Annotated in this window: 51 protein-coding genes (1 of these 51 running past the window's edge); 11 read left to right on the top strand and 40 right to left on the bottom strand. The window is 69.0% G+C overall.

Annotated elements, in window-relative coordinates; genetic code table 11:
- Positions 1-115: 115 nt before the first annotated feature.
- From FM105_RS11535 to FM105_RS11505, 7 genes are all read right to left on the bottom strand, one after another.
- Positions 116-733: a regulatory protein RecX gene (locus FM105_RS11535; RefSeq protein WP_179207167.1), complete on the bottom strand. Its 618-nt coding sequence runs from the start codon at positions 731-733 to the stop codon at positions 116-118.
- A gap of 4 nt (positions 734-737) precedes the next feature.
- Complete coding sequence (gene recA, locus FM105_RS11530) at positions 738-1,853, bottom strand: recombinase RecA (RefSeq protein WP_087008282.1); 1,116 nt, start codon at positions 1,851-1,853, stop codon at positions 738-740.
- Positions 1,854-2,131: 278 nt separating this feature from the next.
- A complete protein-coding gene (locus FM105_RS11525) occupies positions 2,132-2,359 on the bottom strand; it encodes a DUF3046 domain-containing protein (protein WP_087008280.1) in 228 nt (75 codons plus the stop codon).
- Positions 2,360-2,368: 9 nt separating this feature from the next.
- Positions 2,369-2,701: a helix-turn-helix domain-containing protein gene (locus tag FM105_RS11520; RefSeq protein WP_087008278.1), complete on the bottom strand. Its 333-nt coding sequence runs from the start codon at positions 2,699-2,701 to the stop codon at positions 2,369-2,371.
- 95 nt (positions 2,702-2,796) lie between these two features.
- Complete coding sequence (locus FM105_RS11515; RefSeq protein ID WP_087008276.1) at positions 2,797-3,327, bottom strand: CinA family protein; 531 nt, start codon at positions 3,325-3,327, stop codon at positions 2,797-2,799.
- 16 nt (positions 3,328-3,343) lie between these two features.
- Complete coding sequence (pgsA, locus tag FM105_RS11510) at positions 3,344-3,952, bottom strand: CDP-diacylglycerol--glycerol-3-phosphate 3-phosphatidyltransferase (protein WP_256970358.1); 609 nt, start codon at positions 3,950-3,952, stop codon at positions 3,344-3,346.
- An 85-nt stretch (positions 3,953-4,037) separates the two neighbouring features.
- Complete coding sequence (locus FM105_RS11505; protein WP_179207174.1) at positions 4,038-6,740, bottom strand: DNA translocase FtsK; 2,703 nt, start codon at positions 6,738-6,740, stop codon at positions 4,038-4,040.
- 353 nt (positions 6,741-7,093) lie between these two features.
- Between FM105_RS11505 and FM105_RS11500 the strand changes: the two genes are divergently transcribed.
- Entirely contained in the window at positions 7,094-8,650 is a 1,557-nt protein-coding gene (locus FM105_RS11500) for a DUF1846 domain-containing protein (protein ID WP_087008273.1), read from the top strand.
- Positions 8,651-8,817: 167 nt separating this feature from the next.
- Here the strand turns inward: FM105_RS11500 and aceB are convergent, their stop codons facing one another.
- Positions 8,818-10,419, bottom strand: a complete 1,602-nt coding sequence (gene aceB / locus FM105_RS11495) for a malate synthase A (RefSeq protein ID WP_087008271.1) — start codon at positions 10,417-10,419, stop codon at positions 8,818-8,820.
- 67 nt (positions 10,420-10,486) lie between these two features.
- Positions 10,487-12,433, bottom strand: coding sequence for an FAD-linked oxidase C-terminal domain-containing protein (locus FM105_RS11490; RefSeq protein ID WP_087008269.1), 1,947 nt, complete (start codon positions 12,431-12,433; stop codon positions 10,487-10,489).
- Between the two features lie 322 nt (positions 12,434-12,755).
- Between FM105_RS11490 and FM105_RS11485 the strand changes: the two genes are divergently transcribed.
- Entirely contained in the window at positions 12,756-14,612 is a 1,857-nt protein-coding gene (locus tag FM105_RS11485) for an L-lactate permease (protein ID WP_087008267.1), read from the top strand.
- A gap of 58 nt (positions 14,613-14,670) precedes the next feature.
- Entirely contained in the window at positions 14,671-15,423 is a 753-nt protein-coding gene (locus FM105_RS11480; protein WP_087008264.1) for an IclR family transcriptional regulator, read from the top strand.
- A 145-nt stretch (positions 15,424-15,568) separates the two neighbouring features.
- Here the strand turns inward: FM105_RS11480 and FM105_RS11475 are convergent, their stop codons facing one another.
- Positions 15,569-17,254 carry a ribonuclease J gene (locus tag FM105_RS11475; RefSeq protein ID WP_087008262.1) on the bottom strand — a complete coding sequence of 562 codons (1,686 nt, stop codon included), beginning with the start codon at positions 17,252-17,254 and terminating at the stop codon, positions 15,569-15,571.
- A complete protein-coding gene (gene dapA, locus FM105_RS11470) occupies positions 17,248-18,171 on the bottom strand; it encodes a 4-hydroxy-tetrahydrodipicolinate synthase (protein ID WP_087008260.1) in 924 nt (307 codons plus the stop codon). The genes FM105_RS11475 and dapA overlap by 7 nt, the downstream gene beginning before the upstream one ends.
- Before the next feature lie 47 nt (positions 18,172-18,218).
- Here dapA and FM105_RS11465 point away from each other — a divergent pair, with 47 nt between their 5' ends.
- Complete coding sequence (locus FM105_RS11465; RefSeq protein ID WP_087008258.1) at positions 18,219-19,580, top strand: heparan-alpha-glucosaminide N-acetyltransferase domain-containing protein; 1,362 nt, start codon at positions 18,219-18,221, stop codon at positions 19,578-19,580.
- Here the strand turns inward: FM105_RS11465 and FM105_RS11460 are convergent.
- From FM105_RS11460 to rimP, 17 genes are all read right to left on the bottom strand, one after another.
- Complete coding sequence (locus FM105_RS11460; RefSeq protein WP_087008256.1) at positions 19,540-20,748, bottom strand: MalY/PatB family protein; 1,209 nt, start codon at positions 20,746-20,748, stop codon at positions 19,540-19,542. The two genes, FM105_RS11465 and FM105_RS11460, sit on opposite strands and share 41 nt — an antisense overlap.
- Positions 20,745-21,200, bottom strand: a complete 456-nt coding sequence (locus FM105_RS11455) for a tetratricopeptide repeat protein (protein ID WP_087008255.1) — start codon at positions 21,198-21,200, stop codon at positions 20,745-20,747. Before FM105_RS11455 ends, FM105_RS11460 begins: the two co-directional genes overlap by 4 nt.
- Positions 21,197-21,949 (bottom strand): 4-hydroxy-tetrahydrodipicolinate reductase, encoded by a 753-nt coding sequence (gene dapB / locus FM105_RS11450; RefSeq protein WP_087008252.1) that lies wholly within the window; start codon positions 21,947-21,949, stop codon positions 21,197-21,199. Before dapB ends, FM105_RS11455 begins: the two co-directional genes overlap by 4 nt.
- 135 nt (positions 21,950-22,084) lie before the next feature.
- Positions 22,085-22,705, bottom strand: coding sequence for a superoxide dismutase (locus FM105_RS11445; RefSeq protein ID WP_087008250.1), 621 nt, complete (start codon positions 22,703-22,705; stop codon positions 22,085-22,087).
- 129 nt (positions 22,706-22,834) lie between these two features.
- Positions 22,835-24,145 (bottom strand): M16 family metallopeptidase, encoded by a 1,311-nt coding sequence (locus tag FM105_RS11440; RefSeq protein ID WP_087008248.1) that lies wholly within the window; start codon positions 24,143-24,145, stop codon positions 22,835-22,837.
- A 9-nt stretch (positions 24,146-24,154) separates the two neighbouring features.
- Entirely contained in the window at positions 24,155-26,383 is a 2,229-nt protein-coding gene (locus FM105_RS11435) for a polyribonucleotide nucleotidyltransferase (protein ID WP_087008246.1), read from the bottom strand.
- Positions 26,384-26,748: 365 nt separating this feature from the next.
- Positions 26,749-27,018, bottom strand: coding sequence for a 30S ribosomal protein S15 (rpsO, locus tag FM105_RS11430; RefSeq protein ID WP_087008243.1), 270 nt, complete (start codon positions 27,016-27,018; stop codon positions 26,749-26,751).
- Between the two features lie 83 nt (positions 27,019-27,101).
- A complete protein-coding gene (locus tag FM105_RS11425; RefSeq protein WP_087008240.1) occupies positions 27,102-28,040 on the bottom strand; it encodes a bifunctional riboflavin kinase/FAD synthetase in 939 nt (312 codons plus the stop codon).
- Between the two features lie 108 nt (positions 28,041-28,148).
- Positions 28,149-28,634, bottom strand: coding sequence for a hypothetical protein (locus FM105_RS11420; protein WP_087008238.1), 486 nt, complete (start codon positions 28,632-28,634; stop codon positions 28,149-28,151).
- Complete coding sequence (locus tag FM105_RS11415) at positions 28,634-29,359, bottom strand: MarR family transcriptional regulator (RefSeq protein WP_179207166.1); 726 nt, start codon at positions 29,357-29,359, stop codon at positions 28,634-28,636. Before FM105_RS11415 ends, FM105_RS11420 begins: the two co-directional genes overlap by 1 nt.
- A gap of 101 nt (positions 29,360-29,460) precedes the next feature.
- Complete coding sequence (gene truB / locus FM105_RS11410) at positions 29,461-30,414, bottom strand: tRNA pseudouridine(55) synthase TruB (protein ID WP_087008236.1); 954 nt, start codon at positions 30,412-30,414, stop codon at positions 29,461-29,463.
- 11 nt (positions 30,415-30,425) lie between these two features.
- The gene (locus FM105_RS14935) at positions 30,426-31,247 is read right to left on the bottom strand and encodes a hypothetical protein (RefSeq protein WP_087008234.1); all 822 of its coding nucleotides are present in this window, start codon (positions 31,245-31,247) and stop codon (positions 30,426-30,428) included.
- Between the two features lie 313 nt (positions 31,248-31,560).
- A complete protein-coding gene (gene rbfA / locus FM105_RS11400; protein WP_087008232.1) occupies positions 31,561-32,043 on the bottom strand; it encodes a 30S ribosome-binding factor RbfA in 483 nt (160 codons plus the stop codon).
- A gap of 100 nt (positions 32,044-32,143) precedes the next feature.
- Positions 32,144-35,032 (bottom strand): translation initiation factor IF-2, encoded by a 2,889-nt coding sequence (infB, locus tag FM105_RS11395; RefSeq protein ID WP_087008230.1) that lies wholly within the window; start codon positions 35,030-35,032, stop codon positions 32,144-32,146.
- Positions 35,033-35,141: 109 nt separating this feature from the next.
- Positions 35,142-35,414 carry a YlxR family protein gene (locus FM105_RS15055; RefSeq protein ID WP_373404782.1) on the bottom strand — a complete coding sequence of 91 codons (273 nt, stop codon included), beginning with the start codon at positions 35,412-35,414 and terminating at the stop codon, positions 35,142-35,144.
- Positions 35,415-35,536: 122 nt separating this feature from the next.
- Positions 35,537-36,496, bottom strand: a complete 960-nt coding sequence (nusA, locus tag FM105_RS11385) for a transcription termination factor NusA (protein ID WP_087008229.1) — start codon at positions 36,494-36,496, stop codon at positions 35,537-35,539.
- 123 nt (positions 36,497-36,619) lie between these two features.
- On the bottom strand, positions 36,620-37,102 hold the full coding sequence (gene rimP / locus FM105_RS11380; RefSeq protein WP_087008227.1) for a ribosome maturation factor RimP: 483 nt from the start codon (positions 37,100-37,102) through the stop codon (positions 36,620-36,622).
- Positions 37,103-37,223: 121 nt separating this feature from the next.
- On the opposite strand from rimP, the gene FM105_RS11375 reads away from it, so the two are divergent.
- Entirely contained in the window at positions 37,224-38,174 is a 951-nt protein-coding gene (locus FM105_RS11375) for a hypothetical protein (protein WP_087008225.1), read from the top strand.
- Positions 38,171-39,190: an aminoglycoside phosphotransferase family protein gene (locus FM105_RS11370; RefSeq protein ID WP_087008223.1), complete on the top strand. Its 1,020-nt coding sequence runs from the start codon at positions 38,171-38,173 to the stop codon at positions 39,188-39,190. The genes FM105_RS11375 and FM105_RS11370 overlap by 4 nt, the downstream gene beginning before the upstream one ends.
- A 3-nt stretch (positions 39,191-39,193) precedes the next feature.
- Here the strand turns inward: FM105_RS11370 and FM105_RS11365 are convergent, their stop codons facing one another.
- Both FM105_RS11365 and FM105_RS11360 read right to left on the bottom strand, forming a co-directional pair.
- The gene (locus FM105_RS11365; protein WP_087008221.1) at positions 39,194-40,006 is read right to left on the bottom strand and encodes a TSUP family transporter; all 813 of its coding nucleotides are present in this window, start codon (positions 40,004-40,006) and stop codon (positions 39,194-39,196) included.
- Positions 40,003-41,835: a proline--tRNA ligase gene (locus FM105_RS11360; protein WP_087008220.1), complete on the bottom strand. Its 1,833-nt coding sequence runs from the start codon at positions 41,833-41,835 to the stop codon at positions 40,003-40,005. The genes FM105_RS11365 and FM105_RS11360 overlap by 4 nt, the downstream gene beginning before the upstream one ends.
- Positions 41,836-42,020: 185 nt before the next feature.
- Here FM105_RS11360 and FM105_RS11355 point away from each other — a divergent pair, with 185 nt between their 5' ends.
- Positions 42,021-42,950 carry a carbon-nitrogen hydrolase family protein gene (locus FM105_RS11355; protein ID WP_087008218.1) on the top strand — a complete coding sequence of 310 codons (930 nt, stop codon included), beginning with the start codon at positions 42,021-42,023 and terminating at the stop codon, positions 42,948-42,950.
- Between the two features lie 135 nt (positions 42,951-43,085).
- Here the strand turns inward: FM105_RS11355 and FM105_RS11350 are convergent, their stop codons facing one another.
- The 3 genes from FM105_RS11350 to FM105_RS11340 form a co-directional block, all read right to left on the bottom strand.
- The gene (locus FM105_RS11350) at positions 43,086-44,039 is read right to left on the bottom strand and encodes a cytochrome b/b6 domain-containing protein (RefSeq protein WP_087008217.1); all 954 of its coding nucleotides are present in this window, start codon (positions 44,037-44,039) and stop codon (positions 43,086-43,088) included.
- Between the two features lie 195 nt (positions 44,040-44,234).
- The gene (locus FM105_RS11345; RefSeq protein WP_143275877.1) at positions 44,235-44,489 is read right to left on the bottom strand and encodes a hypothetical protein; all 255 of its coding nucleotides are present in this window, start codon (positions 44,487-44,489) and stop codon (positions 44,235-44,237) included.
- Positions 44,476-45,171, bottom strand: a complete 696-nt coding sequence (locus FM105_RS11340) for a hypothetical protein (RefSeq protein WP_087008213.1) — start codon at positions 45,169-45,171, stop codon at positions 44,476-44,478. Before FM105_RS11340 ends, FM105_RS11345 begins: the two co-directional genes overlap by 14 nt.
- A 29-nt stretch (positions 45,172-45,200) precedes the next feature.
- On the opposite strand from FM105_RS11340, the gene FM105_RS11335 reads away from it, so the two are divergent.
- Positions 45,201-45,593, top strand: coding sequence for an RNA-binding S4 domain-containing protein (locus FM105_RS11335; RefSeq protein ID WP_087008211.1), 393 nt, complete (start codon positions 45,201-45,203; stop codon positions 45,591-45,593).
- A gap of 11 nt (positions 45,594-45,604) precedes the next feature.
- On the opposite strand, the gene FM105_RS11330 is transcribed toward FM105_RS11335, so the two are convergent.
- From FM105_RS11330 to dxr, 4 genes are all read right to left on the bottom strand, one after another.
- Positions 45,605-46,438 carry a GNAT family N-acetyltransferase gene (locus FM105_RS11330; RefSeq protein WP_256970356.1) on the bottom strand — a complete coding sequence of 278 codons (834 nt, stop codon included), beginning with the start codon at positions 46,436-46,438 and terminating at the stop codon, positions 45,605-45,607.
- Between the two features lie 55 nt (positions 46,439-46,493).
- Complete coding sequence (gene ispG / locus FM105_RS11325; RefSeq protein WP_087008207.1) at positions 46,494-47,642, bottom strand: flavodoxin-dependent (E)-4-hydroxy-3-methylbut-2-enyl-diphosphate synthase; 1,149 nt, start codon at positions 47,640-47,642, stop codon at positions 46,494-46,496.
- A 103-nt stretch (positions 47,643-47,745) separates the two neighbouring features.
- The gene (locus FM105_RS11320; RefSeq protein WP_087008205.1) at positions 47,746-49,152 is read right to left on the bottom strand and encodes a M50 family metallopeptidase; all 1,407 of its coding nucleotides are present in this window, start codon (positions 49,150-49,152) and stop codon (positions 47,746-47,748) included.
- Positions 49,149-50,450, bottom strand: coding sequence for a 1-deoxy-D-xylulose-5-phosphate reductoisomerase (dxr, locus tag FM105_RS11315; protein WP_087008204.1), 1,302 nt, complete (start codon positions 50,448-50,450; stop codon positions 49,149-49,151). Before dxr ends, FM105_RS11320 begins: the two co-directional genes overlap by 4 nt.
- Before the next feature lie 105 nt (positions 50,451-50,555).
- Between dxr and FM105_RS11310 the strand changes: the two genes are divergently transcribed.
- The 3 genes from FM105_RS11310 to FM105_RS11300 all read left to right on the top strand — a co-directional run bounded on the left by FM105_RS11310 (position 50,556) and on the right by FM105_RS11300 (position 54,976).
- Positions 50,556-51,773, top strand: a complete 1,218-nt coding sequence (locus FM105_RS11310) for an acyl-CoA dehydrogenase family protein (protein ID WP_087008202.1) — start codon at positions 50,556-50,558, stop codon at positions 51,771-51,773.
- 20 nt (positions 51,774-51,793) lie between these two features.
- A complete protein-coding gene (locus tag FM105_RS11305; protein ID WP_087008201.1) occupies positions 51,794-53,440 on the top strand; it encodes a long-chain-fatty-acid--CoA ligase in 1,647 nt (548 codons plus the stop codon).
- Positions 53,441-53,545: 105 nt separating this feature from the next.
- Positions 53,546-54,976 carry an alpha/beta fold hydrolase gene (locus FM105_RS11300; RefSeq protein ID WP_256970355.1) on the top strand — a complete coding sequence of 477 codons (1,431 nt, stop codon included), beginning with the start codon at positions 53,546-53,548 and terminating at the stop codon, positions 54,974-54,976.
- Positions 54,977-55,066: 90 nt separating this feature from the next.
- On the opposite strand, the gene FM105_RS11295 is transcribed toward FM105_RS11300, so the two are convergent.
- The 3 genes in view from FM105_RS11295 to rlmN are tightly spaced (at most 17 nt apart) and all read right to left on the bottom strand, a layout consistent with a single transcriptional unit that may run on beyond the window.
- The gene (locus tag FM105_RS11295) at positions 55,067-55,774 is read right to left on the bottom strand and encodes a hypothetical protein (RefSeq protein WP_087008200.1); all 708 of its coding nucleotides are present in this window, start codon (positions 55,772-55,774) and stop codon (positions 55,067-55,069) included.
- A 2-nt stretch (positions 55,775-55,776) separates the two neighbouring features.
- Positions 55,777-56,334 (bottom strand): DivIVA domain-containing protein, encoded by a 558-nt coding sequence (locus FM105_RS11290; protein WP_087008198.1) that lies wholly within the window; start codon positions 56,332-56,334, stop codon positions 55,777-55,779.
- Between the two features lie 17 nt (positions 56,335-56,351).
- Positions 56,352-57,671 carry the 3' portion of a 23S rRNA (adenine(2503)-C(2))-methyltransferase RlmN gene (rlmN, locus tag FM105_RS11285; protein WP_087008196.1) on the bottom strand. It continues 54 nt past the right edge of the window, so the window shows 1,320 of its 1,374 coding nt (coding positions 55-1,374); its start codon lies beyond the right edge, outside the window; its stop codon occupies positions 56,352-56,354.

Raw genomic sequence — 57,671 nt, 5'->3', positions numbered from 1 at the left:
GACGCACAGACCGAACGCCATCGTCGATCCGTGGAAGGACCAGCCTACGAGCGACGATCTCTCCTGCTGCGGCTGATGCACGATCTGTCACCAATCCGTTACAGGACGCGTCTCGTCACTGAGCTTCGCCGGGCTCCTCTGCGAGCGCCTGCTCAGCCGCCCGGCGTCCGACGGAACCGCCGAAGCCGCGACGCGCCAGCAGTCCGAGGGTCCGCCGCAGGCGCACCTCATGAGCGAGTCCGCGAGTCCCGGCCGCCTTCTTCCTGGCTGCGGCCAGGGCCAGGGGGAAGTCGTCCCCCAGGTCGTCCAGTGCGTCGCGCGCGTCGTCGTCCGACACGCCCTTGTCCCGCAGAGCGCGGCTGATGGCGGAGAGCGACTTTCCCCTGCCATCCCGCTGCGACCTCACGAACTGCTCCGCGAAGCGCGCGTCGTTCAGGAGACCGGCCTCTTCGAGACTCACGAGCAGCCGGTCGACGATGGGCTCCTCACACCCCTTGCGGATGAGCTTCTGCCTGAGCTCCGTGCGACTGTGGTCGCGCAGCGCGAGGATCGCGTAGGCCCGCTTCGTCGCCTCGCCGAAAGCCTGGTCGTCGTCCTCCGCTGCGTCCGCGGAGCCGGCAGCGCTGTATGCGTCGCCGGCCCCGACCGGATCGGCACGGGGGGCATCAGGCACCGCGTCGATCGCCCGCTGGAGGGAGTCGAGCAGCGACGTGCGGTCGTCCGGCTCCCCCATCGGGTCAGAACTCCGCGTCGGCCGGAGCCGGAACGGCATCGACGGGTGCGTCGGCTGCGTCTTCCTCCACGGAATCAGCAGCATCTGCCGCGGGCTCCATGATGAGGCCGAGCTTGTGCTTGATCTTCAGCTCGATCTCCTCCGCGAGACCCGGGTTGTCACGGAGGAAGTTGCGCACGTTCTCCTTGCCCTGCCCCAGCTGATCGCCGTCGTAGGTGAACCACGAACCGGATTTGCGGACGATCCCGTTGTCGACGCCCATATCGATGAGGCTGCCTTCGCGGGAGATCCCCTGGCCGTAGATGATGTCGAACTCCGCCTGCTTGAAGGGCGGGGCGATCTTGTTCTTGACGACCTTGACGCGCGTGCGGTTGCCCACCGCGTCGCCGCCCTCCTTCAGCGTCTCGATGCGGCGGACGTCCAGACGCACGGATGCGTAGAACTTCAGTGCCTTGCCGCCCGACGTGGTCTCCGGAGACCCGAAGAAGACGCCCACCTTCTCACGCAGCTGGTTGATGAAGATCGCGGTCGTCTTCGAGCTGGCGAGAGCACCGGTGATCTTGCGCAGGGCCTGTGACATGAGCCGTGCCTGGAGGCCCACGTGCGAGTCGCCCATCTCCCCCTCGATCTCCGCCTTGGGCACGAGCGCGGCCACGGAGTCGATGACGATGACGTCCAGAGCACCGGAGCGGATCAGCATGTCCATGATCTCCAGTGCCTGCTCACCCGTGTCCGGCTGCGACACGAGCAGCTGATCGGTGTCCACACCGAGCTTCTTCGCGTACTCCGGGTCCAGCGCGTGCTCGGCATCGACGAATGCGGCGATGCCGCCCGCCTTCTGGGCGCTCGCGACGGCATGGAGCGCCACGGTCGTCTTGCCGGATGATTCCGGGCCGTAGATCTCGACCACGCGACCGCGCGGAAGACCGCCGATCCCCAGCGCGATGTCCAGTGCGACGGACCCGGTGGGGATCGCTTCGATGGGTGCGCGCGTCTCCTCGCCCAGTCGCATGATCGCGCCCTTGCCGTACTGACGGTCGATCTGACCCATCGCGGCTTCGAGCGCCTTCGCCTTGTCCGCACCTGCTGTGCGCGGCGTGCGGGTGTTCTTCCCTGCCATGTCTCCTCCTCCAGCGGATCTGCCGTGGTTGTCGGTACCAGCGTAGGCACCTGCACGGACACGGCACCGCGAGCGCTTCGAATCTGTGCACGGCCGCGCCCTTCGTCCCCAGGCGGATCGACGCATCGCGGCCGGTTCAAGAGTAACCCAATGGGAACACGTGTTCGAACGTCAAAGCGGGCGTGTCGCCCCCGGACCACGGCTGCGCGCCGCCCCAGTGGGACGGCGCGCAGCAGGTGAGGCCGTTCGTGCTCCCGCCTCTGGTCAGCGACCCCGGGTCACAGGGGTGCGGAGTTGGGCTTGTCCCGGCCCAGTCGGCGCTCTTCCGGCACACCGGCCGCATCGCAGACCGCGGCCCACACCTCGCGTGGACCGCTGCCGGCTTCGAAGGCCTGTGCGGGGGTGCGGGAGCCCAGGGTGCTGAGAGCGAGGTCCGTATGGAGCGACGAGGCCCGGACACGGCCGAACTCATCTTCCATGAGCTCCCAGTAGAGCGCGTGACGCACGGTGCGGGATCAGACCCGGCTCGCCATGGCGCGGCCGTCCGCCAGCGGGTCCTCGGACAGCACGCGGCGGGAGAGCTCGACCGGCACCGTGTCCGGGATCGCGACGCCTTCGTCGAGCGCGAAGCGATCACTCACATCCCGCAGGAGGATCGAGACCGGCATGTCGAGGGCTCCGCAGATCGATGCGAGGAGCTCCGAGGAGGCCTCCTTCTGACCGCGTTCGACCTCACTGAGGTAGCCGAGCGACACCCGGGCATCGGACGACACTTCACGCAGCGTCCGGCCCTGGCGTCGGCGTGCAGTGCGGAGCGCATCGCCTAGCTCGATTCGCAGAAGAGTCATGCGGATCCTTTCTCGCCGAACATCCGACCGGACTCGTCGCCGCGGTGGTTGACAGAGTGCATAACCGATGCGGTCCGGATTCTGTTCCCACAACTCTACAGGCGACCCCTGACACATCCCTCAGAGCGACCTGCCGATCGGGTGGACTCACGATCCGAAGTCCGCCGCAGCACCTGGAGCACGGTGGACAGGCATTCCTCGACGGTCGCCGTCCGGATCCGCTCGCGGTCGCCCTCGAGCGCGAGCTCTCGCACTGCTCCCGGATCGGTGCCGGCGTCCACCGCGATGAACACCCGCCCCACCGGATGACCGTCCTGGGAGTCCGGGCCCGCCACTCCGGTGCAGGCGACTCCGACGGTCGCGCCGCAGGCCGTGCGGGCTCCTGCCGCCATCTGGCGCGCCACCTCCGGATGCACGGGTCCGTGCTCGCGCAGCAGGGACTCGTCCACGCCCGCGAGAGATGCCTTGAGATCAGTGGCGTAGGTGATGAGGCCCCCGCGCAGCACTGCCGAAGCGCCCGGCACGGAGGCGACCGCAGCGCCGAGGAGTCCAGCGGTGAGGGATTCGCAGGTCGCGAGGGTCGCACCGCGGTCTGCGAGCGCCCGCACCACGTCCTCAGCCGTCACTGCCCGAACCCTGCCGTCACGACCCCTTCGCCTCACGGACCAGGCGGTAGGACTTCACGCAGTAGTCGATGCCGGTCACCAGCGTGACGACGATCGCTGCCGTCATCGCGATCCACGCGACGACGGTCCACACGACGAAGAGCGCGGGCACCCACGCCAGGACGGGAATCCACAGCAGCATGAGTCCGATCGCCAGCGTCTGGAGGACGGTCTTGAGCTTGCCGCCCTTCGACGCGGGGAGCACCACCCAGCGGATGATGACGAAGCGCAGCACCGTGATGCCGAACTCGCGGACGAGGATGACGATCGGCACCCAGAGGGGCAGAGTCCCCACGACCCAGAGGCCGATGAGCGCCGCGGCCATGAGTGCCTTGTCCGCGATGGGATCCGCGATCTTGCCGAAATCGGTGATCATGTCCCACCGTCGGGCCAGCGTCCCGTCGATCCAGTCCGTGAGCATCGCCACGACGAAGACGACGAAGGCCCAGACGCGCCACGTCGGATCCACGCCGTCCTGCCCCACGAGGAGCACGAGGAAGACCGGGACCAGCAGGATCCTCACCACGGTGAGGACGTTCGGCAGGTTCCAGTTGCTGGGTGCGGGCGTCGCGCGGCTGTCGTTCACGCCCACAAGCCTAGCCCTCTCCCATCGCGGTCGACCGGCCCGCAGGGATCCGCCGTGCGGACCGGGGCGATCATGGTCCTCCGGCTCACCGGCCGGTCAGCTCCCACGCGTCGTCCGACGTCTCCTCGACGACCTCGAGGCCTGTCGCGTCGTCGTACATGCGGTCGCCTCCTCCGCCGTCGGGTCGGTGATCGTGGGGGGCGGACCCCTCGTCGCCGTCGTCACCGTGTCCGTGGGCTGCGGATGCCCCCGCAGGTCCGGACGAGTCGTCGCCCGCCGGTTCGTCACCGCGGATGACCGCGAGGATCGACGGCAGGTCCTCGGGGCGCACGAGCACGTCGCGTGCCTTCGATCCCTCCGAAGCCGCGACGATCCCGCGCGATTCCATGAGGTCCATGAGTCGACCGGCCTTCGCGAAGCCCACGCGCAGCTTCCGCTGGAGCATCGAGGTCGAGCCGAACTGGGTCGTGATCACGAGTTCGGCAGCCTGCAGCAGCAGGTCGAGGTCGTCGCCGATCTCCTCGTCGATCTGCTTCTTGGGCGCTTCGACGGCGACGTCTTCGCGATAGTTGGGAGCGAGCTGCGACTTGACGTGCTCGACGACCTCTTCGATCTCCGACTCGTTCACCCACGCGCCCTGCACGCGGATCGGCTTCGCAGTGCCCATCGGGAGGAACAGCGCATCGCCCTGCCCGATCAGCTTCTCCGCACCGGGCTGGTCGAGGACGACCCGCGAATCCGCGAGCGATGAGGTCGCGAACGCCAGGCGGGACGGGACGTTGGCCTTGATCAGACCTGTCACGACGTCCACGGACGGACGCTGGGTCGCGAGCACCAGGTGGATGCCCGCGGCGCGCGCCAGCTGGGTGATGCGCTGGATGCTCGCCTCGACGTCGCGCGGTGCGACCATCATGAGGTCTGCGAGCTCGTCGACGATCACGAGCAGGTAGGGGTACGGGTTCAGCTCTCGCTCGGAGCCCGGCGGCACCTCGATGCGGCCCTCGCGCACCGCCTTGTTGAACTCCTTGACGTGCTTGAAGCCGAAGTACGCGAGGTCGTCGTACCGCGCATCCATCTCCCGCACGACCCATTCGAGCGCCTCCGCGGCCTTCTTGGGGCTCGTGATGATCGGGGTGATGAGGTGCGGGATGCCCTCGTAGATCGTGAGCTCGACGCGCTTCGGATCCACGAGGATCATGCGGACCTCATCCGGCGTCGCACGCATCATGATCGACGTGATCATGGAGTTCACGAAGCTGGACTTGCCGGCGCCGGTCGCACCCGCGACCAGGAGGTGCGGCATCTTGGAGAGGTCCGCGACGACGAAGCCGCCCTCGACGTCCTTGCCCACGCCCATGACCATCGGATGCTCGGTCTTCCGCGCCGCGTTGGACCGCAGCACGTCGCCGAGCGAGACCGTCTCACGGTCCGCATTGGGGATCTCGATGCCGATCGCCTTCTTGCCGGGGATCGGCGAGAGGATGCGGACATCAGCGCTCGCGACGGCGTACGAGATGTTCTTCGACAGCGCGGTGACCTTCTCGACCTTCGTGCCGGGCGAGAGCTCCACCTCGTACCGCGTGACGGTCGGTCCGCGGGAGAAGCCGGTGACCTCCGCATCGATCTTGAACTGCTGCATGACATCGCGCAGCGCTTCGACGACGCGGTCATTGGCCTCGGAGCGCTCCTTGGGCGGCGGCCCCGGGGTCAGCGCGTCCGACGACGGCAGCGTGTACGTGACATCGCCGTTGAGCTCCAGCTGCGTGACGCGCTGCGGGAGCTCGCCGGTCGCCTGCGGGACCGGTGTCGAGACGGTCGGCACCTGTGCGGTGTCGTCCTCGCTGCCCGCCGACGGATCGGTGGGCTTCCCCGCCGCGCTGCGGCTGTCGAGCACCCGCGTCTCGTCCTCCATGCCGACGTCGCGGCGGAGCTTCTGGGCTTCCTTCTCCGCCTTCGTCGGACGGCGCTCACCCGGACGGTAGGCGGGCTCGGACGTCGCATCGACGTCGTAGACGTCCGCATCCTTCTTCGGCTCGCCCTCGACGTCGGCCTCGTGGATGTACGCCTTGTCGTAGGCGACGTCCTTCTCCTCTTCGTGCGACGGGGTCGAGGCGTCGTCCTGATCGGCCTTCTTCCGCGAACCGCGCTTACGGCCCATCGGCTTGAGGGTCGACGTGGTCTTCCCGGACGCGATGAGGTCGTCCTCACCCGCGTCGCCCGCGCCCCCCTCACTCGGCGCTCCGTCGACCAGACGGTGGTACGCGCCGACGAGTCGCGAGGGGATCTCGCGGACCGGCGTCGCTGTGAGCACGAGCAGCGAGAACAGGCCGAGGAGCACCAGCAGCGGGACCGTCACGTAGACGGTCGTGGCCGCGATGAGCGGAGAGGAGATGATGTATCCCACAGCGCCGCCGCCGTTGGCCATCGCCTCACGCGTGTTCACGAAGCTCGGATTCCCCGCAGCGACATGGGCCAGCCCGGCAGCCGCGACGATGAGTGCGATCACGCCGATGAGGATGCGGTTGTTGCCGCGCGTGTCGTCGCCCCGCAGGAACAGGCGGATCGCGTATCCCACCAGGATGATCGGCAGTGCCAGGGCGACCCTGCCGAACGTGCCCTCGACGACGGAGCGGACGCCGTCGCCGAATGCTCCGGGGATGTGCCACCACTCGAAGGCCGCGATGAGGATCGCCAGCGCGACGAGCGCGAAGCCCGTCCCATCGCGGCGGGTCGGCTCGTCGGCCGCCTCGTTCGGGTCGAGGTTCCTGCGTGTCCGGTCGCCGGCCATGTGAGCCACTCCCATCCATGCGCCGGTGAGGATGTTCCCACTCCGGGCAGCCTTGTCGGCATCGGGGCCCCCGGCGTTCCGGTTCGCGTTCGGTGTCCGCTTGCTGCCGCGAGGCGCCTGTGAGGCGCCCCCTGAGCGCGGGGACGTGCGAGCGCGACCGTTCTTGGCGGGGGAAGTCGTACGGGTCGCCATGGTCCCCATGGTATTCCCAGGAGACGCTGTGCCCTCGGATCAGCCGGACGTCGGCGTGTGAGGGCACGGGACGCGCTGCACAGGTGCTGTCCGCGGATCAGCGCGGAAGACCGATAGGCTTCACCGCAGTCCTGTCATCCGCGATGAGCAAAGGGTCCCCCATGTCCCACGCCCCGTCCCCCACCGACTCCGCCGCTCTCAGCGCCTCACCGCGGCGGGAGGGCGGGCCTCCCGTCGGCTTCGACCGGGACCGGTACATCGCCCTCCAGTCCGAGCACATCCGCGAACGGCAGCGCAGGATCGGCGGTCGCCTCTACCTCGAGATGGGCGGCAAGCTCTTCGACGACATGCATGCGGCTCGGGTCCTGCCCGGGTTCGATCCGGACACGAAGATCGCGATGCTCGAGGAGCTGCGGGCCGAGCTGGAGATCGTCATCGCGGTGAACGCGCGCGATCTCCAGCGGCACAAGGTCCGCGCCGACCTCGGGATCACCTACGAGGAGGAGGTCCTCCGCCTCGTCGACGCGTTCCGGTCACGGGGGTTCCTCGTCGAGAACGTCGTGCTGACCCAGCTCGACGACGACGACCAGTCGGGGCACGGATTCCGGAATCGTCTGGAGCGCCTGGGGCTCCGCACCGTGCGGCACCGGACCATCCCGGGCTATCCCACAGACGTCGCCCGCATCGTCGGCGATGACGGCTTCGGCCGGAACGAGGCGTTCTCACCCTCCCGCGACCTCATCGTGCTCACCGCGCCCGGCCCCGGATCCGGGAAGCTCGCGACGTGCCTGTCGCAGATCTACCACGACCATCGCCGCGGCGTGTCGTCCGGATACGCGAAGTTCGAGACCTTCCCCGTGTGGGACCTGCCGCTCGAGCATCCCGTCAACCTCGCCTACGAGGCCGCGACCGCGGACCTCGACGATCTCAACGTCATCGATCCCTTCCACCTGCGCGCCTACGGGGAGCAGGCGACGTCCTACAACCGCGACGTCGAGGTCTTCCCGCTGCTCACGGCACTGCTGGAGCGGATCGACGGGAGCAGCCCCTACCGGTCGCCCACGGACATGGGCGTCAACCTCGTGGGCAGGTGCATCTCGGACGACGCCGCGTGCCGTGACGCCGCGGGGCAGGAGATCATCCGCCGCTGGTTCCAGGCCCAGGTCGCCGAGCATCGCGAGGGGGCGGCGGAGGACGTCTCCAGCCGGGTGGGCCTCGTGATGAGCCGAGCCGGCATCGACGTCGGCGACCGGACCGTCGTCGCGCCCGCGCGCGGACTCGCGCAGCAGACCGACGCGCCCGCCTCCGCGATGCGCCTGCACGACGGCACCCTCATCACGGGGAAGACGTCCGCGCTCCTCGGGTGCTCGGCCGCGATGCTGCTCAATGCGCTCAAGCACCTCGCCGGCATCGACGAGGAGGAGCACCTCCTGTCCCCGGAGTCCATCGAGCCGATCCAGACGCTCAAGACTTCGCACCTGGGCAGCCGCAATCCGCGGCTGCACACCGACGAGGTCCTCATCGCCCTGTCCGTGTCCGCGGGATCCTCCGAGACGAGTCGCCTGGCGCTGTCCCGCCTCGCCGATCTCACGGACACCGACGCGCACACGACGACGATCCTCGGCTCCGTCGATGAGGGGATCTTCCGGAGCCTCGGCATCCGCGTGACGAGCGACCCCCAGTACCAGCGGAAGGCGGACCTCTACCACAAGAGGTGACCGCGGCCTCGGCGGCGGTCGCCTCATCCCAGTCGCCCACAGGCAGGCTGCGCCCTCGCGAAGCCCCTGCTCTGCGGAAGCCCCTGCTCCGAACGACGAAGCGCCGGGTGCACCGTACGGTGCACCCGGCGCTCACGCGTCGGCGCTGAGACTCAGCCGAGCATCGCTCAGCCCAGCAGCTCGTACGCGGGGATCGTGAGGAAGTCCGCGTAGTCCTCCTGCGTCGCCATCGTCGCGAACAGATCGCGCGAGGTGGCCCAGTCGGACTCCTCGCCCGGCAGGTTCGCGACCTCTTCGGCGATGAGGCGGTCGACGAGCTCCTTCGAGACGCTCTCACCGGTGTCCGCGAGCTTCACGCCGAAGTGCAGCCACTGCCACACCTGCGAGCGGGAGATCTCCGCGGTCGCCGCGTCCTCCATGAGGCCGTTGATCGCCGCCGCGCCGTTGCCGCTCAGCCACGCCTGGACGTACTGGATGCCCACGGCGATGTTCGCCCGCAGGCCCGTCTCCGTCACGTCACCGGGGGTGTCCTTGACGTTGAGGAGGTCCGCCGCCGTCACGGAGACGTCCTCGCGCTTCTTCGCAATCTGGTTCGGCTCATCGCCCAGCACCTTGTTGAACTCGGTGCGGCAGGCCTCGACCATGCCCGGGTGCGCGACCCAGGAACCGTCGAACCCGTCGCCCGCCTCACGCGACTTGTCGTTCTCGACCTGCTTGAACGCCTTGGTGTTCGCCTCCTCGTCCTTGGACGGGATGAACGCGCTCATGCCGCCGATCGCGTGTGCGCCGCGCTTGTGGCAGGTGCGGACCAGGAGCTCCGTGTACGCGCGCATGAACGGCACGGTCATCGTCACGAGGCCGCGGTCTGGGAGGATCCAGTCCTCGCCCTTCGCACGGTGCGTCTTGATGACGGAGAAGATGTAGTCCCAGCGGCCGGCGTTCAGGCCCGCGGAGTGGTCGCGCAGCTCGTAGAGGATCTCCTCCATCTCGAACACGGCCGGGTAGGTCTCGATGAGGCAGGTCGCGCGGATCGTGCCCTGGGGCACGCCCAGCTCGTCCTGCGCGTGGACGAACACGTCGTTCCACAGACGCGCCTCGAGGTGCGACTCCATCTTCGGGATGTAGAAGTACGGGCCACGGCCCTTCGCCAGCTGCTCGCGGCCCGCGGTCGCGAAGTAGAGGGCGAAGTCGACGAGCGAGCCCGACGCGATCTGCCCATCGATCTTCATGTGCTTCTCCTCGAGGTGCCAGCCGCGCGGGCGGACCACGATGGTCGGCAGCTCCTCGTCGGGGCGGAGGGTGTACGACTTGCCCTGCTCGGAGACGAAGTCGATCTCACGACGCGTGGCGTCCAGCAGGTTGAGCTGACCGCCGATGACGGAGTCCCATGCCGGGGTGTTCGCGTCCTCCTGGTCGGCCAGCCACACCTTCGCACCGGAGTTCAGCGCGTTGATCGTCATCTTCTTGTAGGTGGGCCCGGTGACCTCGACGCGGCGGTCCTCGAGTCCCGGTGCCGGAGCGGCGACCTGCCATGAGTCGTCCTCGCGGATGGCGCGGGTCTCCTCGAGGAAGTCGAGCTCCTCTCCGGCGTCCAGGCGCGCCTGGCGGTCGACGCGCGCTGCGAGGCGCTCCTTGCGGGTCGCGGCGAACTTGCGGTGCAGCGAGACGATGAGGGACAGCGCGTCGGGCGTGAGGACCTTCTCAGCGCCCTCCGGCAGTGCGGTCGTGATCTCGAGGCCTTCCGGCAGCTCGACGGTGGATGCGGTCATGTCCTGCTCCTCTGGTGGTGTGTTCGTGGATGGACTGGCTGGTGTTTCGCTGTGGAGTGAGACGCGCTCAGGACGCGGTCTCTGCGGGATCTGCTCCCAGTGCGGCGAGGACCGCGTCCGCGATGGCCGCGTCCTCGGGCGGCTTGCCGCCGGCCACGCCGAGGCCGCCGACGACGACTCCGTCGAACGCGATCGGGACTCCGCCGGCGATGCTCGTGAGCAGGCCGCCGGTGCCGTGCTCGAGCTTCTGCGCGAGCTCCGGGAGGATGAGCGCGCTGGGGCGCCGGGTCGAGGCGGCGGTCTGCGCCTTCCGGCGGCTCGTCTCGACGCTGTGCGGGGTCATGCCGTCGGTGCGGCCGTAGGCCACCAGCTGGAGGGCCGGATCGACGATCGTCGCGCAGGTGCGCACGCCCACCTTCTTCCCCTCCTCGATGGTGAGCGCGACGGCCCGCGCTGCGAGGTCGTACGTGATCGTCGGGGTCGAGAAGCTCACGGGTTCTCCTGTGGTCGAGGTCATGGGTGCGGGAGCATCAGTCTGCACCGCGGCCGAGGCTGCGGCGCCTCCTGCTGGGGCCGCCGCCGCAGCAGCTGCGCCGGCGGGTGCCTCCGCAGTCACGGGATCCGATTCCGGACGGGCGTCGAAGACGACGCCGGGGTTGAGGATCCCCTGGGGATCGAGCGCATCCTTGACGCGCTGGTTGATGTCCAGGACGTCCTCGCCCAGGTAGCCGGCCAGCCACGGCTGCTTGAGGCGCCCCACTCCGTGCTCGCCGGTGATCGTGCCGCCCAGCGAGACCGCCAGGTCCATGATCTCCCCATACGCCGTGTGGGCGCGCTCCCGCTGTTCCGCGTCCGTCGGGTCGAAGACGACCAGGGGGTGCGTGTTGCCGTCGCCGGCGTGGGCCATGACGGCCACGAGCACGTCGTGGCGCTGAGAGATCTCCTCGATGCCGCTCACGAGGGCGCCGAGCTTCGGAAGCGGCACGCCCACGTCCTCGAGCAGGATCGTGCCCTTCTTCTCCACAGCGGGGATCGCGATCCGGCGGGCGGCGATGAAGGCCTCGCCCTCGTCCGGGTCCTCTGTGGAGAAGACCTCGGAGGCGCCGTTCGACTCGCACAGCTCCGTCACGTCCGCGATCTCCACGCCCGCGTGGCCCGCCGGCTCGTCCGACTGCACGATGATCATGGCCGCCGCTTCGCGGTCCAGCCCCATCTTCGTCTCGTCCTCGACCGCGTTGATGGTCGGACGGTCCATGAACTCGAGCATCGAGGGGCGCATGCGCTGCGTGATCGCGAGCACTGCCGCCGTCGCCGAATCGAGTGTGGGGAACGTCGCCACGAGAGTGTGCGGCGGACGCTGTGCCGGTACGAGCCGGAGCGTCACCTCCGTGATGATCCCGAGGGTGCCCTCGCTGCCGACGAACAGCTTCGTGAGCGACAGACCGGCGACGTCCTTGAGTCGGGGACCGCCCAGTTCGATGGCGCGACCGTCAGCCAGTACGACCTTCATACCGAGCACGTAGTCGGTCGTGACGCCGTACTTCACACAGCACAGGCCGCCGGCATTCGTCGCGATGTTGCCGCCGATCGAGCAGAACGTGAAGGAGGCGGGGTCCGGCGGATACCAGAGGTCATGCTCGCCGGCAGCCTCCTTGACCTCGACGTTGAAGGCACCCGGCTGCGTGACGGCGGTGCGGGTCACCGGATCGATCGTGATGTCGCGCATGCGCTCGAGCGAGAGCACGATGCCGCCGTCGATCGCGGTGGAACCGCCGGACAGGCTCGTCCCGGCGCCGCGCGGGACGACCGGGGTCCCCGTGGACGCGGCGAAGCGGACGACGGCCTGGACGTCCTCCGTCGACGTCGCACGGACGACGGCCGCGGGCGTGCCCGCGTTCGGGTCCTCAGCGCGGTCGCGACGATAGGCCTCCGTCTTCACGGGGTCGGTGATGACTGCGCCTTCGGGCAGCTGGGCGACGAGCTCGTCGAGAGTCGCCGCGGCCTGGCGTCCCATGGCGGAGGATGGTGCGGTGGAAGTCAACTCTGGCCTTTCGTGGTCGGTCCGACCGGACTGCATGCCGATCGTCACGTCTCTGCCTGCACGCTAGCACCCGCGACCATCGTCAATGAAATCACGATTCCACCAAGCGAAACGCCGACCGATCTCGCCGGTCGGAATCACGGTTTCATTGCGATCGGGTCCACTGTGCAAGATTTTCGCCAGCCGCTCACGGCAAACGAGCAGGAACGTGATAGACAACTCACAGTGACCGAACTCTCAGCACAGCGCTGGGTCCGGTCTGCACCCAACCTTGAACACTCGACGGGACACCCTCATGGACAACATCGCAGTCGCAGCCCTGCTGGCGGCTTCACCCATCCTCGTAGCGGGCATACTGCTGCTCGTCTTCCGAGCCCCCGCCACAGTCGCGATGCCTGCGGCGCTGGTCGTCGCAGCCCTCGTGGCGTTCTTCGGCTGGGGCATCTCCGTCGTCACGATCAGCGCATCGGTGATCCAGGGGATCATCGTGGCCCTCGGCCTCCTCTGGATCGTCTTCGGAGCGCTCCTGCTCCTCTCCACGCTCACGAAATCCGGGGCGATCGACTCGATCAAGGCCGGTTTCGTCTCCATCTCGCCTGACCGCCGCATCCAGGTCGTCATCATCGCGTTCCTGTTCGGCAGCTTCATCGAGGGCGCCGCCGGCTTCGGAGCCCCCGCAGCCGTCGTCGCGCCGCTGCTGCTCGCACTCGGGTTCCCCGCGGTCGCCGCGGTACTCGCGGGCCTCATCATCCAGTCGGTGCCGGTGAGCTTCGGTGCAGTCGGCACCCCGATGCTCACAGGCATCGGACAGGGACTGCTGGCCGGTGACACGGGACGCTTCCCCCAGCCGATCCTGGACCGGATGGCGGAGCTCGGGATCACGGAGCAGTCGGCATTCGTCGCACACACCGCTGTACAGGTCGCCACCCTCCACGCGATCTGCGGCCTCATGATCCCGCTGATCCTCGTATGCTTCATGACGCGCTTCTTCGGTGAGCAGAAGAGCTTCCGCGCCGGTCTCGCCGTCGCCCCGTTCGCCTTCTTCGCCGCAGTGTCCTTCGTGGTCCCCTACCTGCTGGTCGCCATCTTCCTCGGCCCCGAGTTCCCGTCGCTCCTGGGCGGCATCATCGGCCTCCTGATCGTCGTGTCCGCCGCTCGTGCCGGCTTCCTCCAGCCCAAGGACACCTGGGACTTCGCTCCCCGCCACCGCTGGCCCGACAACTGGATGGGCAAAGTCGACCCGCGCACCGAGGAGGTCATCCTCGAGAAGAAGATGCCGCTCGTCCTCGCATGGTCGCCCTACCTCATCATCGTCGCGCTGCTGCTCCTGACGAGGAACATCCCGCCGCTCAAGGAGCTCCTCGGCACGACGCTGGCCATCGACTTCTCGAACCTCCTCGGAACCGGCGTCAGCCAGACGTCCGACCTGCTGTACTCCCCCGGCTTCCTCTTCGTCATCGCCGCACTGCTCACGATCCCTCTGCAGCGCATGACCAGGAACCAGGTCGCAGGAGCCTGGCGGGTCGCGGGCAAGCAGATCGCCGGAGCCGCGTTCGCGCTGCTGTGCTCCGTGCCGATGGTCCGCGTGTTCATCAACTCCGGCGCGGACTTCAACTCGTCCGGCATGGACTCCATGCCTCTCACCCTGGCGGAGGCGGCGGCGAACTCGATGGGCAGCGCGTGGCCGCTCGTCGCACCGTTCGTCGGAGCATTGGGAGCGTTCGTGGCCGGGTCGAACACGGTCTCCAACCTCATGTTCTCGCAGTTCCAGTTCGCGACCGGTGTGAATCTCGGCGTGGAGTCGCCGGAGACGATCGTCGCGGCCCAGGCCGTCGGCGGTGCCGCCGGCAACATGGTGGCGGTCCACAACGTCGTCGCAGCCGCCGCGACGGTGGGCCTGCTGGGACGCGAGGGCGAGATCCTGCGGAAGACCGCGCTGCCGATGGTCGTCTACAGCCTCTTGGCCGGTTCGATCGCGTTCATGATGGTGTTCGGCGGTGGGCTGAACCTCGGCACGATCGTGTTCGCGCTGCTCGTCATCGGACTCGTCACAGCGTTCTTCACGCTGCGCAGGACGAACGACGTTCCGAACGGCGACCTGCTCCCCGACCGGCCCAGCGGGTCTGTCGAGGACGCGCCGGTGAGTCGCTGACGCACACCGCACGTAGCCGCCGCGGGGCCTCCCCGCGGCGGCTACGCTGGTGAACACGATGACTTCCCAGACCTCCCCCTCCCGCCCCACCCGCGTCCAGTCGGTCGATCGCACGATCGACGTCCTCGAAGCCCTCGCCGAAGTCGGGGGCATCGCGCGGTCCAAGGAGATCGCCCAGGCGGTCGGGCTCCCGGTCCCCACGGTGCACCGTCTGCTCGCAACCCTGAACGTCCGCGGATATGTGCTCCAGCTCCCGGACCGTCGATATGCGCTCGGAGCACGCCTGGTGCGACTGGGAACAGTCGCGGCGCAGCAGTCGGGCGCCCAGGTCCAACCGGCACTCGACCGGCTGGTGACGCGGCTCGAGGAGACGGTGAATCTGGCATTCCTCACGCAGGACACGATGACCTATGTCGCACAGGCCTCGTCGCACCGCTCGATGCGCATGTTCACAGAGGTTGGGCGACGCGTGGCCCTGCACGCGTCCGGAGTCGGCAAGGCGGTTCTCACGACGCTGCCGGAGTCCCAGGTCCGCGACGTCCTCACGACAGCAGGCACACAGGATCTCGACGCGGTGCTCGCGGAGGTCGGCGCCAGCCGCGAGCGCGGCTACGCGATCGACGATGAGGAGCAGGAGGTGGGAGTGAGGTGCCTCGCGGTCGCGGTGCCGGGTGGCCCCGCACCCGCTGGGCTGTCCGTGTCCGGTCCCAGTTCCCGACTGGGACCGCTCGTGTACGAGCAGGTGGCCGCGCAGCTGCACGCGACTGCGAAGGAGCTCGCACAGGGCTGGGCGCTCGACACGGGCTTCTGACCTCGACGAGCATCACCAGCGCACGTCACCGTGGCGTACACGTCACCGCGCGCCGCGCATCGTCGCTGATCACCCGGAGACGCAGACAGGGGGCCCTGGAGAACCTTTCGGTTCTCCAGGGCCCCCTGTCTGTGTCCGGCGACCGTCAGAGCACGACGACCATCGGGACGATCATCGGCTTGCGACGCAGCTTCGATGAGATCCAGCGTCCGATCGTGCGGCGGATGATCTGCTGGAGCTGGTGCCGGTCCTTCGTCCCGTTCCGCAGCGCGTCCAGGACCGCTGCCTCCAGCTTGGGCGCGATCGAGGCGAACACCTTCGCCTCCTCTGCGACTCCGCGCGTATGGATCTCCGGTCCCGCGATCACTTCCCTGCGGGATGCGTCGACCGCCATGAAGACGGAGACGAAGCCCTCCCCCGCGAGTGTGAGGCGATCCTTGAGGTCCGCCTCCGTGATCGCTCCGACGGACGATCCGTCGACGAAGAGGTCCTGCGTCGGATAGGCCCCCGCGACGGTCGGTACGCCGTCGACCAGGTCGACCGCATAGCCGTTCTCCGCCAGGATGATCCGATCCTCCGGCACACCCGTCTGAGCCGCCAGTTCGCCGTTCGCCAGGAGGTGGCGCCATTCGCCGTGCACCGGCATGACGCCCTTCGGCTGGACGATGTTGTACGTGTACAGGAGCTCTGCCGCGGACGCGTGACCCGACACGTGGATGTTGGCGGACCCTTTGTGCACGACCTTCGCGCCCAGCTTCATGAGTCCGTTGATGACGCGGAAGACGGCGTTCTCGTTGCCGGGGACCAGCGAGGACGCGAGGATGACCATGTCATCCTCGCCCACATCGATGGGGTGGTTGCGGTTGGCCATGCGTCCCAGCGCGGCCATGGGCTCGCCCTGGCTGCCGGTGCTCATGAGCACGATCTGGTCATCCGGGTAGTCGCCCACCCGCTTCATGTCGATGACGGTCCCCGGAGGTGCCGTGAGGTACCCCAGATCCTGTGCGATCTTCATGTTGCGGACCATCGACCGCCCGACGAAGGCGACCTTGCGGCCGTGCGCGCTCGCCGCATCGAGCACCTGCTGGACGCGGTGCATGTGCGAGGCGAACGAGGCCACGATGATGCGGCGGGGCGCCTGCGCGAACAGGTTCACGAGGACCGGTCCGATGTCCTTCTCGAACGGAGTGAAGCCCGGGACCTCTGCGTTCGTGGAGTCCGTGAGGAAGAGATCGACGCCCTCCTCCCCCAGCCGGGCGAACGCGCGCAGGTCCGTGATGCGTCCGTCGAGCGGCAGCTGGTCCATCTTGTAGTCGCCCGTGTGCAGGACGTTCCCCGCGCCGGTCCGGATCATGACGGCCAGGGCATCGGGGATCGAGTGGTTCACCGCGATGAACTCGAGGTCGAACGGACCCAGCTGGTCCTTGTCGTTCTCCTTGACCACCCGAGTGGTCGGCTTGATGCGGTGCTCCTTGAGCTTCGCCTCGATCAGCGCGAGCGTCAGCGTGGATCCCAGCAGCGGGATATCGGCACGCTTGCGCAGCAGGTAGGGCACAGCACCGATGTGGTCCTCGTGCCCGTGGGTGAGCACCATGCCGACGATCTTGTCGTACCGACCCTCGAGGTAGGTGAGGTCCGGGAGGATCAGGTCCACGCCCGGCTGCTCCTCTTCCGGGAACAGCACGCCGCAGTCCACGATCAGGATCTTGTCGTGGTATTCGAAGACGGTCATATTGCGGCCGACTTCTCCGAGTCCGCCGAGTGCTACGATTCTCAGAGCATCGCGGGAGGCCTTTTTCGGCTCCGCGATCTCTGTCTGATAAGTCAACACGTGAGGTATTCGCTCCTTTGCAGGGCCAGGCGCACCGCCTCCACCTGCTGGGCGTCAGCCGGCAGCAGAGGGAGGCGCGTCGTGCGCGTCGGGATCACACCCAGGAGTTCGAGCGCCGCCTTCGCGGCGACGACACCGGGCATGTGGTTCATGATCGCGTCCACCAGTGGTGCCAGGTCCGCCGCGATCCGGCGGGCCGCCGCGACATCATTCGACGCGACGAGGGAGACGAGGGTGCTGATGCGGTCCGCGGCGACATGGCCAACGACGGACACGACGCCGGAGGCGCCGATCGCGAGCAGCGGGAGGTTGAGTGCGTCCTCACCGGAGTAGACGGCGATCGCTCCGTGCCCCAGGACATCCTGGGACGCGCCCAGCGCGCCCTTCGCATCCTTGACCGCCAGGATGCGCGGATGCTCCGCCAGGGACAGGATCGTCGGGGTGGTGAGGGGGACGGCCGAACGGCCGGGGATGTCGTAGAGCATGACGGGCAGCTGTGTGGAGTCGGCGATCGCACGCGTGTGGGCGATGATCCCGTCCTGCGTGGGGCGCGAATAGTACGGGGTGACGACGAGGAGGCCGTCGGCTCCGCACTCCTCTGCGCTGCGCGACAGCGCGATCGACTGGGCCGTGTGGTTCGTGCCGACTCCGGCGACGACCTTCGCACGCCCTGACGTGGCGGAGATCACGGCGCGGAGGATCTCCGCCTTCTCCAGATCCGTCGTCGTGGACGCCTCCCCCGTCGTGCCGGACACGACCAGGAGGTCGTTTCCGAGCCGCACGAGATAGTCCGCCGTCGCTTCGAGCGCGGCGTAGTCGACAGCGCCGTCCGCGGTGAACGGGGTGATCATCGCAGTACCGACGCGGCCGAAGGCCTTTCGCGCCTCGATGCCTGCTGCGTCATCTATCATGGCCATGCTCCGATCCTACCCGCCGTGCGCGGGCGAACCCGCGAAGGCTTGCCGTGCCCCCCACTCCCGCATCGCACGATCCGCAGACACCGCGACCGCCCCTGCGTGCGCGGATCCTCGGCATCGACATCGCCCGCGGTCTCGCCCTCTTCGGCATGATGGCCACGCACGTCCTGCCCCGCATGGACGAGACCGGCGACCTCACGGCCGTCGCACTGCTCCAGGGGCGCGCGTCGGCACTGTTCGCCATCCTGGCCGGCTTCTCCATCATCCTGTCGACGCGCAGCGCGCTGGCGCACACCGGCGGTCGCGGGTGGGCCGCGGCGTCCGCAGGACTCGTGATCCGCGGCGCACTCATCGCGCTCATCGGATTCGCACTGGGCGAGCTGCCCTCCGGCATCGCGATCATCCTCGTCAACTACGGCGTGCTGTTCGTCATAGCCCCGCTGTTCCTGCGCCTGCCCACCTGGCTGCTGGGCGTGAGCGCGTGGGCCTGGTTCCTCGTCACCCCGCAGCTGTCCCACGCCATACGGTCCAGCGTCGATTCCGGCTTCGCCGATTCGGGGTTGACGGTGCCGGCGTTCTCCAACATGCACATGGCGGACACATGGGTCGGGCTGTTCCTGACCGGCTACTACCCCTTGCTGCAGTGGGTCGGATACATCCTGCTGGGCATGTGGCTCGCACGGATCGACTGGTCCGATCTCCATCGCCGGATCACGCTCCTCATCGCGGGCGGAGCGCTCACCACGCTCGCACTGTCCGCCTCGGCCCTCCTCATGAACATGCGCGGACGCTGGGAGCTGGATTCGCTCTACGGTGAGGAGTCCGTGACCGGGGTCCACACATACGTCGACCGCGTCATCATGCTGGGCGCCTACGGGGTCACTCCTGCGGACTCCCCCTGGTGGCTCGTCACCGCGGGCCCGCATTCGGGCACGACGTTCGACCTCGTGCAGACCGCCGGGGTCGCGATGGCGGTGCTCGCCCTCTGCCTCCTGCTGGGCCCGCTCCTGGGCCGCGGCCCGGCACTCGTGCACGCGTGGCTGTCGCGTCCGGGCTCGATGCCCCTGAGCATGTACACGCTCCACATCTGCCTCCTGGCGCTCGGAGAGATGACCGCGCTGAGGACCGTGCCCTGGCTCGACACGCAGACGGAGTGGTTCTGGGTCAACGTCGTCGCGGTCATCGTCGCCGGACTGGTGTGGACCGGCCTCGTCTCGAGACGGGGCCCGCTGGAGGCGGTGCTCACCGCGGCCGTGCGAGCGGTGCAACGTTCGGTGCTCGGCGACGGTCTGGATCCGTCCGGGGGCCAGACTCCTGCCGACGATCGGTCACCGCCCGACTGTCAGAATCCCCCCGACGGTGCGCGCGTCAGCGGGCCGAGGCGGCCGCAGCCTCCCCCATCTGCGTGACGGCCTCCGCGAGGATCTCCGGTCGTGTCGCGAAGTTCAGGCGCACCGCGTTCTCCCCGCCTCTCCCGAACACGTGCCCGGAGCTCAGCGCCACCTGAGCCTCGTCGAGGAAGAACTTCGCCGGTCCGGCGAGATCGGAGACCACTGCGAGCGCGTCTGCGGAGGCGGATGCCTCCAGACCCAGCGCCGAGGCGTCCAGCCAGGCGAGGTACGTGGCCTGCGGAGGCGTCCACGCCACCTGGGGAAGATGGGTCGACAGCAGATCGCCCAGGAGCGATCGGTTCTCCTCGAGTCCCGCGAGCAGGGCATCGAGCCAGTCCGCGCTGTGGGCGAACCCGGCGGTGTGCGCGAGGATGCCGAGGTGGCTGGGCCCGTGGCCGACCTCCTCCGGCAGGCGCGCGAGGTCGGACGCCGCATCGGGTCCGGCCATCAGCAGCGCCGCCTTGAGCCCTGCGAGGTTGAAGGCCTTCGAGCCGCTCGTGAGCGCGAACGCGTTCTCCGCACCCGCGACCGACAGCAGGGGCACGAAGGACGCGTCGGAGTAGACGAGCGGCGCGTGGATCTCGTCGGAGATGATCCGCGCGCCGTGGCGGCGTGCGACCTCTGCCGTCGCCTCGAGCTCCGTCCGCGAGTGCACCGTGCCCGTGGGATTGTGCGGGTTCGACAGGAGGACCACGGGATGTGCGGAGCCGAGCGAACGTGCGCGCACCAGTGCGTCTTCGATCGCGGCGGGGTTGAGCCTGCCGTCGGCCGTGAGCGGCGTCTCCACCACCTGCCGGTCCGCGTGCGTGACGAAGGCGAAGAACGGTGCGTAGACCGGCGAGGTGACGACCACGGCGTCCCCCGGTGCGGTCAGCAGGCGGAGCGTCTCGACGATCCCCATCATCACGTCCGGCACGAGTGCGGCGCGCGACGGATCCAGCCCGTCCCATCCCCAGCGCTCCGATGCGAAGCGGGCCACGGCCTCGGCGTAGTCCGTGCCGTACGGATAGCCGGTGTCACCGGATTCCGCCGCGCGGATGATCGCCTGGGACACGGCGGGCGCGAGCGTCACGTCCATCTCCGCGACCCACAGCGGCAGGACGGTGTCCGGATACAGGCGCCATTTCATACTCGTGCGCGCTCTGAGGTCTGCGCGCGTGGGACCGAGGAGCGGGTTGGAGATCATGCGCTCACGCTATCGCGCTTCTCCATCCGGATGGCTCGTCGCATCGATTCCCGCGCGCGCTTGCGATCCCCCGCGGCGTCGTACGCGCACGACAGCCGGAACCAGGAGCGCCAGTCATCGGGCGCCGTATCGGTCTCCGCGCGGTAGCGCTCGAACTCCGCATCCGCCGCTTCCCGCACGATGCGGCCGCCGGGCGTGCGCGGGAGGTTGTCCGGGGGCAGTCCGCCCTCGCTGGCGAGCACATCGGCGATGCGCTCCGTCTGGGCACCGAACATCAGCTCGCGCACGAGCGTCCAGGCACCGACGATCGGCAGCGCGAAGAGCGCCAGGCCGAGTCCCTTCGCGAGCAGCGACTCGTCCGTCACCATGATCCAGGCCCGCTGATACGTGAACCAGAAGTAGAGCAGCAGCGCGATCGAGACGATCGCGACCCCCACCTTCGCCCGGGTCATGCGAGGTCCAGGTAGGACTCGAGCCCCACGTCCAGGCCGCTGCGCTCACCGATCGTGCGCACGGCGGTGAGGATCCCCGGCATGAAGGCACTGGTGGAGAAGGTGTCCGTGCGCAGGGTGAGCGCTTCGCCGTCGGAGCCGAACATGATCTCCTCGTGGGCGTTCATCCCCTGCTGGCGTACCGCGTGGACGTGGACGCCGTCGATCGCCGCACCGCGGGCGCCGTGGGGATCCGAGTCGGTGGCATCCGGCATGTCGGGCAGCCCGGCGTCCGCACGCGCCCGCGCGATGCGCTGTGCCGTGTGCACGGCGGTTCCCGACGGCGCGTCCAGCTTGCGCGTGTGGTGGATCTCGAGGATCTCCGCCGAATCGAAGTACGGAGCCGCGAGCTCTGCGAAGCGCATCGCGAGCACGGCACCGATCGAGAAGTTCGGAGCGATGAGCACGGCGGTCTGCGGCTGATCGGCGAGGCGGGTCCGGAGTCCGTCGAGGCGCTCCGCAGTCCACCCTGTCGTCCCGACGACTGTGTCGATGCCGTGATCGACCAGGAACGCCACGTTGGCCTCCGTCGCGCCGGGGACCGTGAGCTCGACGGCGACGTCGACCTTCGCGTCGAGGATCTGCTCGATCGGATCCGAGCTGCCGAGCGCGGCGGTGAGGACGAACCCGTCTGCGGCTTCGATCGCCTCGACGGCATGCGACCCCATGCGCCCCTGTGCTCCGATGACGCCCACTCGGATGTCGCTCACGTGTCACTCCCTGTTCCCCGATCCCGGTGGATCGGCCTGTGCTTCGCGGTCGTGACCGATTCTACGGGCCGGCGCCGAACGACGAAGCGCCCCCGCTCCGAAGAGCGGGGGCGCTGTCGCACTGGCAGTGGTGCGTCAGGCGATGAGGCCCGGCGTCTGCGTGCGTGCGCGCTCGAAGCGTGCCTGCACGTCCTCCCAGTTGACGATGTTCCACCAGGCCTTGACGTAGTCCGGCTTCACGTTCTGGTAGTCGAGGTAGAAGGCGTGCTCCCACATGTCGAGCTGCAGCAGCGGGATGTAGCCCACCTGCACGTTGCCCTGCTGATCGTAGAGCTGCTCGAGGGTGAGGCGCTGACCCAGCGTGTCCCACCCGAGGATGGCCCAGCCGGAGCCCTGGATCGACGTCGCCGCGGCCGTGAAGTGGCCCTGGAACGCATCGAATCCGCCGAACTGGTCGTCGATCGCCGCTGCGAGCTCTCCGGTGGGCTTGTCGCCGCCGTCCGGGCTCATGTTGTTCCAGAAGATCGTGTGGTTGATGTGGCCGCCGAGGTTGAAGGAGAGGTCCTTCGACAGCTTGCTCACCGTGCCGAATTCGCCCTTCTCACGGGCCTCCGCCAGCTGTTCGAGCGCGGTGTTCGCACCCTTCACGTAGGTCGCATGGTGCTTGTCGTGGTGCAGCTCCATGATGCGACCGGAGATGTGCGGCTCCAGCGCTGCGTAATCGTACGGAAGGTCGGGAAGGCTGTACTCAGCCATGTGATGCCTCCTTGTGTTCGTCGGGTGGGCGGAACGCCCCTCCACATTCATCGACCCTATCCCGGGCCGCTATCAGGGACAACGGCACCGGGACCTGCGGATATTCCCCCACGGCGGGACCTTCTGGAATCAGCGAAGCGAGGGCATCGGCAGATCGCCCCGCGGGCCGACTGCTGCGAGCGCCCATTCCTGGGAGAGCAACCCTACCGCGTGCGCACGGATCTGCTCCGGCGTCACGGAGCGGACCCGGTCGATGAGCACCTCGGCGCTCAGCAGGGGCACTGCCGTCAGTTCGTGGCGGGCGATCCGATTCATGCGCACCGCAGTCGATTCGAGTCCCAGAACGGTGCCGCCCGCCAGCTGCGACACGACGTCGTCCACCTCGTCCGCGCCCGGTGCGCGGTCCGCGATGCGGAGCAGCTCCTCCCGCACGAGCGCGAGGACCTGGTCCGAGGATTCCGGCGCGCACCCTGCGTACACGCCGAACAGTCCGGCGTCCGAGTACTGGCTGAGCACGGTCTGGACGGAATACGCGAGACCATGCTCTTCCCGTATCCGCTGGAACAGCCGTGACGCCATGCCTCCGCCCAGCAGGTTCGACAGGACGAGGTGCACGAAGCGGTCATCATGCCCTTCGGGCAGGCCTGCTGTGCCCAGGATGATCCCCTGCTGCTCGGTCGCACGTTCCCGCACATGGATGCCGGGGGTGAAGAGAGCGGGGGTCAGAGCGTCGGCAGCGGTGTCCCGGGCTTTCGCGCTCTGTGCGAGAGGCCGGACTGCGCGGGTACCGGCGATGTGCGCCGTGACCTGCTCGACGACCTCGGCATGGGATGCTCCCCCGGCGGCGGCGAACACCAGTCCGGGACCGGCGTACGCGTCCTCGTAGTGCTCACGCAGGACGCTGTGCTCGAGCACACGGATCTGCCGGCGCGTCGCCCCGACGGGGCGCCCGAGCGGCTGATCGGCGAACGCGAGCTGCTCGAAGTCCTCGAACAGCTGGTCCGTCGGATCGTCCGCGGCCATCGCGAGCTCCTCCACGATGACGCCGCGTTCGCGCTCGAACTCCGCTTCGTCGAGCGTGGACCGCAGGACCATGTCCCACAGCAGCTCGCCCACGCCGTCGAGGTCGCTCACGAGGCACCGCGCGTAGTAGCAGGTGTACTCCTTCGCCGTCACGGCGTTGGAATCACCGCCGGTGCGCTCGAGGCCGCGTGCGATGTCCCGCGGGCTGCGGGTCGCCGTTCCCTTGAAGAGCATGTGCTCCAGGAAATGCGTGGATCCCGCGGCGACGTGGGACTCGTGGCGTGAGCCCGAGCCCACCCAGACGCCGACGGTCTCCGACTGCAGGCCGGGAACGGTCTCGGTGATGATGCGAATGCCGCCGGGGAGGACGGTGCGCTCGATGCGACCGCCCTCCCCCGCTGAGAGGAGCTCACTCACGTGTGCGGATCAGGCCTCCTCGGCCGTCTCCGCGGCCGCGTCGTCGTCCGAATCGTCCGTCACCGGCACGAGCGACAGCTTTCCGCGATCATCGATCTTGGTGATCTCGACCTGGACCTTCTGGCCCACGCTGAGAACGTCCTCGACCTCTTCCACGCGCTTGCCCTCGTTCAGCTTCCGCAGCTCCGAGATGTGGAGCAGGCCGTCGCGGCCCGGGCTCAGCGACACGAACGCGCCGAAGCTCATGAGCTTGACGACGGTGCCGAGGTAGCGCTCTCCGACCTCAGGGACCTGCGGGTTCGCGATCGCGTTGATCGCACTGCGGGCGGCTTCCGCCGCGACGCCGTCCGAGGCACCGATGAGGACGGTGCCGTCGTCCTCGATGCTGATCTGCGCGCCGGTGTCCTCCTGGATCTGATTGATCATCTTGCCCTTGGGCCCGATGACCTCACCGATCTTGTCGACGGGAATGTTCACGGAGATGATCCGCGGTGCAGTCGGAGCCATCTCCGCCGGAGCGTCGATCTCCTCCTTCATCACGTCGAGGATCGCGAGGCGCGCTTCGCGCGCCTGCTTGAGCGCGGCGCTGAGCACGGTGGCCGGAAGGCCGTTGAGCTTCGTGTCGAGCTGGATCGCGGTGATGAACTCACCGGTGCCCGCCACCTTGAAGTCCATGTCGCCGAACGCGTCCTCTGCACCCAGGATGTCCGTGAGCGCGGCGTAGGCGGTCTGAGGTCCGTCCGGCGTGTCGACCAGGTCGGAGACGAGGCCCATCGCGATTCCGGCGACGGGAGCGCGCAGCGGCACACCCGCGTGGAGCATCGCCAGCGTCGAGGCGCAGACCGAGCCCATCGAGGTCGAGCCGTTGGAGCTCAGTGCCTCGGAGACCTGGCGGATGGCGTAGGGGAACTCCTCGCGCGTCGGCAGGACGGGCATGAGCGCGCGCTCAGCGAGGGCACCGTGACCGATCTCGCGGCGCTTGGGGCTGCCCACGCGACCGGTCTCACCGGTGGAGTACGGCGGGAAGTTGTAGTGGTGCATGTAGCGCTTCGACTTCACCGGCGACAGCGAGTCGATCTGCTGCTCCATCTTGAGCATGTTGAGCGTCGTGACGCCGAGGATCTGCGTCTCGCCGCGCTCGAAGAGGGCCGATCCGTGGACACGCGGCAGCACACCGGTCTCCGCGGACAGGGGACGGATGTCCTTGAGCCCACGGCCGTCGATCCGGACCTGCTCGGTGAGGATGCGCTTGCGGATGACCTGCTTGGTGAGCGCATTGAGCGCTCCCGCGATCTCTCCCTCGCGTCCCTCGAAGCGCTCTGCGAGCTGCTCGTAGAGGGAGGTGAGCAGCACGTCGCCGGCGGCTTCGCGCTCCTGCTTGTCCGCGATCTGGAAGTTCTTCGTCTGCTGCTCGAGTGCGAGCTCCTCGACGGCCGCGTAGACGTCGTCCTGGAATTCGCTGAAGACGGGGTAGTCGGCCGTGGGCTTCGCCGCACGGGCAGCGAGCTCGCTCTGTGCGCGGACGAGCTCACGGATGAAGGGCTTCGCCGCTTCGAGGCCGCTCGCGACGACGTCTTCGGTCGGCGCGGTGGCGCCGCCGCGGACCAGATCGATGACCCGATCCGACGACTCCGCCTCGACCATCATGATCGCGACGTCGTCACCGACGACGCGACCGGCGATGGCCATGTCGAAGACTGCGTCCTCGAGCTGCTCGTGGGTCGGGAACGCGACCCACTGGTCATCGATCAGTGCGATGCGCACACCGCCGATCGGACCGTTGAAGGGCAGACCGGACAGCTGGGTCGACATCGACGCGGCGTTGATCGCCAGCGTGTCGTAGAGGACGCCGGGCGCCACCGACATGACGGTGACGACGACCTGGACCTCGTTGCGCAGACCCTTGACGAAGGTGGGGCGCAGCGGGCGGTCGATGAGGCGGCAGGTGAGGATGGCGTCCGTGGACGGACGGCCCTCACGGCGGAAGAACGAGCCGGGGATCCGGCCGTCCGCGTACATGCGCTCCTCGACGTCGACGGTCAGCGGGAAGAAGTCGAAGTGCTCCTTCGGCTTCTTGCTGGCGGTCGTGGCCGACAGGAGCATCGTCTCGTCATCGAGGTAGGCGCAGACGCTGCCCGCGGCCTGCTGGGCGATGCGACCGGTCTCGAAGCGGACTGTGTGTGTACCGAAGCGCCCGTTGTCGATATGGGCGACGGTTGACTCGGGGTTGATCCCCACGGTGTCTCCGTTCTGCCGCCGCGCACGTCGAACGAGCGGGCGGCGGGATGGTTGCGCCGCGTCCCCGTGTGGGACCGGCGCGCTGTGGCCGACGGCAGTGCGCTGCGCGTTCGCGCGGCACGTCGTGTTTTCGGCGGCCTTCGATCGAAGCCCACGCACATCGTATTGCGGAGGCCACTGTCGAGGACCGACGACGCTGCCATCGGGTACTGGACTCGCCCATCGTAGCAAGTGGACCGGACCTCTCCGGCCACACGCTCCCGGCGGATGAGGGAAGCCCCCTCCCACCGCACGGTGGAAGGGGGCTTCGAAACGCTCAGCGACCGGCTCAGGCGCCGGGAGCGCTGGGCGGCGAGCAGGCGGACTCAGCGGCGCAGGCCGAGGCGGCCGATGAGCTCGCGGTAGCGGTTGATGTCCGTGTTCTGCAGGTACTTGAGCATCCGGCGGCGCTGTCCGACGAGCAGGAGCAGGCCACGACGCGAGTGGTGGTCGTGCTTGTGCTCCTTGAAGTGCTCCGTCAGATCGGCGATGCGGCGAGACATGACAGCGATCTGAACCTCCGGAGAACCGGTGTCGCCTTCGTGTGTCGCGTACTCCTTGATGATCTCCTGCTTGACCGTGGGGTCGAGAGCCATATGAGTCCTCCGTGGTGTCGCTGCGCGGCGCCCGGACCTTCTGTCCGAGCACTGTGGAACCGCGGCCGATGATAGAACGGCGACTAAGAGACTAGCACAGAGCGGGCACGGTCCACGTCCTCGTGCATCTGCGCGATGAGCGGCTCCATCCCCCGGAAGGCGACCTGGCCGCGGATGCGCTCGACGAAGGAGACCTCCATCGTGTCCCCGTACACGTCGAGATCCGCGAACCGGACGTCGAGCGCATGCCCCTCGACGGTCCGCACGCTGCCGTGGAACGTCGGGTTCGTCCCGACGGAGATCGCGGTGGGCAGCCGCAGCCCGCGGGAGGGGAAGTGCATCCACCCGGCGTAGACCCCGTCCGCCGGGACCAGGCCCTCGGCCTCCAGGTCCAGATTCGCCGTGGGGAAGCCCATCTCGCGCCCGCGCTTCTCTCCGTGCACGACGGTGCCCGTGAGCGTGTGGTTGTATCCGAGCTGGTCTGCGGCGGAGCGCACGTCGCCCTCTTCGAGCAGCCGACGGATGGCGCTCGAGGAGTACCGCGTCCCCTCCCCCACCTCGTCGATGACGACGACGTCGAAGCCGTGGCGACGGCCGAGCGCGGTGAGCGCCTCCAGATCGCCCGAGTTCCCCCGGCCGAAGCGGACGTCGTGACCGACCACGACGGCGCTGGCGCGGAGCTTCCCCACGAGGTAGTCGAGCACGAACTCCTCCGCTGACTGGTCCGCGAAGGCGAGCGTGTACGGCTGGACGAGGACGGCATCGACTCCGGATCGCGCGATCCGCCCGAGGCGCTGGTCGAGGCTGCAGATCAGCTCCACCGGCGAATCCGACTGGTGCACGATCCTGGGATGCGGATCGAACGTCACGACGACCGACCGGAGGCCGCGGGAATCCGCCGCTGCTCGGAGCTCGTCGAGCACGACCGCATGACCGCGGTGCACACCATCGAAGTTGCCGATGGTGATCACTGTGCGGCCGTAGTCCGCGGGTATGTCCTCAGGCCTTCGGAAGATGTCCACCTGCGTCCTCTCAGTGAGCTCGGTTCAGTGCGGACCGCGCCGGCGACCGGCGCGGAGACGTCGCCTCCGCACATGCGCGAGGCACCCGGTCCAGGGTAGCGCAGGGTCTCACCCGACGAGCGCGCGGCCGATGACGCCGATGGCCAGCGCGACTCCGAGCGACGCCAGCGAGCCGATGATGAACCGTTCCCCGGCCGTGGGGCTGCGGAGGAGCTCCGGGACTCGCCCCAGCCCCTTGATCGCGACGACCACGGCGAGGATCGACGGCTCCCCCAGAGCGATCCCTCCTGCGACGAACCCCCGCTCCAGCAGTCCGATCCACAGCCCTCCGCGCAGGAGCCCGTCGTCGTCGACATCGGCGGCAGGCTCGACCTCGTCAGCGACAGTGGGCCGCCCGACGGTCTCGACATCCTCCGCGACCGCCTCCTCTGCGACCGCGCAGTCCTCTGCGACGTCCGCCTCAGCGTGCGCAGCCCGCGCGCGGTCCCGGCCGCCGGCCACCCGGAGCACCAGCCGCGTGAGCGGCCAGCCCAGCAGCGCGGCGACGATCCCGACCCCGAGCGCCGCGATGGTCGTGACGACGTCTCCGCCCATCACAGCTCCTCCTCCGCTCCACGAGTCGTGGCGGCTGTCATGCTCACGCCCGTGGGACACAGCTCGAGAGTGCGGGCGAGCAGGCGCGCCGCCGTGCGCAGGCCCTCGTCGACCGTGACCGCGTCGTGCGTGCGCAGGGCCTTCGAGACGGCCTGACGGGTGATGCCCAGCTGATCCGCGAGCTGCGCCTGCGTGGCATCCGGAGCCGCACGCGCCGCGTCGATGACTCGCCATCCGGCGTCGGTCCGCTCGTCGATGACGATCGAGAGCAGGCGGAGCACTGTCTGCGCGTCGCGCGCCGCAGCGCTCGCATCGCTGCCGCGGCTCTCGCTTTGGGAACTCTGGGAACTCTGGGAACTCTGGGAACTCTGGGACGCATCATCGACCGAGGGCGACACACGCACGGCGACCCGATCAGGATGTCCCTTCGCCTCGTCGACGGCGTCCCGCGCTCCGAGGAACGGCCCCCCGCGCGAGGCTCTGCTCGAGTCGGCGAGCTCCACATCGTGACCGATCCCGATGCCCACCCTCCACCGCCCGTCGCGGACGATGGCCTCCCACGCGTCGACGACCGCACGAGGGTCCTCGAGGACTGCCTGGACCTCGTCGCCCGCGGTGCGCTCGAAGGGAAGCCGCACCGGCACGCCCTGCAGAGTCGCCAGCAGCGCCGGCACAGCGTCTGCGTGAGCCCGGGAATCGACCTGGTCGACGGTCATGACGAACATGCTCCCAGTGAAGCGCAGATCACAGCTCGTGTCAATCTTTTTCGGTTGCATCGTAAAATGCAACTACATTAAGTTGCTTCCAGCCTCAGCGGGCGGCGTACTCAGGCAGGGAAGACGACTCTGGACTTGAACGAATCGTCGCGCCGATCGAGCACGGCCACCAGTTCGCAATGCTCCCCTCTCTCTGCACCGCTGATCGCGGCGTACGGCTCCGGAGCCGCGGGAGCGCTGAGCGCGGACTGTGCGAGGAACCGACCCTGCCGCAGCTGCACGGCCTGCTCGGCGGACACCTCGATGGTCGGCAGCAGTGCGGCCGCGGCGGCGGCCGGCGTGATGAGCTCCGGAACCGGAGCATGCGCGTCGAAGTCGGGGACGGTGAGCGCCTCGTCGATCGGGAAGTCGCCGACGCGCGTGCGACGGAGTGCGGTGAGGTGGCCGAAGGCGCCGAGCGCATTGCCGAGGTCCCGCGCCAGCGCGCGGACATAGGTCCCGGATGAGCAGTCGACGACGACGTCGACGTCCACGACACCGTGCTCAGCCCCGTCCTCGGCGACGGCAGTCGAGCTGCGGAGAGCGGAGACGACGTCGAAACGGGAGACCGTCACGGGGCGGGCGTCGAGCTCGACGTCTTCGCCGGCCCGCACACGGGCGTAGGCCCTGCGGCCGTCCACCTTGATGGCCGACACGGCGCTGGGCCGCTGCAGGATGTCTCCGCGCAGGGACCCGAGGGCGCCCTCGATCCGCTCCAGATCCAGTGCTGCCAGGCGGTCGGCCTGGGCGAAGCGGTCCGGGGCGGAATCGGCGTCGTCGGTGGGCGTCGACGCGCCCAGCCGGATGGTGGCGGTGTAGGTCTTGCCGAGGCCCACGGCGAATGTGAGAAGCCGGGTGGAGGGCCCGACCCCGACGACCAGGACGCCCGTGGCCATCGGGTCGAGCGTGCCCGCATGCCCGACCTTGCGCGTCCCCAGCCACTTCCTGACGCGGGAGACGACACGGTGGCTCGACCATCCGGCGGGCTTGTCGAGCAGCAGGAACCCGTTCGGCGCAGCGGCCACGGCAGGCCGGATCAGTTCACCGAGACGTGGACGTGGTCGTAGTGGTTGGCGGTGACCGAACCGCGGTCCTCCATCGCACGACCGGACCAGCCCGTGTAGGAGGCGTAGATCTTCTGCTCCCAGATCACGTACTTGACGTTGAGCTTGTCCTTGTTCTGGATCAGGTAGTCCTTGATGGAGTCGCCCGTCGAACCGGAGATCATGATGTCGACGGCGTTGCCGCTGTTGTGATCCGAGCCCGGATCGGCACGGCGCCCGCCGTACGAAGAGACCTCGGGGAATTCGGCGCACACCGCGCGGTACGCCGCGGTGCCGCCAGGAGTGAGACCGGATTCGATCTCCGACGATACGGAGCAGGGCGCCTCGGACACTCCGCCCCCGGAGCCTCCGGACCCGGAGGAATCAGACTCGGAGGATTCGGACCCAGAACCCGATTCTGCGTCTGCACCGGCACTGCCGGCCGCCGAGCTCACGCTGCGGTCAGCCGACGGCGAGCTCGGGGTCGGCGTGGGTGTCGGGACGGCGGTCATGCTCGAATCGCCGCCACCGCCGTACCGGTCGTCGTCCTTGAGGGACTCGGCGTAGTCCTCGCGCTCGCGATCGAGCTCCTCCTGCTGCTCCTCCTCAGAGGGAGCCGAGGCCTCCGCGTCGGCCGACTGCGTGTCGACGTCGCTCACCTGCGCGGTGTCCTCAGCAGTGACGGTCCCGCCGGACTCCGCCTGACCCATGGCGAAGGTCGAGGCGACGATGCCGACGGTCGCGGCGGCGGGAAGGGCGATCGCGGCGACCATGGGACGCTGGCGAACCGTGTGGAGGACACCCGTTGCGGTCATCTCCCGGTCCTGTGCGGGGCCGCCGTGCCTGCCCTGGGGCTTGCGGTGCAGCGTTGCCACCGCGCCCGCAAAATCGCGTGCGGTCGTGACCCAGGACTGCTGAGGTGTCGAGTGCTTACCCAATCGGATGTTCCTTCACAGATTCGTGATCGTTCCGTTACCTCGAGCAAGTGTACTCATCTCACGGGCGAGCACAAGTCTTCCCGTGATACGCCTGGTCACACGCGTGGAGGGCGGCCTCTGCGGCCGCCCTCCACGGGTGTGATCTTCTGTAACGTGACCGTGACAGTCACGGTCGAACCATCAGTTCGAGTCAGTCATGAGACCGATCCTGCGCACCGGAGTCGGCACCGGACTCCGCGTCCGATGCCTCCTCGTCCGGACCGCGACGATACGGGTCGGGGTCCCCCACGGGGTCAGCATCACGCGCCAGTTCCGCGATCTCCGCGTCACGGGCCTTCGCCCGTGCCAGGAGCTCATCGAGCTCTGCCGCAGCGGCGGGGACCGCGTCAGCCACGAACTCGATCGTCGGAGTCAGACGGATCGTCAGGCCCTTGCCGACCTCAGAGCGGATGAGCCCGCGGGCCGATTCGAGTGCGGCGCGGGTCGCCTCGAGGTCCGTGTCCGTCCCGAACACCGTGTAGAAGACGGTGGCGTTCTGGAGATCACCCGTCAGTCGGACGTCGGTCACCGTCACGAAGCCGAGCCGCGGGTCCTTGACCCGCTTCTCGAGCGTACTGGCGACGATCACCTTGATCCGGTCGGCGACCTTCCGTGCTCGTGTCGAATCTGCCATGGGGGCTCCCTGTCATGGATGGATGTGTGCGAGGACGCCCGTGGGCGGCTGCGATGACGCGGTCTGCGCCACCGCAGCCGCCCCCGGACGGTCATGCGAGTCAGTCGCGCGGCTTCTCGCGCATCTCGAATGTCTCGATGAGGTCGCCCTCGCGGACGTTGTTGAAGCTGCCCAGGCCGATACCGCATTCGAAGCCCTCGCGGACCTCGGTGGCATCGTCCTTGAACCGTCGCAGCGATTCGATCGTGAGGTTGTCGCCCACGACCACGCCATCGCGCGTGAGACGCGCCTTGGCGTTCCGCTTGATGGTCCCGTCCCTGACGATGGAACCGGCGATATTGCCCCACTTGGACGAGCGGAAGACCTCGCGGATCTCCGCGGAGCCCGTGTGGGCCTCCTCGAACTCCGGCTTGAGCATGCCCTTGAGCGAGCCCTCGATGTCGTCGATCGCGTCGTAGATCACCGAGTAGTACCGGACGTCGACGCCCTCGGCCTCTGCCAGGTCGCGCGCCTTCGCCTCCGGGCGGACGTTGAAGCCGACGACGATCGCGTTGTCGACCGTCGCGAGGTTGATGTCGTTCTCCGTGATCGCACCGACACCGCGGTGGATGATCCGGATGTCGACATCGTCGCCCACGTCGATCTTGAGGAGCGAGTCCTCGAGTGCTTCGACCGCACCGGACACATCGCCCTTGAGGATGAGGTTGAGCATGTCGACCTTGCCCTCTTCGAGCGCCTGCGTGAACGATTCGAGGCTGATCCGCTTCCGGCTGCGTGCCTGCTGAGCGTTCCGCTCGATCGCATCGCGCTTCTCCGCGATCTGTCGAGCAGTCCGGTCATCGCCAGTCGCGAGGAACGTATCGCCGGCGCGCGGCACGGACGACAGGCCGAGCACCTGCACGGGGCGGGACGGACCCGCCTCCTCGACCAGGTTGCCGTTCTCGTCGAACATCGCACGGACGCGTCCGTGCGCGGTGCCGCAGACGATGGCATCGCCCTGACGCAGAGTGCCGGAGTCGACGAGCACGGTCGCGACGGCGCCGCGGCCCTTGTCGAGCTTGGCCTCGATCGCGATGCCCTGTGCACGACGGTTCGGGTTCGCCTCGAGCACGAGTGCCGCATCCGTCGTGAGGAGCACGGATTCGAGCAGCTTGTCGATGCCCTCGCGCTTGAGTGCGGAGATCGGGACGAACATCGTCTCGCCGCCGTACTCCTCCGCCACGAGGTTGTACTCGGTCAGCTGCTGCATGACCTTCTGCGGGTTGGCGCCCTCCTTGTCGACCTTGTTCACCGCCACCACGATCGGCACATCGGCCGCCTGCGCGTGGTTCAGCGCCTCGATCGTCTGCGGCATGACGCCGTCGTCCGCTGCGACCACGAGGATCGCGACGTCCGTCGCCTTCGCACCGCGGGCTCGCATCGCCGTGAACGCTTCGTGGCCCGGGGTGTCCAGGAACGTGATCGCACGCTCCGCGCCCTCGTGCTCGACGTTCACCTGGTACGCACCGATGTGCTGTGTGATGCCGCCGGCCTCGCCGCCGGCCACGTTGGCGGACCGCACCGCGTCGAGCGTCTTGGTCTTGCCGTGGTCGACGTGGCCCATGACGGTGACGACCGGCGGGCGGGGGCGCATGTCCTCTTCGTCGCCCTCCTCCGTCAGATCGATGTCGAAGGTCTCGAGGAGCTCGCGGTCCTCGTCCTCCGGGGACACCATCTCGATCTTGTAGCCGAGCTCGTCCGCGAGGACACCGAAGGTGGCCTCATCGAGCGACGCGGTGATCGTCGCCATCTCGCCCAGGTGGAAGAGGATCGTGACGAGGTTCGTCGGATCGGTGTTGATCTTGTCCGCGAAGTCCGCGAGCGACGAACCGCGGCGCAGGCGCAGCGGCGTGCTGCCGTCTCCGCGAGGGACCGAGACGCCGCCGACCGACGGAGCCTGCATCTGCTCGAGCTCTGCGCGCTTCGCCCGCTTCGACTTGCGTCCGCGTGCCGGACGTCCACCGCCGCGGCCGAATGCGCCCTGCGTGTTGCCGCGACCGCGACCGGAGCCGCGACCGGGAGGGCCGCCACCGGGACGCCCCCTGTTCGCCGGTGCTCCGGGGGCACCGCCCGGCGCGCCGCCGGGACCGCCGCCGGGTCGGCCCCGACCGCCGGTGCCGGGCTTGGCGAGTGCCGAGTTCTTGAGCATCCCCGGGTTGGGGCGCGGAACTCCGGGGCGGGGTCCGCCGCCGCCGGGCTTCGGCGCTGCGCCGGGACGAGGTCCCGCAGCGCCGGCACCGGGCTTGGGGCCCGGCTTCGCACCCGGCTTGGGCATGCCCTGGGACGGAGCGAACGGATTGTTGCCAGGACGGCCGCCGCCGGCACCGCGCGGAGCACGGGGCCCCGGCTTGGGGCCTGGCTTCGCGCCCGGCTTGGGCATGCCCTGGGACGGAGCGAACGGATTGTTGCCGGGACGGCCGCCGCCGGGCTTCGGCGATGCGGAGTCCTGCTCAGCCGCCGGCGCCTCGGGAGCGGGCTTGGGACCCGGCTTCGCAGCGGGACCCGGCTTCGCGGCCGGTGCGGCGACGGGATCCGTCTTCTCCGCAGGTGCCTCGCTCTGCGCGGGGGCAGCCGGCTCTGCAGCCGGTGCGGGTTTCGCAGCGGGCGCGTTCTTGGCCGCCGGCGCGGGCTTGGTCGCGCCGGGCTTCGGAGCGGAACCGGGCTTCGGCGCGGGTGCCTTGGGGCCGGGCTTCGCAGCCGGTGCCGGCTTCGCGGCTCCGGGCTTCGGAGCGGCACCCGGCTTGGGCGCCGATGCCTTCGTCTCCGACTTCGCGGAATCGGCGGTCCTGCCCTGCGCCTCGTACGCCTCTGTCAGGCGACGGACGATCGGGGCTTCGACCGTGGATGATGCGGAGCGGACGTATTCGCCCATCTCCTGAAGTGTGCTGAGCACTTCCTTGCTTGTTGTGCCGAGCTGCTTCGCAAGCTCATGGACACGGGGCTTGGCCACTTTTCTCCTGTCCGGGTCCTCCCGGGCAGGAAGGACCGCATCAGGGTCGTGCAGTCCTCATCTCACTGCTCACGACCGTTGTTTCGAGTCATCATCGGGCGACACTCATCTACACGGAATCCATCCGAGATACCTGCTTCCTGTGGTCCCATCCCTCGTCGCACGGCAGGTCCGGACCGGGTGCACCGGGTGACCTGAGCGCCGTGGCGAAGGCTCTCTTCGCGCGTGCCTTCTTCCAGCACGCGGCCGAATCATGGATCCATGCGCCCCGTCCGGGGAGCACGCGATCCGCGTCGACGACGATTCGGGGTTCGTCCGTCCCGCGCACGACCATCCGCAGGAGCTGCGTCTGGGGGGCGCGACGGCGGCAGGCGATGCACATCCGGGTCGGTACCCGGTGGGACTGCACTGCCATCGACACCAGAGCAGTCTACAGCACCGAGGCCTGGGCCCCTGCTCGCGCACGTGTGTCGTGCGCGACGGGCGGGCGTGCGGTGAGCGCCGTCAGCCTGCGACGATGTCGATCTTCCAGTTGGTGAGGCGCGCGGCCAGTCGGGCGTTCTGGCCCTCCTTGCCGATCGCGAGCGACAGCTGGTCCGCGGGGACCGTGGCCCGTGCGGATCGCTGCGCGGCGTCCAGCACCTCGACGCTCTTCACCTTCGCGGGCGAGAGTGCCTGTGCGATGAAGGCGGCGGGGTCCGTGGACCAGTCGACGATGTCGATCTTCTCCTGGCCGAGCTCAGCCATGACGGAGCGGACGCGCGATCCGAGTTCGCCGATGCACGCGCCCTTGGCGTTGACGCCCGCCGCCGTGGCATGGACCGCCATCTTCGTGCGGTGCCCGGCCTCCCGCGCCAGCGCCGTGATCTCCACGGTCCCGTCCGCGATCTCCGGCGCCTCGTGCGCGAAGAGTCGGCGCACCAGGTCGGGGTGGCTGCGCGACACGGTGATCGCGGGGCCCCTCGTCCCCTTCCGCACGTCGACGATCAGCACGCGGATGCGTTCGCCGTGGTCGTAGCTCTCGCCCGGCACCTGCTCGTGCGGCGGGAGGACGCCTTCGACGTCGCCCAGATCCACCTGCACCATCTGCGGATCCCGTCCCTGCTGGATGCGACCGGAGACCAGCTCCCCCTCGCGATCCTTGAATGACCCCAGCACGGAATCATCCGCGACATCGCGCAGACGCTGGTGGATGACGTTGCGGGCGGTCATCGCCGCGATGCGGCCGAAGTCCTCCGGAGTGTCGTCGAACTCACCGATCGGGATGTCGTCGTTGTCGAACTCCACCGCCCAGATGGTTGCCGTGCCCGTCTTCGTGTCGATCTGGGCACGGGCGTCCTGCCATGCTCCCGGCGTGCGCTGATAGGCCAGCAGCAGCGCCTGTTCGATGAGCTCGACGAGGGTATCGAACGGGATCTCCTTGTCCGTTTCGATCATCCTCAGGGCGCTGAGGTCGATGTCCATCTCTTCCCGTCCTTCTCAGTGGTGCGCTCAGTGGTGCTGCGCGGCGCGGCGTGTCCCGGGATGTCCGCCCCGCACTGCAGGGCCCGTCCCGGGCTCACCACTATAGGCGAACGTCCGCCCCGGTCAGCGCAGGGAGACGACGACTCGGGCCGCCGCGACCTCCGCGAAGGGGATCCGATCGCCGTCCCGGACGCCGTCCAGCACGATCCCGGCTGCGTCCGCGTCCGCGAGGACGCCCTCGACGGTCTCGCCGCTGTTCGGGGCCCCTTCCTCCGCCCGGAGTTCCGCGTGCACGCGCCGTCCACGGGCGCGCCGGAAGTGACGGGGCTCGGTCAGCGGACGCTCGGCGCCCGGGGAAGTGACCTCGAGCGTGTAGGGGTGCTCTCCCCAGACCTCGATCCCGTCGAGGACCTCGGAGACCGTGCGGGTCGCCTCCGTGACCGTGTCGAACGGCACGGGATCCGAGTGATCCGCATCGAGGTCGATGACGACGGTGAGCGTCCGATGCCGACCGGCGGCGTGGGCGCGGACCTCCTCGACGACCAGCCCCGCCTCGGCGAGTGGACCCGCGAGCTCGTCGCGGATGCTGTCTGTGTGGAGTGCCATGTATCCCTTTCGCGTGCGTTCGGGCGACCCGTCGGACGCCTCCACGGAAGCCTAGCGACCTGCGGCTACGATTGTCCCCATGCGCAGGCGAGGGAGTGTTCGAGGACCCGTTCGTCGAACGGTGCTCGTCGCGGCCCTCGGCCTCGTCACAGCGGGCGCCACCGGCTGCGGGATACGCCTCGATCGGGATCCGCGGATGCCCGACCTCTCCCCCGTGGACGTGCTGCGCGACGCTGTGGCGCGCACGCTCGCGGCCACGGAGGCGGACGACGAGGCGGCAGACGCGATCACTGCGTTCGCCGCCGCGGTCGGACCTCCGTGGAACCCGCCCGAGGGCCTCGCCGAACCGGTGCCGCCGCCCAATCCGGAACCCTCCCCGCTCACCGCGGCGGACGGGCTCGCCGATGCGGCCCGGCGCTTCGTCGACGCCTCGCCCGGACTGGGCCGCGGCACGGACCTCACCGCCGTGGTCCTCGCGGATGTGGCCGCAGGTGCCCTGCTGCACCTCAGCGATCTGGACCCCGAGGCCGCGGGATCGATCCGCGACGACCTCGCCGGTGCGGTGCGTACCGCGCTCGACGGTGGGCGCACCGATGGCGACGCGACCGGCGCACCCGTCGACCCGAGCGGATCCTCGTCCGCCGCCGACGGCGCGGGAGTGCACCCGCTCGTCGCCCTCATCACCGCGGCGCACATAGCGGAGTACGTGTACGAGCGGGCGTCGGTGCACCTGCCCGCCGACGCGCCCGCGCGGCAGGAGTCGCACTCCAGGATCGCGGGGCTCAGCGGGATCACGGCGATCGCACCGTCGCTCGCGGAGAACGTGTCCGTCCCCTCCAGCTCCCCCGCCTGGGACGTGGCCGAACCGCCCGAGGACGCTCAGACCGCGCTCGCGGCGATACGCGACGCGGAGGACTCCCTGGTCGGGCGGCTGTGGAGCGCACGCAGCACCGTTCCGCCCGCGGTCTTCCTGTCGTGGTTGGACGACAGCGCACGCGCGCGCCGCCGCGCCGACGGCTTCCAGGACCTGCGCTTCGAGGTCACCCAGCGGACTCCCGAGGAGGACGGATGAGAGTTCCGAACGTGCTGTATGAGACGGCGCGGGAGATCAACGGGGAGCATCACACCCACGCGTGGACCCGGGCGCTCGACTTCATGGTCATCGAGCTCGTCGATCGCTGGGGCCTCACCCTCGACCCGCAGCCCACGAGTCCGTGGGCTGGCTGCGAATCGCTGGTCCTCCCCGTCCTGACCCAGGAGCGTCGCCCCGCGATCATCCGCTTCGCGGCGCCGAACGTGGACAACCCGCGCGTCCACGCGCAGATCCTCGACGCGCTCCGCGCGTGGAACGGTCGCGGGGCCGTGCAGGTGCTGGCGGATGACTCGAGCTTCCGGGCGACGCTCCAGGAGCGGCTGCGGACGGAGACGAACCTCTCAGCACTCCCCCTGGACCAGGTGCCGGCGACGTGGGGGCAGCTCGCCCAGGCGCTGCGGGTGCCCGGGGTGCCGGGTCTGGTCCGCGTCCAGGACATCGCCGCAGGGTGGCTCGATCGCTTCGAGACCGACTCCGCCCTGCTAAGGGATTTCCCCGACTTCACCTTGGCGGACTGGTCCGTCGTGAACGCTGCGCGGATGTGGATCGAACGGCTCGCACGCTCGGAGGAGTCGTGGCTGCTCCACGCGGACCTCCATTACTACAACATCCTCGCCGGGCACCCCGACGCCTCGGGGATCGCGACGTGGAAGGCCATCGACCCGCAGCCGCTCACCGGGCCCGCCGAATACATGATCGCGCCCCTCCTCTGGAACCGGATGGCGGAGATCCCCGCGGTGGACCCGGAGGGGCAGGCCGCGTGGCTGCGCGAGTTCGCCGCGGAGCTGTGCAGATGTGCAGCCGTCGACCCCGCGCTGGGCGTCGGCGCCGCCGTCGCACGCGAGGTGGAGAACATGTTCTGGTACCTGCGCTCCGCACTGGGCGGCACGCAGAAGGCCTGGGGCGATGCGGCCCGTTCGCTGTGGGTCGCCCGAGCGCTCTCGCACGTCAGCGTGCACGGCGTGAGTGCCCACCGGCTCAAGCCGCTGGGCTGAGCCTCAGCGCCCGAGTGCCCCGGAGAGCATGGACCATCCCATGCTCAGCACCATCGCACCCACGACCACGATGAAGACGACGCGGACGAACCCGCTGCCCAGGCGGATCGCCGTCCGCGCTCCGATGTAGCCGCCCGTCAGGTTGCCCAGCGCCATCGCCAGGCCCAGGGACCACACGACGTGGCCTGCGGGGATGAAGAACAGCAGCGCACCGAGGTTCGTGGCCCAGTTGATGACCTTGCTCGAGGCGGACGCCTGCAGGAAGCTGAAGCCGATCAGTGCGACGAAGCCGATCACGAGGAATGACCCCGTCCCCGGCCCGAGCGCGCCGTCGTAGACACCGACGAAGAAGCCCAGCGCCCATGCCGAGGTGTGGTGGGCCGCGGAGTCCGGCGGGAACCGCAGACGCGCCTCAGCCCCCAGGCTGGGCTTCATGAGTGTGAAGACCGCGACTGCCACGAGCACGGCGAGGATCGCCGGGCGCAGCACCGCCTCGGGCATGAGCGCGGCGAGCATCGCGCCCAGCACCGATCCGACGAGCGCGAGGCCCGCGGCGGGGAACGTCGCGGACCGATCCGGGGTGACGCGTCGCAGGTACGTCAGGGACGAGACCGTCGTCCCGGCGATCGACCCCACCTTGTTGGTCGCGAGTGCCTGGACGGCGGTGATCCCGGGCACCAGCAGCAGCGCGGGGAGCTGGACGAGGCCTCCGCCTCCCACCACCGCATCGATCCACCCGGCGAGCAGTCCGACGGCGAACAGGAGCAGGATGAGCCCCAGCGTCACCTCGATGGCCGAGCCTGCCGCAGCGGTCACACGAGGTAGGTGGTGCGGGAATCGCCGACGAGCGCGTAGCCGGCGTCGACCTGGTCCACGACCGCCGCGACCGCGTCTGCGACTGCGACGTCAGCGGACGTGCCGTCTGCACGATTCCGCAGCTCGACGTTCCCGTCCTTGAGACCACGGCCCACCACGAGGACCGTGGGGATCCCCAGGAGCTCCGCATCGCCGAACTTCACACCCGGGCTCGTCTTGGGCCTGTCGTCGAGCAGCACGCGGAGGCCGCGGGTCTCGAGCTCAGCGGTCAGTGCTTCTGCGGTCTCGAAGATCGAGGCGTCCTTGCCGGTGGCGACGATGTGGACATCCGCGGGCGCGAGGTGCTGCGGCCAGATGAGACCGCGGTCGTCGTGGTACTCCTCCGCGATGCACGCCATGACGCGGGACACGCCCACACCGTAGGAGCCCATCGTCACGACGCGGGACTTGCCGTTCTCGTCGAGGACCGTCAGCCCCAGCGCCTCGGCGTACTTGCGGCCCAGCTTGAAGACCTGGCCGATCTCCACACCGCGGGCGAGCTCCAGCGGACCGGAGCCGTCCGGTGCCTCGTCGCCGGGACGGATCTCAGAGGCCTCGATCGTGCCGTCCGCCACGAAGTCGCGTCCGAAGACGAGGTCGAAGACATGGTGCCCGTGCTGGTTCGCACCGGTGACCCACCGGGTACCGTCCGCGATCCGCGGATCGACGAGATAGCGGAGACCTGACGCGCCCTCGAGTCCCAGGAAGGGCTCCTCCAGCGAGATTCCGGGTCCGATGTAGCCCTTGACCAGCTGAGGCAGGCCCGCGAGGTCGGCCTCGGTCGCGGGCTCCACGGCGATCTCGCCGTCGCCCAGTCGTCCCGTGCCCTCGGCGCGGTCCAGGTCGACGTCGCGGTCGCCTGGCAGACCGATGACCATCACCTCGCGCTCACCGTTCGCATGGGTGACCGCGACGACGACGTTCTTCAGCGTGTCTGCAGCGGTCCAGGGCCGATCCTCGCGCGGCTGCTGCGCGTTGGCCGCGTCGACGAGCGTTGCGATCGTCGGAGTGTCCGGGGTCGGCTCGATGTGCGCCTGCGGGGTGTCCGTCCAGGCGACGGGCTCCGGAGCCACCGTCGTGACGGCTTCGACGTTCGCCGCGTAGCCGCCCGCGGTGCGCACGTAGGTGTCCTCGCCGACGGCGGACGGGTAGAGGAACTCCTCTGTGCCGGCGCCGCCCATAGCACCCGGAGTCGCCTCGACGATCACATACGGCAGGCGCAGCCGGTCGTAGATGCGGACGTACGCCTCCCGCATCGCATGGTAGGACGCGTCGAGGCCCTCGTCATCGAGGTCGAAGGAGTACGCGTCCTTCATGATGAATTCGCGACCGCGCAGCAGACCCGCACGCGGGCGGGCCTCATCGCGGTACTTCGTCTGGATCTGGTAGAGGCTGAGCGGCAGGTCCTTGTAGGAGCCGTAGAGGTCCTTGACGAGAAGCGTGAAGACCTCTTCATGGGTGGGCGCGAGCAGGTAGTCGCCCTCCCTGCGGTCCTTGAGCTCGAAGAGGAGGTCGCCGAACGCCTCCCAGCGGCCCGATGCCTTGTACGGCTCCGCCGGAAGCAGCGCGGGGAAGTGCACCTCCTGCGATCCCGCCCGCTCGATCTCCTGCCGCACGACCGTCTCGATGCGCCGCAGCACTGCGAGGCCCAGCGGCAGCCACGTGTAGATGCCCGGGGCGGAGCGGCGGATGTAGCCGGCGCGGTGGAGGAGCTTGTGGCTCGCGACCTCGGCGTCTGCCGGGTCCTCCTTGAGAGAACGCACAAACAGACTGGACATGCGCAGGGGCACAGGCACTCCTCGAAGGACGGATCGACGACGGGACGGACGCTGGAACTCTATCACCGGGCCGGTGACCGGACCGAGGAATCGCAGAGCCCCCGTGCCGAGGCGAACGCACGGGGCCTGGACCTTCCGCCGCAACAGTGAGTGCACTAACGTTCTGGATGGAAGCCCACCATCCCGAGGAGCACAGCATGAGCACGACGACCGTCGCCGTCATCCAGTCCGGACCCATCCCCTTCGACTCCCCTGCGACCGCACGGAAGGTCGCGGACCTCATCGCCGATGCGGCCGGACGGGGCGCACGTCTCGCGGTGCTGCCCGAGGCGATGATCGGCACGTATCCGAAGGGCCTCACCTTCGGCGCGCCCCTGGGGAAGCGCACCGAGCAGGGGCGCGATGAGTACGCGCGGTACGCCGCCGCGGCCGTCTCGCTCGACGGGGAGGAGATCGCCACGGTCGCGGAGGCCGCAGCGAGACACGATGTGTTCGTGGTCGTGGGCATCATCGAGAAGGACGGCGGGACCCTCTACTGCACCTCCGTCCACATCAGTCCCGAGGCCGGGGTCGTCGGACACCATCGCAAACTCATGCCGACCGGAGCCGAGCGGCTGGTGTGGGGCTTCGGGGACGGCTCGACGCTGCCCGTCGACGACACGGGCTTCGGACGCGTGGGATCGGTCATCTGCTGGGAGAACTACATGCCGCTGATGCGGCAGGCGATGTATGCGAAGGGAGTCGAGATCTACTGCGCACCCACCGTCGACGACCGCGACTCCTGGCAGTCGACGATGCAGCACATCGCACTCGAGGGACGGTGCTTCGTCCTCGGGTCGTGCCAGGCGATCCGACGGGATGCATTCGCCGACGACTACGACTCCGTGCTGGAGGGGGACGACGCGGGCTACCTGATCCGCGGCGGCAGCGTCATCATCGGGCCGTCCGGCGATGTGCTGGCCGGGCCCGTGTACGACCGCGAGGCGATCCTCACCGCCGACATCGACGTGGCCGAGCGCTCCCGCTTCACCTTCGACTTCGACCCGACCGGTCACTACGCACGACCCGACGTGTTCTCCCTGACCGTCGATGAGCGGCCCAAGCCCTCCGTCCGATTCGACGCCTGAGACGGCCTGAGACGGCCTGAGACGGCCCCAGACTGCCCGAGGCGGCATCGCAGGACGCGCGAACGCCCGGCCCCATCATTCATGGGTGCCGGGCGTTCGCGCGTCCTGCGGACGGGGCTGAGGAGACCGCTCCCGTCAGCGGCTCACCTTGCCGAACATGTTGGCGATGGGGGTGAGGAAGATCGGCCGCGCCAGGAACCAGGCTGCGACCATGACGACGATCGAGAGCGCGAACATGATGAACGCGAACCACGGTGCGTCGGGGGACGCCGCATACATGTGCTGGAGGTTGCCGAAGATCCCGTGGCCGCCCACGACCGCACCGACGAACACGAGGAAGACGTGGATCACGATGAAGACGAGGAAGAACACCATCGTCGGGAAGTGGAGTGCGCGTGCCACCGGAGCCGGGAAGATCTTGTTGATCCCCGAGTCCTCCGGCCAGGCGTTCGACATCCGCAGGCCGGTGATGAGCGAGATCGGCGCAGCGATGAAGATGACCGTGAAGTAGGCGAGCAGCTGGAGGGCGTTGTAGTTCGTCCAGCCCATCTCCGCCGGCCAGTCCAGGGACGCGTACTGCAGCGCCGAGGAGATCGCATGCGGGAAGATGTCCCAGCTGAGCGGGACCACGCGCTTCCACTGGTCCGTCGCGAAGAGCAGCACGAAGAACACGATGCCGTTGAGGACCCACAGTGCGTCGACCATGTAGTGCGTCCAGAGGTTCATCGTGATCTTCGCAGGAGCCTTCTTCGTCTTGATGAGGCCCTTGTTGTTCCGGGTCCAGTGGCCCTTGGGCCGCTCCGTGATCCGCACGAGGATGCCGGTGCGGATGATGAGGAGCATGAAGAACGCGTTGAGGAAGTGCTGCCAGCCGAGCCATGCGGGCAGACCCGACTCGACCTCATTCACCGGGTCCTGCCCCGGGTACTTCTCGATGAAGGCCTCGACCGACGGGATCGTGCGCAACCAGATCGCGATGAGCACGATGATTGCGAGCACGACGATCGCGCCGCCGGCGATGAGGGCGGGCTTGATGAAGGGCTGGACGTCGAAGCCGCCCTTCTTCTTGTTCTTGGAGGACGTGTTCACGCGCGCCTTCCTGGTCCAGCGGCGGGAGCACGGACGGCCGCCGAGGGCGGTTGCCGACTCCACACCGGAAATGGGATGCAGATGTTCGTGACTGAGCATAGCGTGAGAGTTCTAACGACCGTTAAGCGACCCCTCTCGCCTGCGCCGTCGAACTCAATCGGCAGGGGTCGCTCGGCAGCGGTCAGCCAGCAGGGGTCAGCCAGCAGGGGTCAGCTGGCCCTCAGTCTCCCCTGTGCTCTGGTCATTCACGGTGACCAGCGTCGGGTAGTGCTCGGAGAGCTCTGCGTGCATCGCCCCGGCCGCGGCCTCGAGCTCGTGCGGATCCCCACCCGCGTGCGTGAGATCGATGCCGACGGTGCACTCTGCACCCGCATAGGCCGCAACCTCGGCGTTCCGCCCGCTGCACACGACCCCGACGAAAGCGGCCTCCTCGAACTCACGGCTGTCCACGGCGGCCAGGACAGAGCCCACGAGCCCCCCCTGCGGTTCCATAGCCGGGTCCCTCGACCGTGGCGTGGACCTCGGGCATCTCCTGCGCATTCGTGCTTCCCGTGACGGTCGTCGCGTCGAGCCCCGCCTGCTCCGTGGCGGACACCGTCGCGTCGAAGGCATCGACGAGCTCGGCCTGCGCCTCGGACGTCACACCGGCGCTGAGCTCGCCCGTCGGTGCGATGTCCAGTCTCACGCGTGTGGCCGGTTCGGCGTCCGTCACCAGCGGTGCGATGCGATCGTCCAGGAGGATCCCGACCGCAGCGGCGAGATGCTCCTGGGAGTCGGCGCCCTCGCGGAGGACGGAGAGTGACGCACCCTCCGGCGACTCGAGGTCGACTGTCCCCAGCTCGTCGTCGATGAACCGCCACGCGTGTTCGGACACCGACACCGCATCGGCGCCCTCGGCCACGACTCCGTGGAAGCCGTTCGCCCCGGCTTCGGCTTCTGAGAAGAGTCCGTCGGGCAGCTCACTGACGAATTCCTGACGCATCCGCTCAGCGTCCTCCGGGCTGGGCGGTCCGCAGCCGATCAGCCCGATCACAGCGACGGCGAGTATCGCCGCGGTCTGGAGCGCTCGTCGTCCGACGCACTGAGATACCACGGGGATGTCCCTCTCCTCGAGCCACTCGGTTTCATCCACACGATATCCCCCGCGGGTAGTCTGCATGCATGCCGGAACCGGATGTCACCCCAGGAGCCTCGATGCGGGTCGACGTGTGGCTGTGGGCAGTGCGCATGTTCCGCGCACGCTCCGCCGCCACCGCCGCGGCGAAGGGCGGTCACGTCCACGTCGACGGAGCCCGGGTCAAGCCTGCTTCGAAGATCACGGCCGGGCAGACGATCCGTGCGCGCACTCCGGGCGGGGAGCGCATCCTCGTCGTCCGCGCGATGCTGTCCACGCGCGCCGGGGCACCGATCGCGCGGCAGTGCTACGAGGACCGCACGCCTCCCCCGGACCCCGCACTGCGCGCTCCTGTGCCGCGCCGGGACAAGGGGATGGGGCGGCCCACGAAGAAGGACAGACGGGACATGGACAGGCTGCGGGGACGGTCGTCCAGGTAGACGGGCACTCGTCAGTACATGACGGTCGCGAAGGTGCCGCGCTGGACGTAGCCGGCCTTCTCGTACACGCGCAGCGCAGGAGCGTTGTAGGAGTTCGCGTACAGGCTCACCGTCGGGGCGACATGCTGCATCGTGTGGGCCGAGACGGCCACCATCGCGGCACTCGCGATCCCCCGCCCGCGGAAGTCCGGGTGGGTCCACACCCCCTGCACCTGGACCGCGGAAGCGGACCGGATCCCCAGATCCGCCTTGAAGACCACCTGCTGCCAGCTGCCGGCTGCGGGCCATTCGCGGATCGGGCCGCCGTCGGGTCCCCGCTCCGACATGACGAGCAGAGTGCTGCGGTGGTCGAGCAGGCTGCGCACTCGCGCACGGTACTCGCGCTGCCCGTGCTCGATCGGAGAGAAGCCCACCTCCTCCGTGAACATCTCCACGGACGCGGCGAAGACCGGGGCGAAGTCTGCGGCGACACCCAGTCGCACACCGGGGTGGGCGAACACATCCGGGTCCCGTTCGCAGACGAGGAGGGGCTGCGCGGGCCGTACTCCCCGCGCCTCTCCCCAGTTCAGCTGATCCGTGAGGTCGAGGACCCATGAGGCGTCGCCGATGAACGAGGTCGACCAGCGTCCCCGCGCATTGAGCAGGGTGGCGATCGGCCTGTTCGTCTCCGGTGTCGCGTCGACGGCGACGACGCTCCCTCCCAGCCAGTACGCGGCGATCGGTCCGAACTCGTCGAACACTCCGTAGAGCGTGCCGGAGGGGCCGGAGATGTCCGCTGAGCCCCGCGCGTTCACGAGTGCCAGCAGATAGCAGTTCCGCGCCGGGTCCGCCTGCAGGACGTGCATGAGCCAGTCCGTGTACCGGTGTGTGAGCGGTTGGATCCTCACCGAGCGTGCGGGGTCATCCGACGACGACCTCGGCAGCGCCCTGGGCCAGGCCGCTCTCGTCCGCGATCCGCATGGCCTCTTCGATGAGCGTCTCGACGATCGCGGATTCCGGCACCGTCTTGATGACCTCGCCCTTGACGAAGATCTGTCCCTTGCCGTTGCCGCTCGCGACTCCCAGGTCGGCTTCCCGCGCTTCGCCGGGTCCGTTGACGACGCAGCCCATGACGGCGACGCGCAGCGGCACCTCGAGCCCTTCGAGGCCTGCTGTCACCTTGTCCGCGAGCGAGTAGACGTCCACCTGGGCGCGGCCGCAGGACGGGCAGGACACGATCTCCAGCTTGCGCGGGCGCAGATTCAGCGATTCGAGGATCTGATTGCCGACCTTGATCTCCTCGACCGGGGGTGCGGACAGGGACACGCGGATGGTGTCGCCGATCCCCTGGCTGAGCAGCGTGCCGAATGCGGTGGCGGACTTGATCGTCCCCTGGAACGCAGGTCCTGCCTCCGTCACGCCCAGGTGCAGCGGCCAGTCGCCGCGCTCTGCGAGCAGTTCGTACGCACGGACCATGATGACGGGGTCATTGTGCTTCACGGAGATCTTGAAGTCGTTGAAGCCGTGCTCCTCGAAGAGCGATGCCTCCCAGACCGCGGACTCGACGAGCGCCTCCGGCGTCGCCTTGCCGTACTTCTCCATCAGCCGCTTGTCCAGGGAACCGGCGTTCACGCCGATGCGGATGGAAACGCCGGCGTCGGCCGCCTCCTTCGAGATCTGCTTGACCTGATCATCGAACTTGCGGATGTTGCCCGGGTTCACGCGCACCGCCGCACAGCCGGCCTCGATCGCCTTGTAGACGTACTTGGGCTGGAAGTGGATGTCCGCGATGACCGGGATCTGGGACTTCTGCGCGATCGCCGGGAGCGCCTCAGCGTCCTCTGTCGCGGGGCAGGCCACGCGCACGATGTCGCAGCCGGCCGCCGTGAGTTCTGCGATCTGCTGCAGAGTGCCGTTGATGTCGGTGGTCTTCGTCGTCGTCATGGACTGGACGGAGACCTGATGGTCGGACCCGACACCCACCTTGCCGACCTTGATCTGCCGCGTCTTCCTGCGCGGCGAGAGGACGGGTGGAGGAGGTGCGGGCATACCCAGGTTCACTGCGGTCACAGATGTGGTTCCCTTCGAGCAGGTCGGGTCCGGACGTCGTCCACCATGGTACTCCGCGGCCCCGGGAACACCCTGGACGCCGGGGGTGAGGCGGGGCACGCCGCTAGGCGCCGAACAGGCGCACGGGTTTGACGATGTCGACGTACAGGAGCAGCGCCGTCATCGCCAGGAAGCACGCGACGACGACGTAGGTCAGCGGCAGCAGCCGCGCAGTGTCGAACGGGCCGACGATCCCCCGGCCCCGCCACGTGCTGATCCTCCGGCGGGCACCCTCGTAGAGCGCGACGGCGATGTGCCCGCCGTCCAGGGGCAGGAGCGGCACCATGTTGAAGGCGAAGAGGAACAGGTTGAGGGAGGCGAAGAGCCCGACGCCGGTCTGCGCCTTGTCGACCATGTCGAGCGTGATGACCTCGCCGCTGGCGGTCTCGACCTCGTCCGTCGACGCGATCTCACCGGCGACCCGGCCCACTCCCACCATGCCCATCGGGCCCTCCGGATCACGCGGCTCGTCCGAGAAGGCGACGTGCGCGATCTCCACGAGCTTCTGCGGGAGAGTGGCGAGCGCGTAGAACGTGTCGCCGACCGCCTGCGCGGCCTCCACGGGGAACTCGACCACCGGGATCGGCTGGTACTCCTGCGTCGGGCCCACGCCCAGGAACCCTGCGGACACCGTCCTCGTGGTGCCGTCGGCTTCCACGATCGGCTCACCGTCGTCGTCGAGCGCAGGGCGCTCCGTCTCGATGATCGGCACGTCGAGGGTGCGCTCCTCGCCCGCGCGCTCGATCGTGACGGGCACGGTCTGCCCGGCGGCGTCGCGGATCAGCTCCGTCATCGTGTCCCAATCCGTCGCGGGACTCCCGTCGACGGCGAGGATCTCATCCCCCGGTTCGATGCCGAGCTCCCACGCGGGGGTGAGCTGGTCGTCGGGCTGGCACTCCGCCTGCTCCTCCGCTGAACGCTCCGCTGCGACCTGCGCGGGCACGGCGCATTCGACGACGGTCTGCACCGTGGTCGTGGGGGCGGGCACACCGATGGCCAGGAGGCTCACGGCGAGCGCGAGGATCCCCAGGACCAGGTTGACGAAGGGACCGCCGAACATGACGGCGAGTCGCTTCGGCACGCTCAGCGCGTAGAACGCGCGGTGTTCCTCCCCCGGTTCCAGCTCCTCGTTCGAGAACGCGCGTGCGTCCTCCATCGCCCCGGCGAACAGTCGGGGCCTCCTGCGGCGGGCGCGGCGGCCGCTGCCGTCCAGTCGGGTGTTCGACTTGTCCTCCGGCGGGTACATGCCGGGCATCGCGATGAAGCCGCCCAGCGGCAGCGCCTTGACCCCGTACACGGTCTCGCCCCGGCGCTTCGCCCACAGGGTGGGGCCGAATCCGATCATGTACCGGGTGACCTTCACCCCGAACCGCTTGGCCGGGACGAGGTGCCCGAGCTCGTGCAGCGCGATGGAGGCGGAGATGCCGACGAGGAAGAGGACGACGCCGATCGTGTAGAGCAGCGCGGTCATGCGGTGGCGGCTCCCTCACCGGTGCGGCGGGCTATCCACTCGCTGGCAAACACGCGCGCACGTTCGTCCGCCGCAAGCACCGCCTCGCGGGTGAGCGGTGTGGCCGCATCTGATCTCCCAACGTCAGAGCGGGCGGCCCCCTCCGCAGCGGTGAAGCCGTCCCCGTCGGTCTCGTGTCCGCGGCCGTGCTCCGCGAGTGCCGCGGCGATGCCGTCCGCGATCCCGGTGAAGGGGATGCGGCGGTCGTGGAAGGCGTCGACGAGCACTTCGTTCGCCGCGTTGTAGACGGCGGGGAAGGTCCCGCCGCGACGGCCCGCGTCCACTGCCAGCCCGAGTGCGGGGAACGCCTCGTGATCGACGGGTTCGAAGGTCCACGTGCTCGCTCGCGTCCAGTCGTTGGCGGGGGCACCGGAGCTGATCCGCTCCCCCGCTCCCAGCGCGTAGGCGATGGGCAGGCGCATGTCCGGGGGCGACACCTGGGCGATCGTCGAGCCGTCGGTGAACTCGACCATCGAGTGCACCTGGCTCTGCGGGTGGACGACGACCTCGATCCGCTCGTAGGGGATGCCGAACAGCAGGTGGGCCTCGATGACCTCGAGGCCCTTGTTGACCAGACCGGCGGAGTTCGTCGTGACGACGCGTCCCATGTCCCACGTGGGGTGGGCGAGAGCCTGCTCCGGCGTCACGGCCATCAGCTGCTCGCGGGTGAACCCGCGGAAGGGCCCCCCGGATGCTGTCACGATGAGCTTCGACACCTCGTCCGCACGACCCGCGCGCAGCGCCTGGGCGATCGCCGAGTGCTCGCTGTCGACAGGGATGAGCTTCGCTCCCGAGGCCGCAGCGGCCCCCAGCACCACGTCGCCTCCGATGATGAGGGACTCCTTGTTCGCCAGTGCGACGTCCGTGCTGGCCTCCAGCGCCGCCAGGGTCCCGTCGAGGCCCGCGGCACCCGTCACGGCGTTGAGCACGACGTCGGTGGGCAGCGCGGCGATCGCCGCAGGGGCCTCCGGGCCGATCTCAATCACCTCGACCGGGTCCGGCAGAGACTGGCGGGCGGCTTCGGAGGCGAGGGCGGAGCGGATGGCGGCCCGGGCCTCGGCGGCGGTGCCGGCAGGCGGGAGCGCCAGACCGATCGCGGGGACGGAGAACTCCACGGCCTGGGCCGCGAGCTCCGCCAGGTTCCCGCCGGCGGCGAGCCCCGTCACGCGGAAGCGTCCCCGATGCAGCCGGAGCACGTCGCGGGCCTGGGTGCCGATCGAGCCTGTGGCTCCGATTACACTGAGTCGTCGTACAGTCACAGTCCCCGATCATCGCATCGTTCCTGAAGAGTTCGCTGATCGGGGGAACCCCACTGCGGCACCGCGAGGCGGCTTCCCGCAGTGATCGAGAGGAAGGACGCGCACATGGCCGTCACCAAGGGGAAGACCCAGACTCCGGATCAGATCCTGCAGGTCGATGAGATCTTCGAGAAGGAGGACCTGGAGTGGGCGGGGGTCGTCCGCAGCTGGCTGGACGAGCACGTCCGCGACAGCATCGGTGACTGGTACCTCGACGGCACCATCCCCGCTCGTGAGCTGGCCGAGGGCCTCGGCGAGCTGGGTGTGCTCGGCATGCACCTCGAGGGGTACGAGTGCGCAGGCTCCACGGCGACGCAGTACGGCCTGGCCTGCCGCGAGCTGGAGGCCGTGGACTCAGGTCTGCGCTCGCTCGTGAGCGTCCAGGGCTCGCTCGCGATGTTCTCGATCCACCACTGGGGCTCCGAGGAGCAGAAGCAGGAGTGGCTGCCGCGGATGGCCGCCGGCAAGGCGATCGGCTGCTTCGGCCTCACGGAGCCGGACGTCGGCTCCGACCCCGCGGGCATGAAGACCCGCGCGACGAAGGACGGGTCCGACTGGATCCTCAACGGCGCGAAGATGTGGATCACGAACTCGCCGGTCTCCGATGTCATGGTCGTCTGGGCCAAGACGGACGAGGTCAACGAGAAGACCGGCGAGAAGGGTGTCGTCCGCGGCTTCGTGGTGCCCTCGGACACCCCCGGTGTGGAGACCCCCGAGGTCCAGCGGAAGCTGTCGCTGCGCGCGTCGATCACCGGTGAGATCGTGCTCGACAACGTGCGCCTGCCGGAATCCGCCATGCTGCCGAAGGCGTCCGGCCTCAAGGGCCCGCTGTCCGCGCTGTCCGAGGCCCGTTACGGCATCGTGTTCGGCGTGACCGGCGCCGCGCGCGACTCCCTGGAGGAGGCGCTGCGCTACACCGACACGCGCATCCAGTTCGATCGCCCGCTGTCGTCGTTCCAGATCTCGCAGCAGAAGCTCGCGAAGGCGTTCGGGCAGTACTCCGCGATCACGCTCACGGCCGCCCACATCGGCCGCCTCAAGGACTCCCCCGCCGGGGTGCGTCCCGAGCAGATCAGCCTGGGCAAGATGGTGAACGTCGACACCGCCATGAACATCGCGCGCGACCTGCGCGCCCTGTTCGGCGGATCCGGCATCACCAGCGAGTACTCGCCGCTGCGGCACGCGATCAACCTCGAGACCGTCCTCACCTACGAGGGCACCCATGAGGTCCACCAGCTCACGCTGGGCCGTGCGATGACCGGCATCAACGCCTTCGCGAACTGAGAACTGAGGAGGACGACACTGTGGAGACGTGGAAGACGGAGCTCACGCCACTGACCTTCCTCGCGAGGTCGGCGGCGGTGTACCCGGACAGGACCGCCCTGGTCTACGGCGACGACACCTGGACCTACGCGCAGCTGCACGCGGCGGTCGAGCACCGCGCGCGTGCCCTGCGCGCCGCGGGGATCCAGCCCGGCGACCGAGTCGCCTACATGATGCCGAACCTGCCGGAGATGCTCATCGCGCAGTTCGCGGTGCCGCTCATCGATGCCGTGCTGGTGTCCATCAACACCCGCCTCGCTCCCGAGGAGGTCCGCTACATCTGCGACCACTCCGGCGCGAAGGCACTGGTCCTGGACACCGTCTACTGGCCGGACATCACGCAGGTCGCCCCTGAGCTCGAGTCGGTCCTCACCATCGTGCTGGCCGAGGACACCCAGCACGCGGACCAGCCCGCGGGCCGTGCGCACCCCGCGGGCACCCGCGTCCTGACGCTGGACGACTTCCTGGCGGGGGCCGACCAGGACGACACCGACCTCGTCTGGGCCGTCGCGGATGAGGACCAGACCCTGTCGATCAACTACACCTCGGGGACCACCGGGCGGCCCAAGGGCGTCATGTACTCCCACCGCGGCGCCTACCTCAACGCGCTGTCGGAGATCGTGCACTCCGGGTTCGGCAAGGACTCCGTCTACCTGTGGACGCTGCCCATGTTCCACTGCAGCGGCTGGTGCACCGGATGGGCGCTCGCAGCCGCGGGCGGCGTCCAGGTCTGCCTGCGCGAGGTCCGGGGCCCGGTCATCTGGAACCTCATCGACACGCACGGCGTCACGCACCTCAACGGAGCCCCGACCGTCGTCTCCACGATCATGGACGCGGCCGAGGCACATGATCTCGAGCACCGCCTCGTCATCACGACCGCGGCCGCACCGCCCAGCCCGTCGATGCTGTCGCGCATGGCCGCCATGGGCTTCGAGATCGTCCACGTGTACGGGCTCACGGAGACCTACGGGCCCTACACGGTGTGCGAGTGGCAGGAGACGTGGAGCGACCTGGACGGGGAGGCGCGCTCCGCGAAGCTCGCCCGCCAGGGCGTCGGCATGCTCACCGCCGACCGCGTCCGTGTGGTCCGCACCGACGTCGAGGGCGAGGAGCTGGTCGACGTGCCGGCCGACGCGACGACGATGGGCGAGGTCGTGATGCGGGGCAACAACGTCATGAAGGGCTACTACAACGACGAAGCTGCCACAGCCACCGCGTTCGCCGGCGGCTGGTTCCACTCCGGCGACCTGGGGGTCATGCACCCGGACGGGTACGTCGAGCTGCGCGACCGTGCGAAGGACGTCGTCGTGTCCGGCGGGGAGAACATCTCGACCATCGAGGTCGAGCAGGCGATCGCCGCGCACCCGGACGTCGACGACGTCGCGGTCGTGGGGATCCCCGACGACAAGTGGGGAGAGCGCCCCAAGGCGTTCGTCGTGCTCAAGGAAGGCTCGAGCGTCGCGGAGGAGGACATGTCCGAGTTCCTCCGCGACCGCCTCGCGCGCTACAAGACCCCTCGAGCGTTCGAGTTCCTCCCGGTCCTGCCCAAGACCTCCACCGGCAAGATCCAGAAGTACACGCTGCGTGAGAAGGAGTGGGAGGGCCACGGCTCGCGCATCAAGGGCTGAGTGGGTCGCTGGCTGGGTGAGGCGCGGGCTGAGTGGGTTGCAGACTGAGCGAGGCGCGGGCTGAGTGAGGCTCCGGTCGAACGGCGCCCGAGTAGTGTGAACTCCATGTCGAACGACCTCAGCTTCGCACTCCCCGGGCTCCACGTCCGCGACCTCACGATCGAGGTCCCGCTCGATCGCTCCCGCCCGCAGCGGGGCACGATCGAGGTGTTCGCCCGTGTCGTCACCGGCCATGGCGGCGAGGCTCGCCCATTCGCCGTGTACCTGCAGGGCGGACCCGGGGTCGAGGCGCCCAGGCCCTCGCTGGAGCCGGCGTCGCCGTCGTGGCTGCCGCGCGTACTCGAGGACTACCGTCTCATCCTGCTCGACCAGCGCGGCACCGGGCGATCGACACCGCTGGGCCTCGACACACCGGCCCCGGGGCTGCTGCCCGGGACCCCCGCCGAGGTGCCGGCTGTGCAGCAGCCGACCAGCACCTCGGCGGAGGTATCCGAGACCTCGGCCGGAGTGTTCGAGACCCCGGCCGGAGTGTTCGAGACCCCGGCAGGGGTGTCCGGCACGTCTGCGGATGCAGCCGGCACGACGCTGCGCACGGCGGACCCCGCCTCCGCCGCGGAGTATCTCACCCACTTCCGCGCGGACGCGATCGTCGACGACGCCCTGGACGTGCTGCACCGTCTGGGCGCAGAGACCGTCACGCCCATCGGGCAGTCGTTCGGCGGGTTCACGACCCTGCACTGGATGTCCACGCGCCCGGAGACGCTCGCCGGTGCGATCATGACGGGCGGCCTGCCCGCGGTGGGTCGGACTCCCGACGAGGTCTACTCCGCGACCTGGGAGATCATGCGCAGGAAGTCCCTCGCGTTCTACCGCCGCTTCCCCGATGACCGGGCGCGGATGGAGGAGCTGGCGGGGCTCGCCGCCGCGGGCGCGATCCGACTGCCGAACGGCGATGCGGTCACTCCCGCACGGCTGCGCTCCGTGGGGCACCGCCTGGGCGCGACGGGCGGTGCGGAGCAGCTGCACTGGCTGCTGCACCTCGATCATCGCGGCCCGGCGTTCCAGCACGACCTCGCCGCCGCACTGCCCTACGGGGGCCGCAATCCGCTCTATGCGGTCATCCATGAGTCCTCGATGGCCGACGGTCACGCCACCCGCTGGGCCGCCGAACGGACGATGCCCGACGACGTCCGCTCCGACCCCACGCTACTGGGCGGCGAGCACGTCCACTCCGGGCTCTTCGACGAGGACGCGGAGCTGGCGCCGTGGAAGGACATCGCGCACCGCGTCGCCGATGTCCCGTGGCCGTCGCTGTACGATCCGGACGCCCTCGCCGAGGTCCGGGCCCCGTCCGCTGCGATCGTCTACTTCGACGATGCGTACGTGCCGACCCGGTTCTCGCTGGAGACCGCGGACCTCGTCCCGTCCCTCACGCCGTGGGTGACGAACGAGTGGGAGCACAACGGGATCCGCGCGTCCGGGACCGAGGTCATCGACCGGCTGATCGGCCTGGTCACCGGTCGCAGGCTCCCGTAGACGGAAGCGGTCCGAGATAGCGGACCGGTACAGATATAGGTACAGGAGCAGGTGCAGGCACCCGTCGCAGGCGGTCCGCACCGCCGAGCATCAGTCCGTCTGCAGGAGGCTCAGCAGGTACGACGCGGCGTCTGCGAGGAGCACGTCCTCGCCCGCGACGACCAGCGCGCGACGGGTCCCGTCGCGCAGGCGCGAGGGTGCGGGCTGGATCCGCGAGTCGCGCACCAGACGATCCAGGTCGCGTGCCCGTCCCCCGCCCTCGACGGCCACGCCCTCGAAGTGCGAGCGCACGGTGCGGATGGCGGTCTTGAAGGCGTGGGCGCCCTCCTCCGCTGTGTCCTCGCCGTCGCGATGCGGGCGGATCGTGAGGGTCTCTGCGTCGGCGACCGGCGCCGTGGCGGATGATGCGCCGTCAGCGGCTGCGGAGGGGACCTCGACGAGCAGACCGATGCGGACTCCGGCCAGCACCGCGAACGTGCGGGACGGTTCCGGCACGTCGGAGGCGACGATCAGCTTCGACGCGCCGTCGCCGCCCAGCACCCGGAGCACTCCCCCGAGCTTCGCCACACGGTCGAGCACATCGGCGCGGGTGAACTCCTGCGGGACGGACAGCGCCTCGATCAGCCGCGGGTCCTCGACGGGACGCCCGTCGACCGTCGGGGCGTCCGGCGCAGGAGCGGTGAGGACGATGTCGTCGGCACTCTCCAGCGCCACAGGGCGGTCGAGCAGATCGAAGGTCGGATCGACCTGCACGGGAGGCGTCGTGGCATCCGCGGATGCGTCGTGCACGTCAGTCACGCTCAGTCCACACTCGCCATCACTTCGACGACCCGGTCGATGAACGCATCGACCTGGTCCTCGCTGTACGCACCATCGCCCTTGCGGGTGCGGAACAGCACGCGCCGCACCTCGTCGACGCTCATCGCCTTGCCCTGGGTGAAGTAGCCGTGGATGCGGTCGCACAGATCGTCGACCTCGCCCACGTCGTAGCCGACCTCGCCCTTCTCCGCCCGGTTGAAGCGCTCACCCGTCGAGCGCTCGAGCCGTCCCCTGAGGGAGCCGGCCGCGCGGGTGAGCTCCTTGATCCAGGCGTCATGGCCGGCCTGGGAGACCATGCGGTCGCGGGCCTGCTTCGCGAAGGCGTCCTCGAGCCGATCGAGTGCGGCGTCGACGACACCCACGTGGTAGCCCTTGCGGACCAGGTCGAAGCCGACGGTGCGCACGGCGCGCGCATCCAGGTCGCCCGGCTGCGGGGCCTCCCTGTTGTACGACTCCCGCGCTCGTCGGAAGAAGCTGTCGACCTGGGCCGGATCGTAGCCGGACTTCCAGCCCGTCATCCGGGGAAAGTTTGCGTCCATCCCTCTCCTCAGTCTCCTCAGTCCGCCGTGACAGCGTCGTCGTTCTGCTGCGAGGTGGCGAGCTGGCCGCACGCACCGTCGATGTCCTTGCCGCGGGTGTCGCGGATCGTCGTGGGCACGCCCGCGTCGCGGAGGACGCGGACGAACTCCGCTGCGACGTCCGGTTCGCTCGCGGTCCACACCGACCCCGGGGTCGGGTTGAGCGGAATGGGGTTGACGTGGACCCAGCCGCGCCCGCGCGCGTTGAGCTTCTTCGCGAGCAGTCCCGCACGCCACGCGTGATCGTTCATGTCCTTGATGAGCGCGTACTCGATGCTGACCCGCCGGCCCGACGTCTTGTAGTACGCGTAGGCCGCGTCGATCGCCTCATCCGCGTTCCAGCGAGTGTTCACCGGGATCATCTCGTTCCGCAGCCCGTCGTCCGGAGCGTGCAGCGACAGTGCGAACGTCACCGGGATCTCCTCCATCGCGAGCTTGTTGATGCCGGGCACCAGGCCCACCGTCGAGATCGTGATCCGGCGCGCGGACATGCCCAGTCCGGACGGACCCGGCTCCACGAAGCGGCGCACCGCGTTCATGACCCGCTTGTAGTTGGCCAGCGGCTCGCCCATCCCCATGAAGACGATGTTCGTGACCCGCTCCGCCGCACCGCCGGAGGCGGTCGCATGCGCACCGGCCGAGGTGCCGGTCGGCGCGGTCTCCGAGACGGCCTCGCCGCCGGACTCGTCTCCCACGCCCGCTGCGGCCTCACCGAGCAGATTGCGGTCCTCGTCGGAGGTGTCGGCGAGTTCTCCTGCGGCGATCACCTGGTTCGCGCGGACCACCTGGTCGACGATCTCTGCGGCGGACATGTTGCGGGTGAGGCCCTGCTGCCCGGTCGCGCAGAACGGGCAGTTCATCCCGCATCCGCACTGGGAGGACACGCACAGGGTGATCCGGTTGCGGTACCGCATGAGGACCGATTCGACGAGGGATCCGTCGAACAGCCGCCAGAGGAACTTGATCGTGTCGCCGTTGCCGGTCTTCAGACGATGTACCTCCGTGAGCAGCGTCGGGAAGAACCTCTCCCCCAGCTCTGCACGGCTGTCCTTCGGCAGATCGGTCATCTGGTCCACGTCCGACGAGTGGTGGACGAAGTAGTGGGTGGACAGCTGCTTCGCCCGGAAGGCGGGCAGGCCCATCTCCTTCACTGCGGCGATCCGCTCGTCCATCGACATGTCCGCGAGGTGCTGCGGGGGCTGAGAGACGCGGGGACCGCGGAAGTCGAGGAGGGGTCGTCCACTGCGGGTCGGCGTGCTCGACGTCGTCCCGTCTTCGTGTTCGACGATGGGACGGAC

The organism is Brevibacterium yomogidense (assembly GCF_900163715.1).
Classification (GTDB): domain Bacteria; phylum Actinomycetota; class Actinomycetes; order Actinomycetales; family Brevibacteriaceae; genus Brevibacterium; species Brevibacterium yomogidense_A.
Note: the sequence above shows the minus strand (reverse complement) of the source record. Positions and strands in the feature narration are given on the sequence as shown.

Bases quoted from the DNA above. Each gene is read 5' to 3' on its own strand.
- FM105_RS11535 (WP_179207167.1), bottom strand. From the start codon at position 733: ATGGGGGAGCCGGACGACCGCACGTCGCTGCTCGACTCCCTCCAGCGG.
- recA (WP_087008282.1), bottom strand. From the start codon at position 1,853: ATGGCAGGGAAGAACACCCGCACGCCGCGCACAGCAGGTGCGGACAAG.
- FM105_RS11520 (WP_087008278.1), bottom strand. From the start codon at position 2,701: ATGACTCTTCTGCGAATCGAGCTAGGCGATGCGCTCCGCACTGCACGC.
- FM105_RS11505 (WP_179207174.1), bottom strand. From the start codon at position 6,740: ATGGCCGGCGACCGGACACGCAGGAACCTCGACCCGAACGAGGCGGCC.
- FM105_RS11500 (WP_087008273.1), top strand. From the start codon at position 7,094: ATGTCCCACGCCCCGTCCCCCACCGACTCCGCCGCTCTCAGCGCCTCA.
- aceB (WP_087008271.1), bottom strand. From the start codon at position 10,419: ATGACCGCATCCACCGTCGAGCTGCCGGAAGGCCTCGAGATCACGACC.
- FM105_RS11490 (WP_087008269.1), bottom strand. From the start codon at position 12,433: ATGGGACGCCAGGCCGCGGCGACTCTCGACGAGCTCGTCGCCCAGCTG.
- FM105_RS11485 (WP_087008267.1), top strand. From the start codon at position 12,756: ATGGACAACATCGCAGTCGCAGCCCTGCTGGCGGCTTCACCCATCCTC.
- FM105_RS11480 (WP_087008264.1), top strand. From the start codon at position 14,671: ATGACTTCCCAGACCTCCCCCTCCCGCCCCACCCGCGTCCAGTCGGTC.
- dapA (WP_087008260.1), bottom strand. From the start codon at position 18,171: ATGGCCATGATAGATGACGCAGCAGGCATCGAGGCGCGAAAGGCCTTC.
- FM105_RS11460 (WP_087008256.1), bottom strand. From the start codon at position 20,748: ATGATCTCCAACCCGCTCCTCGGTCCCACGCGCGCAGACCTCAGAGCG.
- FM105_RS11455 (WP_087008255.1), bottom strand. From the start codon at position 21,200: ATGACCCGGGCGAAGGTGGGGGTCGCGATCGTCTCGATCGCGCTGCTG.
- FM105_RS11445 (WP_087008250.1), bottom strand. From the start codon at position 22,705: ATGGCTGAGTACAGCCTTCCCGACCTTCCGTACGATTACGCAGCGCTG.
- rpsO (WP_087008243.1), bottom strand. From the start codon at position 27,018: ATGGCTCTCGACCCCACGGTCAAGCAGGAGATCATCAAGGAGTACGCG.
- FM105_RS11420 (WP_087008238.1), bottom strand. From the start codon at position 28,634: ATGGGCGGAGACGTCGTCACGACCATCGCGGCGCTCGGGGTCGGGATC.
- FM105_RS11415 (WP_179207166.1), bottom strand. From the start codon at position 29,359: ATGTTCGTCATGACCGTCGACCAGGTCGATTCCCGGGCTCACGCAGAC.
- FM105_RS14935 (WP_087008234.1), bottom strand. From the start codon at position 31,247: ATGACCGCAACGGGTGTCCTCCACACGGTTCGCCAGCGTCCCATGGTC.
- rbfA (WP_087008232.1), bottom strand. From the start codon at position 32,043: ATGGCAGATTCGACACGAGCACGGAAGGTCGCCGACCGGATCAAGGTG.
- FM105_RS15055 (WP_373404782.1), bottom strand. From the start codon at position 35,414: ATGTGCATCGCCTGCCGCCGTCGCGCCCCCCAGACGCAGCTCCTGCGG.
- nusA (WP_087008229.1), bottom strand. From the start codon at position 36,496: ATGGACATCGACCTCAGCGCCCTGAGGATGATCGAAACGGACAAGGAG.
- rimP (WP_087008227.1), bottom strand. From the start codon at position 37,102: ATGGCACTCCACACAGACAGCATCCGCGACGAGCTCGCGGGTCCACTC.
- FM105_RS11370 (WP_087008223.1), top strand. From the start codon at position 38,171: ATGAGAGTTCCGAACGTGCTGTATGAGACGGCGCGGGAGATCAACGGG.
- FM105_RS11355 (WP_087008218.1), top strand. From the start codon at position 42,021: ATGAGCACGACGACCGTCGCCGTCATCCAGTCCGGACCCATCCCCTTC.
- FM105_RS11335 (WP_087008211.1), top strand. From the start codon at position 45,201: ATGCCGGAACCGGATGTCACCCCAGGAGCCTCGATGCGGGTCGACGTG.
- FM105_RS11330 (WP_256970356.1), bottom strand. From the start codon at position 46,438: ATGCACGTCCTGCAGGCGGACCCGGCGCGGAACTGCTATCTGCTGGCA.
- FM105_RS11320 (WP_087008205.1), bottom strand. From the start codon at position 49,152: ATGACCGCGCTGCTCTACACGATCGGCGTCGTCCTCTTCCTCGTCGGC.
- FM105_RS11310 (WP_087008202.1), top strand. From the start codon at position 50,556: ATGGCCGTCACCAAGGGGAAGACCCAGACTCCGGATCAGATCCTGCAG.
- FM105_RS11300 (WP_256970355.1), top strand. From the start codon at position 53,546: ATGTCGAACGACCTCAGCTTCGCACTCCCCGGGCTCCACGTCCGCGAC.
- FM105_RS11290 (WP_087008198.1), bottom strand. From the start codon at position 56,334: ATGGACGCAAACTTTCCCCGGATGACGGGCTGGAAGTCCGGCTACGAT.